This is a genomic window from Burkholderia sp. Bp9142 (assembly GCF_003853415.1).
Lineage (GTDB): Bacteria > Pseudomonadota > Gammaproteobacteria > Burkholderiales > Burkholderiaceae > Burkholderia.
Genome location: NZ_QTPP01000001.1, coordinates 1 through 57,095, shown reverse-complemented (window position 1 = coordinate 57,095; position 57,095 = coordinate 1). Strand labels below are relative to the sequence as shown.

The 57,095-nt window shown below is 67.1% G+C and carries 50 protein-coding genes and 2 tRNA genes (1 of these 52 running past the window's edge); 41 read left to right on the top strand and 11 right to left on the bottom strand.

Features of this window, described 5'->3' with window-relative positions; translation table 11 throughout:
• Positions 1-509: the 3' portion of a citrate synthase gene (gene gltA / locus DIE22_RS00280; RefSeq protein WP_006754978.1), read on the top strand. It extends 793 nt beyond the left edge of the window; only the last 509 of its 1,302 coding nucleotides appear in the window; its start codon lies beyond the left edge, outside the window; it ends in the stop codon at positions 507-509.
• A gap of 90 nt (positions 510-599) precedes the next feature.
• On the opposite strand, the gene DIE22_RS00275 is transcribed toward gltA, so the two are convergent.
• Positions 600-1,577 carry a helix-turn-helix domain-containing protein gene (locus DIE22_RS00275; RefSeq protein WP_124604057.1) on the bottom strand — a complete coding sequence of 326 codons (978 nt, stop codon included), beginning with the start codon at positions 1,575-1,577 and terminating at the stop codon, positions 600-602.
• A gap of 73 nt (positions 1,578-1,650) precedes the next feature.
• Here DIE22_RS00275 and DIE22_RS00270 point away from each other — a divergent pair, with 73 nt between their 5' ends.
• From DIE22_RS00270 to DIE22_RS00250, 5 genes are all read left to right on the top strand, one after another.
• Positions 1,651-2,040 (top strand): VOC family protein, encoded by a 390-nt coding sequence (locus DIE22_RS00270; protein WP_124604055.1) that lies wholly within the window; start codon positions 1,651-1,653, stop codon positions 2,038-2,040.
• A gap of 110 nt (positions 2,041-2,150) precedes the next feature.
• On the top strand, positions 2,151-3,404 hold the full coding sequence (locus DIE22_RS00265; protein WP_124604053.1) for a DUF1479 domain-containing protein: 1,254 nt from the start codon (positions 2,151-2,153) through the stop codon (positions 3,402-3,404).
• Positions 3,405-3,622: 218 nt separating this feature from the next.
• Positions 3,623-4,381 (top strand): dimethylarginine dimethylaminohydrolase family protein, encoded by a 759-nt coding sequence (locus tag DIE22_RS00260; RefSeq protein ID WP_124604051.1) that lies wholly within the window; start codon positions 3,623-3,625, stop codon positions 4,379-4,381.
• A 100-nt stretch (positions 4,382-4,481) separates the two neighbouring features.
• Positions 4,482-4,946, top strand: coding sequence for an Lrp/AsnC family transcriptional regulator (locus DIE22_RS00255; protein ID WP_124495466.1), 465 nt, complete (start codon positions 4,482-4,484; stop codon positions 4,944-4,946).
• Positions 4,947-5,083: 137 nt separating this feature from the next.
• A complete protein-coding gene (locus DIE22_RS00250) occupies positions 5,084-6,616 on the top strand; it encodes an amino acid permease (protein ID WP_124604049.1) in 1,533 nt (510 codons plus the stop codon).
• A gap of 252 nt (positions 6,617-6,868) precedes the next feature.
• Here the strand turns inward: DIE22_RS00250 and DIE22_RS00240 are convergent, their stop codons facing one another.
• Positions 6,869-7,594: a glutathione S-transferase gene (locus DIE22_RS00240; RefSeq protein ID WP_124495460.1), complete on the bottom strand. Its 726-nt coding sequence runs from the start codon at positions 7,592-7,594 to the stop codon at positions 6,869-6,871.
• A gap of 125 nt (positions 7,595-7,719) precedes the next feature.
• Positions 7,720-8,052, bottom strand: coding sequence for a cupin domain-containing protein (locus DIE22_RS00235; protein WP_124604046.1), 333 nt, complete (start codon positions 8,050-8,052; stop codon positions 7,720-7,722).
• Between the two features lie 276 nt (positions 8,053-8,328).
• Here DIE22_RS00235 and leuC point away from each other — a divergent pair, with 276 nt between their 5' ends.
• The 18 genes from leuC (at position 8,329) to DIE22_RS00140 (ending at position 27,090) form a co-directional block, all read left to right on the top strand.
• The gene (gene leuC / locus DIE22_RS00230; RefSeq protein ID WP_124604044.1) at positions 8,329-9,738 is read left to right on the top strand and encodes a 3-isopropylmalate dehydratase large subunit; all 1,410 of its coding nucleotides are present in this window, start codon (positions 8,329-8,331) and stop codon (positions 9,736-9,738) included.
• A 3-nt stretch (positions 9,739-9,741) separates the two neighbouring features.
• Positions 9,742-9,888 (top strand): entericidin A/B family lipoprotein, encoded by a 147-nt coding sequence (locus tag DIE22_RS00225; protein ID WP_124498473.1) that lies wholly within the window; start codon positions 9,742-9,744, stop codon positions 9,886-9,888.
• 65 nt (positions 9,889-9,953) lie between these two features.
• Positions 9,954-10,604 (top strand): 3-isopropylmalate dehydratase small subunit, encoded by a 651-nt coding sequence (gene leuD / locus DIE22_RS00220; RefSeq protein ID WP_124604042.1) that lies wholly within the window; start codon positions 9,954-9,956, stop codon positions 10,602-10,604.
• Positions 10,605-10,679: 75 nt separating this feature from the next.
• On the top strand, positions 10,680-11,747 hold the full coding sequence (gene leuB, locus DIE22_RS00215) for a 3-isopropylmalate dehydrogenase (protein ID WP_124498471.1): 1,068 nt from the start codon (positions 10,680-10,682) through the stop codon (positions 11,745-11,747).
• 120 nt (positions 11,748-11,867) lie between these two features.
• Complete coding sequence (locus tag DIE22_RS38580) at positions 11,868-11,987, top strand: hypothetical protein (RefSeq protein ID WP_039319027.1); 120 nt, start codon at positions 11,868-11,870, stop codon at positions 11,985-11,987.
• Positions 11,988-12,069: 82 nt separating this feature from the next.
• A complete protein-coding gene (gene asd / locus DIE22_RS00205) occupies positions 12,070-13,191 on the top strand; it encodes an aspartate-semialdehyde dehydrogenase (protein ID WP_124498470.1) in 1,122 nt (373 codons plus the stop codon).
• A gap of 547 nt (positions 13,192-13,738) precedes the next feature.
• On the top strand, positions 13,739-15,802 hold the full coding sequence (locus DIE22_RS00200; protein ID WP_124604040.1) for a FimV/HubP family polar landmark protein: 2,064 nt from the start codon (positions 13,739-13,741) through the stop codon (positions 15,800-15,802).
• Positions 15,802-16,614 carry a tRNA pseudouridine(38-40) synthase TruA gene (truA, locus tag DIE22_RS00195; RefSeq protein WP_185640517.1) on the top strand — a complete coding sequence of 271 codons (813 nt, stop codon included), beginning with the start codon at positions 15,802-15,804 and terminating at the stop codon, positions 16,612-16,614. The genes DIE22_RS00200 and truA overlap by 1 nt, the downstream gene beginning before the upstream one ends.
• A complete protein-coding gene (locus DIE22_RS00190; protein WP_124604434.1) occupies positions 16,611-17,312 on the top strand; it encodes a phosphoribosylanthranilate isomerase in 702 nt (233 codons plus the stop codon). Before truA ends, DIE22_RS00190 begins: the two co-directional genes overlap by 4 nt.
• Before the next feature lie 56 nt (positions 17,313-17,368).
• A complete protein-coding gene (gene trpB, locus DIE22_RS00185; RefSeq protein WP_124604037.1) occupies positions 17,369-18,562 on the top strand; it encodes a tryptophan synthase subunit beta in 1,194 nt (397 codons plus the stop codon).
• Between the two features lie 9 nt (positions 18,563-18,571).
• Positions 18,572-19,423, top strand: coding sequence for a DNA-methyltransferase (locus DIE22_RS00180; protein WP_124604035.1), 852 nt, complete (start codon positions 18,572-18,574; stop codon positions 19,421-19,423).
• A gap of 88 nt (positions 19,424-19,511) precedes the next feature.
• Positions 19,512-20,327, top strand: coding sequence for a tryptophan synthase subunit alpha (gene trpA / locus DIE22_RS00175; protein WP_124604033.1), 816 nt, complete (start codon positions 19,512-19,514; stop codon positions 20,325-20,327).
• 64 nt (positions 20,328-20,391) lie between these two features.
• Positions 20,392-21,264 (top strand): acetyl-CoA carboxylase, carboxyltransferase subunit beta, encoded by an 873-nt coding sequence (gene accD / locus DIE22_RS00170; RefSeq protein ID WP_044843820.1) that lies wholly within the window; start codon positions 20,392-20,394, stop codon positions 21,262-21,264.
• A gap of 100 nt (positions 21,265-21,364) precedes the next feature.
• Positions 21,365-22,675: a bifunctional tetrahydrofolate synthase/dihydrofolate synthase gene (gene folC / locus DIE22_RS00165; protein WP_124498464.1), complete on the top strand. Its 1,311-nt coding sequence runs from the start codon at positions 21,365-21,367 to the stop codon at positions 22,673-22,675.
• 29 nt (positions 22,676-22,704) lie between these two features.
• Positions 22,705-23,553, top strand: a complete 849-nt coding sequence (locus tag DIE22_RS00160; RefSeq protein WP_124498463.1) for an SPOR domain-containing protein — start codon at positions 22,705-22,707, stop codon at positions 23,551-23,553.
• 6 nt (positions 23,554-23,559) lie between these two features.
• Entirely contained in the window at positions 23,560-24,054 is a 495-nt protein-coding gene (locus DIE22_RS00155) for a CvpA family protein (RefSeq protein WP_124604031.1), read from the top strand.
• Positions 24,055-24,105: 51 nt separating this feature from the next.
• A complete protein-coding gene (purF, locus tag DIE22_RS00150) occupies positions 24,106-25,638 on the top strand; it encodes an amidophosphoribosyltransferase (protein WP_124604029.1) in 1,533 nt (510 codons plus the stop codon).
• A 258-nt stretch (positions 25,639-25,896) separates the two neighbouring features.
• Positions 25,897-27,090 (top strand): O-succinylhomoserine sulfhydrylase, encoded by a 1,194-nt coding sequence (locus DIE22_RS00140; protein ID WP_124498459.1) that lies wholly within the window; start codon positions 25,897-25,899, stop codon positions 27,088-27,090.
• A gap of 101 nt (positions 27,091-27,191) precedes the next feature.
• On the opposite strand, the gene DIE22_RS00135 is transcribed toward DIE22_RS00140, so the two are convergent.
• From DIE22_RS00135 to DIE22_RS00125, 3 genes are read right to left on the bottom strand one after another with little or no spacing between them, the layout of a single operon-like run.
• The gene (locus DIE22_RS00135) at positions 27,192-28,166 is read right to left on the bottom strand and encodes an NAD-dependent epimerase/dehydratase family protein (protein WP_124604027.1); all 975 of its coding nucleotides are present in this window, start codon (positions 28,164-28,166) and stop codon (positions 27,192-27,194) included.
• Positions 28,153-29,199, bottom strand: coding sequence for a GDP-mannose 4,6-dehydratase (gmd, locus tag DIE22_RS00130; RefSeq protein ID WP_124604025.1), 1,047 nt, complete (start codon positions 29,197-29,199; stop codon positions 28,153-28,155). The genes DIE22_RS00135 and gmd overlap by 14 nt, the downstream gene beginning before the upstream one ends.
• Positions 29,200-29,234: 35 nt before the next feature.
• Positions 29,235-30,299, bottom strand: a complete 1,065-nt coding sequence (locus tag DIE22_RS00125) for an acyltransferase (RefSeq protein WP_124498456.1) — start codon at positions 30,297-30,299, stop codon at positions 29,235-29,237.
• A gap of 185 nt (positions 30,300-30,484) precedes the next feature.
• On the opposite strand from DIE22_RS00125, the gene DIE22_RS00120 reads away from it, so the two are divergent.
• From DIE22_RS00120 to DIE22_RS00105, 4 genes are all read left to right on the top strand, one after another.
• Complete coding sequence (locus DIE22_RS00120) at positions 30,485-30,688, top strand: hypothetical protein (protein ID WP_124604023.1); 204 nt, start codon at positions 30,485-30,487, stop codon at positions 30,686-30,688.
• A gap of 104 nt (positions 30,689-30,792) precedes the next feature.
• The gene (locus tag DIE22_RS00115; RefSeq protein WP_185640526.1) at positions 30,793-32,985 is read left to right on the top strand and encodes a hypothetical protein; all 2,193 of its coding nucleotides are present in this window, start codon (positions 30,793-30,795) and stop codon (positions 32,983-32,985) included.
• Positions 32,986-33,004: 19 nt separating this feature from the next.
• Positions 33,005-34,471, top strand: a complete 1,467-nt coding sequence (locus tag DIE22_RS00110) for a flippase (protein WP_124498453.1) — start codon at positions 33,005-33,007, stop codon at positions 34,469-34,471.
• The gene (locus DIE22_RS00105; RefSeq protein ID WP_185640516.1) at positions 34,468-36,933 is read left to right on the top strand and encodes a glycosyltransferase family 4 protein; all 2,466 of its coding nucleotides are present in this window, start codon (positions 34,468-34,470) and stop codon (positions 36,931-36,933) included. The genes DIE22_RS00110 and DIE22_RS00105 overlap by 4 nt, the downstream gene beginning before the upstream one ends.
• Positions 36,934-37,169: 236 nt before the next feature.
• Here the strand turns inward: DIE22_RS00105 and DIE22_RS00100 are convergent, their stop codons facing one another.
• Positions 37,170-38,345: an acyltransferase gene (locus DIE22_RS00100; protein ID WP_124604020.1), complete on the bottom strand. Its 1,176-nt coding sequence runs from the start codon at positions 38,343-38,345 to the stop codon at positions 37,170-37,172.
• 214 nt (positions 38,346-38,559) lie between these two features.
• Between DIE22_RS00100 and DIE22_RS38000 the strand changes: the two genes are divergently transcribed.
• Positions 38,560-38,703: a hypothetical protein gene (locus tag DIE22_RS38000; RefSeq protein WP_006479318.1), complete on the top strand. Its 144-nt coding sequence runs from the start codon at positions 38,560-38,562 to the stop codon at positions 38,701-38,703.
• Between the two features lie 229 nt (positions 38,704-38,932).
• Entirely contained in the window at positions 38,933-39,820 is an 888-nt protein-coding gene (gene galU / locus DIE22_RS00090) for a UTP--glucose-1-phosphate uridylyltransferase GalU (RefSeq protein ID WP_027782643.1), read from the top strand.
• Positions 39,821-40,312: 492 nt separating this feature from the next.
• Here galU and DIE22_RS00085 read toward each other — a convergent pair whose 3' ends face one another.
• Complete coding sequence (locus tag DIE22_RS00085; RefSeq protein WP_124604018.1) at positions 40,313-41,431, bottom strand: acyltransferase family protein; 1,119 nt, start codon at positions 41,429-41,431, stop codon at positions 40,313-40,315.
• Between the two features lie 301 nt (positions 41,432-41,732).
• Between DIE22_RS00085 and DIE22_RS00075 the strand changes: the two genes are divergently transcribed.
• Together DIE22_RS00075 and DIE22_RS00070 are read left to right on the top strand one after the other, a co-directional pair.
• Positions 41,733-42,182, top strand: a complete 450-nt coding sequence (locus DIE22_RS00075) for an HU family DNA-binding protein (RefSeq protein ID WP_124498448.1) — start codon at positions 41,733-41,735, stop codon at positions 42,180-42,182.
• Between the two features lie 234 nt (positions 42,183-42,416).
• Positions 42,417-43,211, top strand: coding sequence for an aminoglycoside adenylyltransferase family protein (locus DIE22_RS00070; protein WP_124604016.1), 795 nt, complete (start codon positions 42,417-42,419; stop codon positions 43,209-43,211).
• 139 nt (positions 43,212-43,350) lie between these two features.
• On the opposite strand, the gene DIE22_RS00065 is transcribed toward DIE22_RS00070, so the two are convergent.
• From DIE22_RS00065 to DIE22_RS00055, 3 genes are all read right to left on the bottom strand, one after another.
• Entirely contained in the window at positions 43,351-43,824 is a 474-nt protein-coding gene (locus DIE22_RS00065) for a VOC family protein (protein ID WP_124604014.1), read from the bottom strand.
• Between the two features lie 364 nt (positions 43,825-44,188).
• Positions 44,189-45,346, bottom strand: coding sequence for a porin (locus DIE22_RS00060; RefSeq protein ID WP_124604012.1), 1,158 nt, complete (start codon positions 45,344-45,346; stop codon positions 44,189-44,191).
• Positions 45,347-45,779: 433 nt separating this feature from the next.
• Positions 45,780-46,700, bottom strand: coding sequence for a YihY/virulence factor BrkB family protein (locus DIE22_RS00055; RefSeq protein WP_124604010.1), 921 nt, complete (start codon positions 46,698-46,700; stop codon positions 45,780-45,782).
• A gap of 140 nt (positions 46,701-46,840) precedes the next feature.
• Between DIE22_RS00055 and fdnG the strand changes: the two genes are divergently transcribed.
• From fdnG to DIE22_RS00005, 9 genes are all read left to right on the top strand, one after another.
• Positions 46,841-49,912: a formate dehydrogenase-N subunit alpha gene (gene fdnG / locus DIE22_RS00045; RefSeq protein ID WP_148092755.1), complete on the top strand. Its 3,072-nt coding sequence runs from the start codon at positions 46,841-46,843 to the stop codon at positions 49,910-49,912.
• Positions 49,913-49,922: 10 nt separating this feature from the next.
• The gene (fdxH, locus tag DIE22_RS00040; protein WP_124604008.1) at positions 49,923-50,837 is read left to right on the top strand and encodes a formate dehydrogenase subunit beta; all 915 of its coding nucleotides are present in this window, start codon (positions 49,923-49,925) and stop codon (positions 50,835-50,837) included.
• Positions 50,834-51,460: a formate dehydrogenase subunit gamma gene (locus DIE22_RS00035; protein ID WP_124498441.1), complete on the top strand. Its 627-nt coding sequence runs from the start codon at positions 50,834-50,836 to the stop codon at positions 51,458-51,460. Before fdxH ends, DIE22_RS00035 begins: the two co-directional genes overlap by 4 nt.
• A 108-nt stretch (positions 51,461-51,568) precedes the next feature.
• Positions 51,569-52,510 carry a formate dehydrogenase accessory protein FdhE gene (fdhE, locus tag DIE22_RS00030; protein WP_185640515.1) on the top strand — a complete coding sequence of 314 codons (942 nt, stop codon included), beginning with the start codon at positions 51,569-51,571 and terminating at the stop codon, positions 52,508-52,510.
• Between the two features lie 70 nt (positions 52,511-52,580).
• Complete coding sequence (gene selA / locus DIE22_RS00025) at positions 52,581-54,020, top strand: L-seryl-tRNA(Sec) selenium transferase (protein WP_124604003.1); 1,440 nt, start codon at positions 52,581-52,583, stop codon at positions 54,018-54,020.
• A complete protein-coding gene (gene selB, locus DIE22_RS00020) occupies positions 54,017-55,942 on the top strand; it encodes a selenocysteine-specific translation elongation factor (protein WP_124604001.1) in 1,926 nt (641 codons plus the stop codon). Before selA ends, selB begins: the two co-directional genes overlap by 4 nt.
• Positions 55,943-55,983: 41 nt before the next feature.
• Positions 55,984-56,079: transfer RNA gene (locus DIE22_RS00015), tRNA-Sec, on the top strand.
• Positions 56,080-56,135: 56 nt separating this feature from the next.
• On the top strand, positions 56,136-56,891 hold the full coding sequence (locus DIE22_RS00010) for a Fic family protein (protein WP_124604433.1): 756 nt from the start codon (positions 56,136-56,138) through the stop codon (positions 56,889-56,891).
• A 108-nt stretch (positions 56,892-56,999) separates the two neighbouring features.
• Positions 57,000-57,095, top strand: a tRNA-Sec gene (locus DIE22_RS00005).

Genomic DNA, 57,095 nt, shown 5'->3' with positions numbered 1-57,095 from the left:
GGGGCCCGGCGCACGGTGGTGCGAACGAAGCCGCGCTGAACATGCTCGAGCAGATCGGTTCGCCGGACAACATCCCCGAATTCATCAAGCAGGTGAAGGACAAGAATTCGGGCGTGAAGCTGATGGGCTTCGGTCACCGCGTGTACAAGAACTACGACCCGCGTGCGAAGCTGATGCGCGAAACCTGCTACGAAGTGCTGAACGAGCTGGGCCTGCACGACGATCCGCTGTTCAAGCTCGCGATGCAGCTCGAGAAGATCGCGCTGGAAGACGAATACTTCGTGTCGCGCAAGCTGTACCCGAACGTCGACTTCTACTCGGGTATCGTTCAGCGCGCGCTGGGCATCCCGACGTCGATGTTCACGTGTATCTTCGCGATGGCACGTACGGTCGGCTGGATCGCACAGTGGAACGAAATGATTGCGGATCCGGAGCAGAAGATCGGCCGTCCGCGTCAGCTGTTCATCGGCGACACGCCGCGCGAAGCGAAGCCGATCAACGCACGTTAAGCCGTGCGCGGCGCGAACGGCCGTCAGGCCGCTCGCGTCCGGCAATCGCAACGCCCCGACACCCCGGTGGGTCATCCCGCCGGGGTGTTTTCATTTGCGCGGCCGGGGTTGGCCCGATCCGGCGCGGCGTTCGAGCGACGGCGGCCGCGTATCGAGCGGCGGCGCGTCGGCATCGGGCGCGTGGCCGTGCCGTGCGAAGAACTGCCGGTATGCGCCGGGCGTCATCCCGCGCGCGGCGAGGAACTGACGGTTGAAGTTCGCCGCATTCGGGATGCCGCAGCGCGCGGCGACCGTTGCGATCGGCCAGTCGGTGCCGACCAGGTGGCGGCACGCCTGCGCGAGACGCAGCCGCTGCACGTAGCGGCCGACGCTTTCGCCGAGGTGCCGCACGAACAGCCGCTGCAGTGTCCGTTCGGACATGTGCGCGACGGCAGCGAGCGCGTCGATGCGCAGCGGTTCATGGAAGTGCCGGTCGATCGCGTCGAGCACGCGATCGAGGCGCTCGGCTTCGGGCGCGGCCGTGTCGGCCGATGGCGTCGCTGCGTCGGGCCGATCGTAGGCCTGCGCGGTGGCGAGCGGCTCGCCGCCGGCTTCGGCAAGATCGGCGAGTGTGTCGAGTGCGGCCGCGAGGCGTACGCGCGGCGACGAGTCGAGCAACTGCGGCAACCGCGCACGCATCGCGCGGGCTGTGTCCGCATCGAAGTGCAGGCCCGGTGCCGCGCGCCTCAGCAGCGAGCGCAGCGGTGCGTACTCGGGGCAGCAGTCGGCCACGCGTCGCGCCCAGTCGCCGTCGAACCAGACGACGAGCGCGACCTCCGGCGCCTCGCGATCGATGCGCGCGTTCGACGACCACGTATGCGGCAGGTTGGGCGGCACGAGCACCAGATCGTCGTCCGCGTAGCGGGCGACATGATCGCCGATGAAGCGCTGGCCACGGCTGTTCAGCGTCAGCGTCAGTTCGTACTCGGGATGGCGATGCCATTCGAACGGGATGCGCGCAAGCCGGCGGTGGTACACGCGGATCGAACAACCGGGGGCGAACGACACGTGCTCGTATTGCGGTTTCATCGCTTTCCTCCCGGTCGAGCGCGGCACCGCGCCGTGGCATGATCGTGATTAATCGTCACGACGGAGCGATGCCATGTTTTCACATGTTTGCGTGGGCGTCAGCGATACCGCACGCGCGTATGACTTCTACGCGCCGCTGTTCGCGGAACTCGGACTGCGTCTGAAGTTCAGCGAACCGGACGGCTGGTCGGGCTGGATGCCGGCCGATACCGACCGGCCGCTGTTCTTCTTCGGCCGGCCGCTCGACGGGCGCGCGCCCGACCCCGGCAATGGCCACACGATCGCATTCGACGCGCGCACGCGCGCGCAGGTCGATCGCTGCCACGCACTCGCACTGCAGCACGGCGGCACCTGCGAAGGGCCGCCGGGCCTCCGGCCGCACTATCACCCCGACTACTACGGCGCATATTTCCGCGACCCGGACGGCAACAAGCTGTGCGTCGTCTGCCATCGTCCCGAGTAGCGCACTGTTGTCAGGATTGTATCGATTGTTGACCGGATAGTGTCGATGGTGACGATGCGTCGGCCGTACGCTGAGTGCTCGTCACGACACGATTCGATGAGGAGACAGCGATGCACCTGACGATTGACGATCTGCCGGCCGCGATCCGCACGGCGAAAAGGGCGCTGCGCGCCGACCTGCCCGGTTACGCGGCCACGTTCCGCGAGCTGGAGGGCGATATCGCGCGGCAGGTCGACGCGATCCGCCGCGCCCATGCGCACGGCCATGACGTGATTCCGGTGCTGCGGTTCGCGGATATTGCCAATGGCACCGTCGATCCGCAGGCGATTGCCGCGATCCGTACGCGCGGCGCGGCGGTGATCCGCGGCGTGTTCGACGCGCGACAGGCGCGCGACTGGAACGACGAGATCGGCGCCTACCTCGATGCGAACCGCTTCGCCGAGCGGCTGCATGCGCGCGCCGAGGACCGCTACTTCGGCAACCTCGCGTCGGGCAAGCCGCAGATCTACGGCGTCTACTGGTCGAAGCCGCAGGTGGCCGCGCGCCAGTCGCCGGCACTCACGCACGCACGCGTGTTCCTGAACCGCCTGTGGCGCCATGCGGACGGCGCGCGCAGGCATTTCGATCCTGACCAGGTGCCGGCCTACGCGGACCGGATCCGCCGCCGGCCGCCGGGCTCGGCGTCGCTCGGGCTGTCGCCGCACGTCGACGGCGGCTCGGTCGAACGCTGGCTCGGCGCGAATTTCCGGCAGGTCTATCGTCACGTGCTGGCCGGTCGCTGGCGCGATTACGACCCGTTCGACGCCGCGTTTCGCCCCGACGTCGAGGAGATCCCGTCGCCGGCCGTGTGCTCGATGTTCCGCACGTTCCAGGGCTGGACGGCGCTGACGCCACAAGGCCCCGGCGACGGCACGCTGCAACTGATTCCGGTCGCGAACGCGATGGCGTACGTCGTGCTGCGCGCGCTGCAGGACGACGTGGCCGACGACGACTTGTGCGGCGCGCGTCCGGGCCGCGCGCTGTCGATCCTGCCCGAATGGCATGCGCTGCTGCTCGACGCGTTGGTGCCGATCCCGCACATGGAGCCGGGCGACGCGGTGTTCTGGCACGGCGACGTCGTGCACGCGGTCGAGGATGCGCATCGCGGCAGCGGCGACAGCAACGTGATGTACATCGCGGCCGCGCCCGGTTGCGCGAAGAACGACGCCTACCTTGAGCGCCAGCGGCCAGCGTTCCTGCGCGGTGACAGCCCGCCCGATTTCCCGGCCGATCATTTCGAGGTCGAATTCGACGGACGGGGAGGCGAGGGCGACCTCAAGGCGCTTGGCCGTGCGCAAATGGGGTTCGAGCCTGTCGATGCATGACGGCCGCATCGGCCGTTCCGGCACCCGGGGACGGCCGGTTGCGCCGTTCCCGCCGGCCGTCTGCCGATTCCGCTGCGTGCCGCCTTCAATTCGACGCGATCGGCTGCGGGCGTGCCTGAAATCGACGCGAATTGCGCAAATTGGCTTCCGATAATGGTCCGGACACAACGCAGCTGCCCGGTGCGCCGCACGGGGGCAGCGTGACCATGGAGGAGTCGATGCAATTCACGCAAGCGATCGTTCGCCGTCCCGCGCCGTCCTGTGGCGCGGGGCTCACCACCGCCGCGCTCGGCGCGCCCGACTACGACAAGACGCTCACGCAGTTCCATGCATACTGCGACGCGTTGCGCGGGCTCGGCGTCGCGCTGACCGAGCTGCCGCCGCTGGACGCGTTCCCCGACTCGCATTTCGTCGAGGACGTCGCCGTCGTCACGCCCGAATTCGCGCTGATCACGCGCCCGGGTGCGCCCGCGCGGCGCGGCGAGACGGTGCATATCGAAGCGGCACTCGGCGCGCATCGCGACCTGCTGCCGATGCAGGAAGGCCGTCTCGACGGCGGCGACGTGATGCTGGTCGGCAAGCGTTTCACCATCGGCCTGACGGGCCGCACCGACGCCGAAGGCATCGCCGCGTTCGAGTCGCTGGTATCGCGCTACGGCTATTCGGTCGTTGCCGTGCCGGTCGCCGCGGGCCTGCACCTGAAGTCGGTCGTCAATGCGCTCGGCGACGACACGCTGCTCGTGACCGAGGCGCTGGCCGCGCATCCGGCGTTCGCCGACTATCGCCGGATCGCGATCTCGGCCGCCGACGAATACGCGGGCAACACGCTGCGCGTGAACGGTACGCTGATCACGCCGGCCGGCTATCCGCGCGTGCACGACGCGATCGGCTCGCTCGGGCTGCCGCTGCACGTGATCGACACGAGCGAGTTCCGCAAGATGGACGGCGGCCTGACCTGCCTGTCGCTGCGGTTCTAGACGATTGGCGCGCGGCCGCTTCGGCCGGATAATGTGGCCCCCGCGCGGAGGGGAGCAGACGCTCCGCGCACCAGCCACGACCCGACCGGAGCGAACGCGGATGACCGACAAGAAGATGCAGCTCGACAAGATCGATCTCCGGATCCTGGACATCCTGCGTACCGACGGACGGATTTCGTACCGGAAGCTGTCGGAACGCGTGAACCTCACGCCGCGCCCGTGCCAGGCGCGCGTGGAGCGGCTCGAGGCGCTTGGCGTGATCGAAGGCTACCGCGCGGTGATCAAGGCGCCGCGCGCGACCAAGCCGATCGTCGTGATCGCGCAGATCGTGCTGGCCGATCACGGGCGTTCGCAGGCACCGTTCGAGGACGAGATGCGGACCCATCCTGCCGTGCTCGACTGCTGGCTCGTCAGCGGCACGTTCGATTTTCTCGTGCGGCTCGCGTGCGAGGACCTCGACGAGTACCGGCGGATCGCGAACGTGTGGCTGGAAAGCCCGCGGTTCCGGATCGAGAAGATCGTGACGACGGCCGAGCTGCAGGCGATCAAGCGCAGCGTCGTCTGACGCGGCATTGCGTCCGGGCCGCCGGCACAGGATGCGCGGCCCGGCAGGCAGGGCCGGTTTTCGACGTGAATAACCGGGCCGATCGATTGGTATTCCGAATCAATTCGAGCGGCCCGAATCCAGTCAGGGTGAACACCATGGATGCTTTGCAAGCGGCAGCGGAGACGGCCGCGCCGTCCGGGACGGCGCTCAAGCGCCGGCTGCAGGGCCGTCACATCGCGATGATCGCGATCGGCGGCTCGATCGGCACGGGATTGTTCGTCGCGTCGGGCGCATCGGTCGCGCAGGCGGGGCCGGGCGGCGCGATCGCCGCGTATATCGCGATCGGGCTGATGGTCTACTTCGTCGTCACCGGGCTCGGCGAGATGGCCGCGCTGATGCCCGTATCGGGCTCGTTCGCGGTCTACGGCGAGAAGTATGTCGACGAGGGCTTCGGCGTCGCGCTTGGATGGACCTACTGGTACAGCTGGGCCGTGACGATCGCGATCGAGCTGGTCGCCGGGCAGATCGTGATGCGCTACTGGTTTCCAGCGGTGCCGGGCGTGTGGTGGGGCGCGGGGTTCCTGGTGCTGATCTTCCTGCTGAACACGCTGTCCGTGCGCGGCTTCGGCGAATCCGAATACTGGTTCTCGCTGATCAAGGTCGTCACCGTGATCGCGTTCATCGCCGCCGGGCTGCTGATCGCGGCCGGCCTGCTCGGCAACGGGCAGCCGGTCGGCTGGCACAACTTCAGGACCGGCGACGCGCCGTTCGTCGGTGGCGTGCACGCGATGATGAGCGTCGCGTTGATCGCGGGCTTCTCGTTTCTCGGCACCGAGCTGGTCGGGATCACGGCCGGCGAATCGGAAAACCCGCGCAAGACGATCCCGCGCGCGGTGAAGCAGATCTTCTGGCGGATCATGCTGTTCTACGTGCTCGCGATCTTCGTGATCGGCCTGCTGGTGCCGTACACCGATCCGAACCTGCTGAAGAGCGACGTGACGGATATCGGCGTGAGTCCGTTCACGCTCGTGTTCAGCCATGCGGGCTTTCCGCTCGCGGCCGATGCGATGAACCTGGTGATCCTGACGGCCGTGCTGTCGGCCGGCAACTCCGGCACGTATGCGGCCGCGCGTATGCTGCACAACCTCGCGGCGGAAGGCCGTGCGCCCGTGATGTTCGCGACGTTGTCGCCGGGCGGCGTGCCGCGTAATGCGCTGTACGCGACGATGGCGGTGGGCGGGCTGTGCTTTCTCACGTCGCTGACCAACAACCAGCGCATCTATCTGTGGCTGCTCAATACGGTCGGCATCACGGGCTTCATCGCGTGGCTCGGCATTGCGGTCTGCCATTACCGGTTCCGCAAGGGCTTTCTGAAGCAGGGCTATCGGCTCGATCAACTGCCGTACCGCGCGAAATGGTTCCCGTTCGGGCCGCTGTTCGCGATCGCGATCTGCATCGTGATCTCGCTCGGGCAGGATTACCAGGCATTCTTCGCGGCCCGCATCGACTGGATGGAAGTGCTGTCGATCTATGTGTGGATCCCGCTGTTCGTCGCGATCTGGTGGGCGTATCGCCGCGTGCGCAAGAGCCGGCTCGTGCGCTACGACGAGATGGATATCGGGCCGTGGCTCACGCGCTCGGTCGAGGCCGTCGACGCGGCGGTCACGCAGCACGGGCGGCCGCGCTGAGCGTCGGATGGCAAGCGGGAAGGGTGCGGCGACGGGGCGGCCCGCTTCAGCGCAGCCGGCCGCGCTGAAGCGGGCGCGAGCCGCGCGAGGCCACGCGGCCCGACGGCGTGGCGGTCACCTGTCGCGAGACCCGGACCAACGACGCAGGGCGGCGCACGGTGCGGCGCTCGACGGCCGTGTTCCGGCGCGAGGCGGATGGCCTGGTCGTATGGCGTTACCTGGGCGAGACGCCGGTCGGCGCCCGAGCCGACACTACTTGTCCAGCTCCGGATAGTGCCGGAAGATGCCCATGTCGTTGAACGGGATGCGGCGCGCCGACTCGAGATAGCGCGCGACGGGCGGATGCTGCGCGACGCGGTCGTGCAGGCCGACGAGCGCGTCGACCTTGCGTTCCGCGCGCTTCATCGCCTTCGGGAATGCGTAGCGCAGGCCTTCGATCAACTGGAACATCGACAGGTCCGCGCAGCTGAGCGCACTGCCGGCGATATAGCCGCTCTTGTGCGGATTCTGCGCGAGCACGCGATCGAAATAGCCGAGGAATTTCGGCAGCCGGTGCGCGAGGAAATCGGCCGCGCGCTCGGCGGCCTCGGCCTTCTGGTCCTCGTAGTACAGCCCGCTGCCGATCGGATGGTGCGTGTCGTGGATCTCGGTGACGAAATCGGCGACGGTCAGCTGGAGCTGATGCACCCATAGCCGCCCGGCTTCGTCGTCGGGCGCGAGCCCGAGCCGCGCGCCGAGAAACAGCAGGATGTTCGCGGTCTGCCCGACGACCACGTCGCCGGCCTTCAGGAACGGCGGCGCGAACGGCACGCACTCGGCCTGCGTGCTGTCCATCAATCGCATCATCGCCGGCACGCCCATGCCGCGCCCCGATTCGCGCGCGACGTCGACATAGTCGGCCTCGGCCGCCTCGAGCGCGAGCCGCACGTATTCGCCGCGGCCCTGGATCTCGGGCCAGTAATAGAGTTCATATCGCATGCATTTCTCCTGTCCGGCGATGCGTCGGCGTTGCCCGCACCGCGATGGCGGGAGGCGGCCGTGCGCCGCCCGTTGCGAATAGACAGTCTAGGAGATCGGGCGGGAAGTGCCGCGCGCGTCGCGCGTCATCCGCCGCGCTCGTCGCGCTCGCCGCCTTCGGGACCGTAGAAGAACACCCAGGTCGAGAAGTCGTCGGAAAAGCCGGCGAAGCGGTGCGCCGCGAACGCGGGCACGAACAGCACGTCGCCGGCCGCGACGCCGCATTCGCGCCCGTCGAGGACGAACCGCGACGTGCCCGCGGCGATCACGTAGACCTCGTCGCGCGTATGCGGCGTCTGCAGATCCTCGGCACGCGGCCGGTACAGCTCGATGTCGAGCGTGCCGTGGCGAAACAGCGTCGTGAACAGCGTGCCTTCATCGTCGAGGCGGGCGAGCGATTCGTTGATGCCGAGCTTCATCGTCGTAGGCTCCGGGTCCGGATCGTGGGGACGTTCAGACGTGCGTGGTCCCATCGTATGCCGGAATCCGGCCCGGCGTGAACCTCGCGATCGCGGGGCGTCGGCGTGTCCGGTGCGCTCCCGTTTGCCGGGTAATGCCGATACAGGTATTGGCACTACCAGCCAAACCACTGTTTTTAATGGGTTTTTTCGCGCCGGGCCTGCGCCGTGGCGCATTCTGCGTGGCATAATCGATCGCATTCGCAAGGCTTGTAGTCACAACGACCCCGCATACCCATGGCACAGACTCTCTACGACAAACTGTGGAATACCCACGTCGTCCACACCGAGGACGACGGCACGGCATTGCTCTATATCGACCGTCAGCTGCTGCACGAAGTCACGAGCCCGCAGGCATTCGAAGGGCTGAACGTCGCGCACCGCCCGGTGTGGCGCATCAGTGCGAACCTGGCCGTGTCGGACCACAACGTCCCGACCACGGATCGCAGCCACGGCATCGCCGATCCGGTCTCGAAGCTGCAGGTCGACACGCTCGACGCGAACTGCGACGCGTTCGGCATCACGCAGTTCAAGATGAACGACCTGCGCCAGGGCATCGTGCACATCATCGGGCCGGAGCAGGGCGCGACGCTGCCGGGCATGACGATCGTCTGCGGCGATTCGCACACGTCGACGCACGGCGCGTTCGGCGCGCTCGCGCACGGCATCGGCACGTCGGAAGTCGAGCACGTGCTCGCGACGCAAACGCTGCTGCAGAAAAAGAGCAAGAACATGCTCGTGAAGGTCGAGGGCGCACTGCCGCGCGGCTGTACCGCGAAGGACATCGTGCTCGCGATCATCGGCAAGATCGGCACGGCCGGCGGCACGGGCTACGCGATCGAATTCGGCGGCTCGACGATCCGCGCGCTGACGATGGAAGGCCGGATGACCGTCTGCAACATGGCGATCGAAGCCGGCGCGCGCGCGGGCATGGTCGCCGTCGACGACACGACGATCGACTACCTGAAGGGCCGTCCGTTCGTGCCGACCGGCGCGGAATGGAACCAGGCCGTCGAGTACTGGCGCGAATTCAGGTCCGACGAAGGCGCGCAGTTCGACCGCGTCGTCGAGCTGAACGCGGCCGAGATCGTCCCGCAGGTCACGTGGGGCACGTCGCCGGAAATGGTCACGTCGATCGACGGTCGCGTGCCCGATCCCGAGCGCGAGAAGGATCCGGTCAAGCGCGACGCGATGGAACGCGCGCTGGCCTACATGGCGCTCGAGCCGAACACGCCGATGGAGTCGATCAAGGTCGACAAGATCTTCATCGGTTCGTGCACGAACGCGCGCATCGAGGATATCCGCGCGGCCGCGTATGTCGTGAAGAAGCTGAACCGTCGCATCGCCTCGAACGTGCGTCTCGCGATGGTCGTGCCGGGCTCGGGCCTCGTGAAGGCGCAGGCCGAGCGCGAAGGGCTCGACAAGGTGTTCACCGATGCCGGTTTCGAATGGCGCGAGCCGGGCTGCTCGATGTGCCTCGCGATGAACGCCGACCGGCTCGATCCGGGCGAGCGCTGCGCATCGACGTCGAACCGCAACTTCGAGGGCCGGCAGGGCGCGGGCGGTCGCACGCACCTCGTGAGCCCCGCGATGGCGGCGGCCGCGGCGATCGAAGGCCATTTCGTCGACATTCGCAAGCTGGGGTAACGCGTGACGGCATCGAAGCTCATCGCGCGGCTGGTTGCCGTGCTGGCGCTCGCGGGGCTGGGCTTCGGCCTGGCGGGCTGCAATACCGTCCGAGGCTTCGGCGAGGACGTCAATGCCGCCGGCAACGCGCTGCAGCGCGCCGCGGACTGACGCCCGCCGAGAATTTGTCGATGTGCGCCGGCTGAATGCCGGCCCTTCAACCGGATAGACGGATCATGGAAAAATTCAATGTGCATACCGGCGTCGTGGCGCCGCTCGATCGCGAGAACGTCGACACCGACGCGATCATCCCGAAGCAGTTCCTGAAGTCGATCAAGCGCACGGGCTTCGGTCCGAACGCGTTCGACGAATGGCGCTACCTCGACCACGGCGAGCCGGGCCAGGACAACTCGACGCGCCCGCTGAACCCGGACTTCGTGCTGAACCAGCCGCGCTACCAGGGCGCATCGGTGCTGCTTGCCCGCAAGAACTTCGGCTGCGGCAGCTCGCGCGAGCACGCGCCGTGGGCGCTGCAGCAGTACGGTTTCCGCGCGATCATCGCGCCGAGCTTCGCCGACATCTTCTTCAACAACTGCTACAAGAACGGGCTGCTGCCGATCGTGCTGACCGAGCAGCAGGTCGATCACCTGTTCAACGACACGTATGCGTTCAACGGCTATCAGCTGACGATCGACCTCGACGCGCAGGTCGTGCGCACGGGCGACGGCCGCGAGTATCCGTTCGACATCGCCGCGTTCCGCAAGTACTGCCTGCTGAACGGCTTCGACGACATCGGCCTGACGCTGCGTCACGCGGACAAGATCCGCCAGTTCGAAGCCGAGCGGCTCGCGAAGCAGCCGTGGCTCAACAACAAGCTGGTCGGCTGAGATTGCCTCCGGGCGGGCGCGCATGACGCGCGCTCGCCGACTTGCCACCACCCCTTACCCAGTCAGGAATAACGCATGAAGATTGCAGTGCTGCCCGGCGACGGCATCGGTCCGGAAATCGTCAACGAAGCGGTCAAGGTGCTGAACGCCCTCGACGAGAAGTTCGAACTCGAGCAGGCGCCGGTCGGCGGCGCGGGTTACGAGGCGAGCGGTCATCCGCTGCCGGACGCGACGCTGAAACTCGCGAAGGAAGCGGACGCGATCCTGTTCGGCGCGGTCGGCGACTGGAAGTACGACTCGCTCGAGCGCGCGCTGCGCCCCGAGCAGGCGATCCTCGGGCTGCGCAAGCACCTCGAGCTGTTCGCGAACTTCCGCCCGGCGATCTGCTATCCGCAACTCGTCGATGCGTCGCCGCTGAAACCGGAGCTCGTCGCGGGCCTCGACATCCTGATCGTGCGCGAACTGAACGGCGACATCTACTTCGGCCAGCCGCGCGGCGTGCGCGCAGCGCCGGACGGCCCGTTCGCCGGCGCGCGCGAAGGCTTCGACACGATGCGTTACTCGGAACCGGAAGTGCGCCGCATCGCGCACGTCGCGTTCCAGGCCGCGCAAAAGCGCGCGAAGAAGCTGTTGTCGGTCGACAAGTCGAACGTGCTCGAGACGTCGCAGTTCTGGCGCGACATCATGATCGACGTGTCGAAGGAATACGCGGACGTCGAGCTGTCGCACATGTACGTCGACAACGCGGCGATGCAGCTCGCGAAGGCGCCGAAGCAGTTCGACGTGATCGTGACCGGCAACATGTTCGGCGACATCCTGTCGGATGAGGCATCGATGCTGACGGGCTCGATCGGCATGCTGCCGTCGGCGTCGCTCGACAAGAACAACAAGGGCCTGTACGAGCCGTCGCACGGTTCGGCGCCGGACATCGCGGGCAAGGGCATCGCGAACCCGCTGGCGACGATCCTGTCGGCCGCGATGCTGCTGCGCTACTCGCTGAATCGCGCGGAGCAGGCCGATCGCATCGAGCGCGCGGTGAAAACGGTGCTCGAACAAGGCTACCGCACCGGCGACATCGTGACGCCGGGCTGCAAGCAGGTCGGCACGGCGGCGATGGGCGACGCGGTGATCGCCGCGCTGTAACGCGCACGGCAATGCAGCACGGCAGTTGATTGTAGAAAGGGCGCGAACGGGCCGCGAAATCGGCCGGTTCGCGCACGGTTGGCCGTTGTGCGGGCAACCGGCTTTGTGTAGACTCGAACGATGGCGCTGATTTCCCTGATCTCCCCGGTCCTGAAACTCCACGGCAACACTGCCCGTGCGGGTACGCGCGCCATCGTCATCACGAAAACCATTACCACGAAAACGATCATTAAACGCTGATCGTCCGTCGTGCCCGCCTGTTTCCCCGCGCGGTCACGCCGGGGGCGGAAATGGCGGGGAAGCTCCATTCAAAGGGTTAGTCATGAACGTAGGTCTCGTAGGTTGGCGCGGCATGGTCGGCAGCGTGCTGATGCAGCGCATGCAGGAAGAAGGTGATTTCGACCTGATCGAACCGGTGTTTTTCAGCACCAGCAACACGGGCGGCAAGGCGCCGTCGTTCGCGAAAAACGAGACTACGCTCAAGGACGCGACCAACGTCGACGAGCTGAAGAAGTGCGACGTGATCATCACGTGCCAGGGCGGCGACTACACGAACGACGTGTTCCCGAAGCTGCGCGCGGCCGGCTGGAACGGCTACTGGATCGACGCGGCGTCGTCGCTGCGGATGCAGGACGACGCGGTCATCATCCTCGATCCGGTCAACCTCGACGTGATCAAGGACGCGCTCGTCAAGGGCACGAAGAACTTCGTCGGCGGCAACTGCACGGTCAGCCTGATGCTGATGGCGCTCGGCGGCCTGTTCCGCGAGAACCTCGTCGACTGGATGACGGCGATGACCTACCAGGCCGCATCGGGCGCGGGCGCGCAGAACATGCGCGAACTGCTGTCGCAGATGGGCGCGCTGCACGGCGCGGTGCAGGAACAGCTCGCCGATCCGGCTTCCGCGATTCTCGACATCGACCGCCGCGTGCTCGCGACGATGAACAGCGATGCGATGCCGACGAGCCAGTTCGGCGTGCCGCTCGCCGGTTCGCTGATTCCGTGGATTGACAAGGATCTCGGCAACGGGATGTCGAAGGAAGAGTGGAAGGGCGGCGCGGAAACCAACAAGATCCTCGGCAAGCCGGCGATGGGCGAGCCGGGCTCGATCCCGGTCGACGGCCTGTGCGTGCGGATCGGCGCGATGCGCTGCCACTCGCAGGCGCTGACGATCAAGCTGAAGAAGGACGTCCCGCTCGACGAAATCAACGGCATCCTCGCGTCGGCGAACGACTGGGTGAAGGTCGTACCGAACGAGCGTGAAGCGTCGATGCGCGACCTGTCGCCGGCGAAGATCACCGGCACGCTGACGGTGCCGGTCGGCCGCCTGCGCAAGCTCGCGATGGGCGGCGAATACCTGTCCGCGTTCACGGTCGGCGACCAGCTGCTGTGGGGCGCGGCCGAGCCGCTGCGCCGCATGCTGCGCATCCTGCTCGACAAGTAAGGATCGGGCCGTGCCGCGCGCCGTTGGCGCGCGACGCGAGACGCCTGCCGGCCCTTTGCGGGGCGGCAGGCGTTTTTTATTGGCCGGCGCCGGCCCATGCGCGAGCGCCCGAACCGCTTGCGCGGCCGGGCGCTTTCCTGGATCGAATCCTTGGGTACGAGGCCCGGCGGCGATGCGAAATATAGGGGGCCGAATTCGTTTCGGGCTCGATGCAGTGGCCGGGATTTTCATCGATTGATGATCGTTTTTTTGATAAAGCGCGTCGCGCGCGATTCGTTGTGGGGATCGGCACGGCAGTCGCGCCGATCCGCGCGCCGGCAGCCCGGCGCGGGCAGCGGTCGCGCCGACGCACGAGCGTGGACGGCCGCATCCGCCGGCGACGAATTCGGCCGGAATCCGATCGTGTGAAGTAAACTATGCGGTTACGACGCGCAGAGCCGCCGAAAGCGTCGCGTTCCGCGCGACGCTTTTGCATTTCTGCGGCGACTTTATTGACGCTTCCCTACGCGAATCCGAGCCGCGCCCGCGCGCGGCGATAGAGCCTACGATGTCCCGAATTTCCTTGTTTCCGCGTCAGTCCCGTCTGTCGCGTGCCGTGCGTGGCGCGCTGGCGATCCTCGCGCTCGGCGCGGCCGCGTCGGCCTGGGCGGCCGGCACCGGTGAACTGCCGGCGTCCGCCGCCGGCGGCGCCGTGCCGCTCAACGTGACGGTTCAGCCGGGCCAGTCGTTGAACGACCTCGCGAAAGCGGCCACGCAGTCGCACGACCCGGGCGTGCTCGCGCGCGCCGGCCGTGCGCTGTTCGACGCCAATCCGCAGGCGTTCATGAAGCACGACCCGAGCCGCCTGAAAGTCGGCGCGACGCTGACGGTGCCGGCGCTCGACGCGACGGGCGCGGCGCTCGTGCCGGCCAGTGCGTCCGCTGCATCGGCTGCATCGGCAGCGGTCGTGCCGGCCGCCGCGTCGGGCACGGCCGCAGTCGCAGTCGCGCAGCGTGGTGCGTCCGCGCCGCACCCGGGGTCGGCCGTGCAAACCGCGCCGGCCGCATCGGCTGCGCATGCGGCGCCGGTCAGCGGCGCGAGCGTCGCGGCGGCGGGGGCGGCGGGGGCATCGGCTTCGATCGGCGCGTCTGCCGCACATGGCGCGTCGACGGTCGAACCCGTTCAGCCGGCAGCGCCTGCGGCCGGTGCGAGCGGGCCGCACGTGTGGAGCGGCGCGATCCAGTCCGCCCCGTCGTCCGCGAGCGAAGCTGCTGCGCAGCCCGCACCGGGCGGCTCGGCTCAAGGCATGCACGAACCGTCCGCGGCGGCACCCGTCGCGGGCGCGTCGCAAACGCGGCCGTCGAGCCTGCAGCAACTGCTCGCGCTGAAGAACCGCGTGCTGATGGAGCTGCAGAAGCACGGAATCGGCAAGCCGGCCGCGACGAACAACCTTGCGCCGGCACCGGCACCCGCTGCTCCGCGCCCCGCCGCGAATGACGCAGGTGCCTCCGTTGCCGCGTCGTCGCCGGTCGCGAGCGAAGCGGCGTCCGGCGCGGCCGCCAGCGCGGTGCAGCCGGCATCGGCGCCGGTACGGCCGGCGGCGCCCGTGACGACAGCCGCGCCCGTGCGCGGTTCGGAACAGATCGACTGGCGTCCGGCTGCAGTGGCCGGCGCGGCCGTGGTCGTTCTCGCGGCCGGGTTCGCGTGGCGCAAGCGCCGCAAAGCGCGGCCTGCCGATACGGTAGCCGCGGAGTCCGGCGGGACGGCTGCTGCCGATGCCGGCGCATCGTCGTCGTCCGTCGAACCGTTGCCGCCGATCCTTCCCGAGACGCCGGTTGCCCGCGACGCGGCCGCCGATGCGAATCTGATCGCGGCTACCGCGGCAGCGGCGCAGGCGAGCGATACGCGCGAAGCCGATCTCTCGCCGCCGCCGGAAGGGGGGAAGGCGCATGCCGATCAAGTGGAGGCGCCGTCCGCGCACGCCGCGCCGGAGCGCGACGCAGCACCGGCCACGCACGACGAGCAGCCTGTCGCGGAAGCGGCCGCGGACAAGTCGCTTCAAATGCCTGCGGGGCCTTCGACGAACGACGCCCAGCACGCGGCACTGATGCAGAACGCGATCACCGCGCTCAACAGCCTCGACATGCCGTTGCCGCCGCGTACGGCGGACGAACCGGCCGCGCGGGAAGGGCAAGCCGAAAGCGAGCAAGTCGCAACTAACGGTCAGTCCGCGTCGCATCCGCCCATTGGCGCGGGCGATCTGTCCCCGGAACACCCGGCCGACCAGGACGACGCGTTCGACTGGGATCCGGAAGCGGCAACGCCCGCGCCGCATGCGGGTGGTCCGTCCGCGCCGTCGTCGCTGCCGCCGCTCGGCGGCGCGCAGTTCGGCGCGTTGAAGCTGGATTTCGATCTCGACCTGCCGTCCGCGCCGGGTGCCGCGTTGCCGGCGCTGACGCCGGAAGAGCTGGCGCGCATCGCGCGCAACAAGCTGGATCTCGCGTCCGAGTACGTCGAGCTGGGCGACCTGTCCGGCGCGCGCACGCTGCTGCAGGAAGTGGTCGACGCGAACGACGCCGCGACGCGCGACGATGCGCGCGCGCTGCTCGCGAAACTGGCGGAAGAGGCGTGATGCGGATCGCGCTGGGGATTCAGTACGACGGCGCGGCGTTCTGCGGCTGGCAGTCGCAGCCGCACGGCAAGACCGTGCAGGATGCGCTCGAGCGCGCGCTCGGCGAATTCGCGTGCGGGCCGCTGCACACGACGGTCGCGGGACGGACCGACACGGGCGTGCACGGGCTCGGACAGGTCGTGCACTTCGACACGGAGCTCGACCGCGCGGATTTCTCGTGGGTGCGCGGCACCAACGCGTTCCTGCCGCCGACCGTCTCCGTGCAGTGGGCGAAGCCGATGCCGGACACGTTTCACGCGCGTTTCTCGGCGTTCGAACGCACCTACTACTACGCGCTGTACGTGCATCCCGTGCGCTCGCCGATGCTGGCCGGCCGTGCCGGCTGGATCCACACGCCGCTCGACGACGACGCGATGCGCACCGCCGCCGCGCACCTGATCGGCGAGCACGACTTCTCGTCGTTCCGGTCGTCGGAATGCCAGTCGAAGACGCCGGTCAAACACCTGTACCAGATCGACGTGCGGCGCGCGGGCCACTTCATTCATTTTCGTTTCCGCGCGAACGCGTTCCTGCACCACATGGTGCGCAACCTGATGGGCTGCCTCGTCGCGGTCGGGCGCGGCCGCTATCCGGCGGACTGGCTCGCCGACGTGCTGGCCGGGCGTGACCGCAATCTCGCCGCGCCCACGTTCATGGCCGACGGGCTGTATCTCGCCCATGTCGGCTACCCGGCGGAATTCGCCGTCCCGCCCGCGCAGCTCGGCAGCGTGCCGTGGAGCGGCGTCTGGGCAGATCTGGACCCACAACCATGACGGATCACGCCGTGTCTCCCTCGACTCCCGCCGCGGCTGGTCTCGCGCCGCGCACGCGCATCAAGCTGTGCGGCCTGTCGCGCCCCGAGGACGTGCTGCATGCCGCCGCGCTCGGCGCCGACGCGATCGGCCTCGTGTTCTATCCGAAGAGCCCGCGCGCGGTGTCGATCGCTCAGGCGGCCGAGCTTGCGCGCCTCGCGCCGCCGTTCGTGTCGGTGGTCGGGCTGTTCGTGAACGCGACGGCAGCCGACATCGAGGCGGTCGTGCGCGACGTGCCGCTCACGGTGCTGCAGTTCCACGGCGACGAGACGCCCGAGCAGTGCGACACGCTCGGCCGTGCGGCGCGCCTGCCGTGGTTGCGCGCGGTGCGCGTCGGCCCCTCGACGCAGCCGTCCGATTTGGTAGAATCGGCTCTTCATTATTCGAAAGCGCGCGGCCTCCTGTTCGACACCCTGGTGCCGGACTACGGCGGTAGCGGCAAGGTCTTCGATTGGTCACTTATTCCCGCAGAGCTCGCGCATCGGGCCGTTTTGAGTGGTGGCTTGAACGCGCAAAACGTCGGTGATGCGATCCGCCAGTTGCGCCCGTTTGCTGTCGATGTCTCGAGCGGCATCGAAGTGGAGGGCGCGAAGGGCGTGAAGGATCACGCCCGGATGGCGGCGTTCGTACGCGCGGTGCGCGAAGCGGACGCCGGGTGATGCAAGTCGGTGCGGCCCCGAAAAGCGGCGCGCATCGACCAATCGAGAGTGACACCATGTACAACCTTCCTGATGATCGCGGCCACTTCGGCCCGTATGGCGGCGTGTTCGTCGCCGAAACGCTGATTCATGCGCTGGACGAACTGCGCACGGCGTATGAAAAATTCCGGAACGACCCCGATTTCGTCGCCGAATACGAGCGCGAGCTGAAATATTTCGTCGGCCGTCCGTCGCCGATCTATCACGCGCAACGCTGGAGCGAGACGCTCGGCGGCGCGCAGATCTACCTGAAGCGCGAGGACCTGAACCACACCGGCGCGCACAAGATCAACAACGTGATCGGCCAGGCGCTGCTCGCGAAGCGCATGGGCAAGAAGCGCGTGATCGCCGAGACGGGCGCCGGCCAGCACGGCGTCGCGACGGCGACGATCTGCGCGCGCTTCGGGATGGAGTGCATCGTCTACATGGGCGCCGAGGACGTGCGCCGCCAGGCCGCGAACGTCTACCGGATGAAGCTGCTTGGAGCTACGGTCGTGCCGGTCGAATCGGGTTCGCGCACGCTGAAGGACGCGCTGAACGAAGCGATGCGCGACTGGGTCACGAACATCGAAAGCACCTTCTACATCATCGGCACGGTCGCGGGCCCGCACCCGTATCCGGCGATGGTGCGCGACTTCCAGCGCGTGATCGGCGACGAGTGCAAGGTGCAGATGCCGGAACTCGCCGGCCGGCAGCCGGACGCGGTGATTGCGTGCGTCGGCGGCGGCTCGAACGCGATGGGCATCTTCTATCCGTACATCGACGACACGTCGGTGCAGCTGATCGGCGTCGAAGCGGCCGGCGACGGCCTCGACACCGGCCGTCACGCGGCATCGCTGATCGCCGGCAGCCCCGGCGTGCTGCACGGCAACCGCACGTACCTGCTGCAGGACGACAACGGCCAGATCATCGAGACGCATTCGGTGTCGGCCGGTCTCGACTATCCGGGCGTCGGCCCCGAGCACGCATGGCTGAAGGACAGCGGCCGCGCGCAGTACGTGGCGATCACCGACGACGAGGCGCTGAAGGCGTTCCACGACTGCTGCCGGATCGAGGGGATCATCCCCGCGCTCGAGTCGAGCCACGCGATCGCGTATGGCGTGAAGCTCGCGCCGACGTTGCCGAAGGACAAGATCCTGCTCGTCAACCTGTCGGGCCGCGGCGACAAGGACATGCACACGGTCGCCGAGCGATCGGGCATCGCGCTCTGACCCCGACCGATGCGTGATCTGATCGAACAGCCGGGCGGCGGGGCCGCGAGCGAAGCGGAGGCGGGGCAGCCTGCCGTCGCCATGCCGCGCGCACTGCCGTCCGGGATCGAACTGCACAACCGCGATTTCACGACCGAAGCCGCGCGCCTGCCGGATGCGTCGATCGACCTGATCGTCGCCGATCCGCCGTACGGGCTCGGCAAGGACTACGGCAACGACTCGGACAAGCGTTCGGGCGACGATTTCCTCGCGTGGACGCGCGAGTGGCTCGAGCTCGCGATTCCGAAGCTCAAGCCGAGCGGGTCGATGTACATCTTCTGCACGTGGCAGTACGCGCCGGAAATCTTCAGCTTCCTGAAGACGAAGCTCACGATGGTCAACGAGATCATCTGGGACCGGCGCGTGCCGAGCATGGGCGGCACGACGCGCCGTTTCACGTCGGTGCACGACAACATCGGCTTTTTCGCGGTTTCCAAGGCGTATTACTTCGATCTCGATCCGGTCCGCATCCCGTACGACGCCGACACGAAGAAGGCCCGCTCGCGCAAGCTGTTCGAAGGCAGCAAGTGGCTCGAGATGGGCTACAACCCGAAGGACGTCTGGTCGGTCTCGCGCCTGCATCGGCAGCACGCGGAGCGCGTCGATCATCCGACCCAGAAGCCGCTGGAAATCATCGAGCGGATGGTGCTCGCGAGCTGCCCGCCGGGCGGCCGTGTGCTCGATCCGTTCATGGGCAGCGGCACGACCGCGGTGGCCTGCGCACGGCAGGGGCGCGACTTCGTCGGCTACGAGATCAACGAAAGTTATTGCGCGATCGCGCATGAGCGCGTGAACGCGCTCGCCGCGCAGGCGTGCGCGTGAGTCGCGCCGCCGCAGTGCCGATCGCTGCTTTGCATGGGACCGGAGTAAGCGCTAAAGCGCTAACTCCGGTCGACAAAGGAAAATTGCCATGAATCGTATTCAGCAAACCTTCGCCGCACTCGCCGAACAAGGCCGCAAGGGCCTGATCCCGTTCATCACGGCCGGCGACCCCGATCCCGCGAAGACCGTCGAGTTCATGCACGCGCTCGCCGAAGGCGGCGCCGACGTGATCGAGCTCGGCGTGCCGTTCTCGGACCCGATGGCCGACGGCCCGGTGATCCAGCGCTCGTCGGAACGTGCGCTCGCGCGCGGCGTCACGCTGAGGAGCGTGCTCGCCGACGTGAAGCGCTTCCGCGAGACCGACCAGAAAACCCCCGTCGTGCTGATGGGCTATGCGAACCCGATCGAGCGGATGGGCGTCGACGCGTTCGCGACCGAAGCGCAGGCGGCCGGTGTCGACGGCGTGCTCGTCGTCGACTATCCGCCCGAGGAAGCGGGCGTGTTCGCCGAGAAAATGCGTGCCGCGCAGATCGATCCGATCTTCCTGCTCGCGCCGACGTCGACCGACGAACGCATCGCCGACGTGGGCAAGATCGCGAGCGGCTACGTGTACTACGTGTCGCTCAAGGGCGTGACCGGCGCCGGAAATCTGGATGTTTCGAGCATTGCGGGTAAAATCCCGGCCATCAAGTCGCGCGTGCCGGTTCCGGTGGGCGTCGGCTTCGGCATCCGCGACGCCGAAACGGCGCGTGCGGTGGCCGAAGTGTCGGACGCCGTCGTGATCGGCAGCCGCCTGGTGCAACTGCTCGAGAGCGCCGCGCCGGAGGGTGCCGCCGTCGCGCTGAAGACATTCATCGCCGAACTGCGCGCCGCCCTGGACGGCACCGGCGACACGGCGCGATAAACACAACACAGGAAGCGGGAACGGGCCGATTGGCCCGCCCCGCCACGGAACAGGAAACCATACGATGAGCTGGCTCGACAAACTGTTGCCGCCGAAGATCAAGCAGACCGACCCGAAAAGCCGCAAGGGCATTCCGGAAGGCCTGTGGGTCAAGTGCCCGTCCTGCGAGGCCGTGCTGTACCGCAACGACGTGGACGCGAACCTGCACGTGTGCCCGAAGTGCGATCACCACATGCGCATCGGCGCGCGCGAGCGCCTCGACGGGCTGCTCGATCCGGAAGGCCGCTATGAAATCGGCCAGGAAATCGTGCCGGTCGACTCGCTGAAGTTCAAGGACAGCCGCAAGTACCCCGATCGTCTGAAGGAAGCGATGGACGAGACGGGCGAGACCGACGCGATGGTCGTGATGGGTGGGGCGATCCACACGCTGCCCGTCGTCGCGGCCTGCTTCGAGTTCTCGTTCATGGGCGGCTCGATGGGTTCGGTCGTCGGCGAGCGCTTCGCGCGCGGCGCGCAGAATGCGCTGGAACAGCAAGTGCCGTTCATCTGCTTCACGGCGTCGGGCGGCGCACGGATGCAGGAAAGCCTGCTGTCGCTGATGCAGATGGCCAAGACCACCGCGATGCTGACCAAGCTGGCCGAAGCCAAGCTGCCGTTCATCTCGGTGCTGACCGACCCGACGATGGGCGGCGTGTCGGCGAGCTTCGCGTTCCTCGGCGACGTCGTGATCGCCGAGCCGAAGGCGCTGATCGGCTTCGCCGGCCCGCGCGTGATCGAGCAGACGGTTCGCGAGAAGCTGCCGGAAGGCTTCCAGCGCGCGGAATTCCTGCTGAAGACGGGCGCGATCGACATGATCGTCGACCGCCGCAAGATGCGCGACGAGATCGCGCAGCTGCTCGCGCTGCTGCAGCGACAGCCGGCCGACGCGCTGGCCTGACAGGCGGGCGTTGTGAACCGCGCGCGTCGCCCGGCTGAACCGCCGGGCGGCGCGTTTCGTTTTTTTGGCGTAGTGGCGGTACCGATTCAGATTTGATCCGATGAGCACTTTTCCCACTCTCGACGCGTGGCTTTCGCATCTCGAACGCGCGCACCCGGTCGGCATCGACATGGGCCTCACCCGCATCGGGCAGGTCAAGGCGGCGCTGCAGCTCGAATTCGCGTGTCCCGTGATCACGGTCGGCGGCACGAACGGCAAGGGCTCGACCTGCGCGTTCCTCGAGGCGATCCTCGTTCATGCGGGCTACAAGGTCGGTTGCCACACGTCACCGCACCTGCTCGAATTCGGCGAGCGCGCGCGCGTGAACGGGCAGCAGGTCAGCGACGTCGAATTGCTGCCGCACTTCGAAGCCGTCGAAGCCGCGCGCACGTCGCTGCCCGAGCCGGTGTCGCTCACGTACTTCGAATTCACGACGCTCGCGATCCTGCACCTGTTCGCGTCGCGCGGGCTCGATGCAGTGATCCTCGAAGTCGGCCTCGGCGGCCGGCTCGATGCGGTCAACATCATCGATACCGATTGCGCGATCGTCACGAGCATCGACATCGATCACACCGAATACCTCGGCGACACGCGCGAGAAGATTGCGTTCGAGAAGGCGGGGATCTTCCGCGCGGGCAAGCCGGCGATCTGCGGCGATCCCGCGGTGCCGAACACGCTGGTCGACCATGCCCGGGCGATCGGCGCGGACCTGTGGCTGGTCGGCCGCGATTTCCGCTATGAAGCGCAGCCGGGCGCGGAGCGCCAGCAATGGAGCTACCTCGGCCGCGAAAAGCGCTATCCGGCGCTCGCGTATCCGGCGCTGCGCGGCGCGAACCAGCTGATCAATGCATCGGCCGCGCTGGCCGCGCTCGAGGCGCTGCGCCCGGTGCTGCCGGTGTCCGCGCAGGACATCCGGCTCGGGCTCGCGAACGTGGAGCTGCCGGGGCGCTTCCAGGTGCTGCCCGGCAAGCCGGCGATCGTGCTGGACGTCGCGCACAACCCGCACGCGGCGGCCGTGTTGGAGCAGAACCTCGGCAACATGGGCTTCTTCCCGTACACGTACGCGGTGTTCGGCGCGATGCACGACAAGGACATCGACGGCGTGTTGCGGCACCTCAAGGGCGAGATCGACCACTGGTGCGTGACCGACCTGCCGCTGCCGCGCGCGGCGAGCGCGGAGCAACTCGAAGCCGCGCTGCGCAAGGCCGGCGTGGAGGAGGGGGCCGATTCGAGCGTGACGCGGTTCGCGTCGCCGGCCGAAGCGTTTCGCGATGCACTAAAAAGAGCATCCGAGAATGATAGAATCGTGGTTTTCGGCAGTTTCCATACGGTGGCAGGTGTGATGGCCTACCGGAAATCGCAGCAACACTGACTGACGGGCAGTTTCGGACTCAGCCATTCATGGGAATTTTCTCGTTCGGCAAGAAAGACGACGACGCGCCCACCCGGCGCGGCGGTCGTACCGGGGCCTCCCGGAACGTGCGCACGGAGCGCACTGAACGCGTCGAGCGACGCACGCGCCGTACCGAGCGTCCGGAATCGGACGCACTGCTCCTCGATCCGACCCTTCCTGAAAAGCAACGCGCCCGCCGGCGTCTCGTCGGCGCGATCGCGCTCGTCGTCGCCGCGGTGATCGTCTTGCCGATGGTGCTCGATTCGCACCCGAAGCCGGTGACGGACGATATCGCGATCGATATTCCGAACCGGCCTGCGCACCAGGCGGTCGCGTCGCGTGACGACGACGCGTCCGACGTGCAGGCGGGCGTCGCGCACGACGAACTGCCGGCCTCCGATGTCGCGGTGGCGGCCGCTCCAGCGCCCGCGGCGAAGGATGCGGCCAAGCCGGCCGCGAAACCCGATACCACGACCTCGACGACCACGGCGAGCGTGACGCCGCCGAAGCCCGCTGCCAAGCCGGCCGCGGCCGCCCCCGCGGCGAAGCCGGTCGCGCCGAAGCCGGCGCCCGCGGCGGTCGCGAACGCCGACGCCGCGGCCGACAGCGGCGACGCGTCGTCGCCGGCATCGCCGGCCGGTGCGCGCTTCGCGGTGCAGCTCGGTTCGTTCAAGGACGCCGCGACGGCCCGTTCGTGGGCCACCAAGTTGAAATCGGCGGGCGTGCCCGCATATGTCGAGCACAGCAAGCAGGCGGACGGCAGCGCGGCTACACTGCTGCGTGCCGGCCCGTTCGCGGATCGTGCGGCGGCATCCGCCGCGATCGCGAAGGTGCGCGAAGCCGGACTCACGCAGTAACGTGCGATGCTGACGGCTTTCGACTACGCTGTATTGGCGGTGATCGCGTTGTCTGCGCTGCGTGGCGCATGGCGCGGTTTCGTCTCGGAGATTTTCGGGCTGATCGGCTGGATCGCGGCGGTCATGATCGCGGCTCGCTATGTCGGACTGGTGGTGCCGTATATTCCGGCGAACTGGCCGGGCGGCGCGCTGACACAGTGGGTGCTCGCGTTCGCGCTGATCGTGATCGGCGTCGTGTTCGTCGCGGGCGTTGCGAACGCGCTGTTGTCGCGGATCGCGCAGGCGACGGGCCTCGGCGGGGTCGATCGTTCGCTGGGCATGATGTTCGGGCTCGTCCGCGGCTGCGTGCTGGTGGTGCTGCTGGTCGCGGCGGCCGGGCTGACCGAATTGCCCAAACAGGATTTCTGGCGCAATGCGCTATTGCGTCCTTTCGCCGAACAGGGCGTGCACGAGCTGAAGCAGTTCCTGCCCGACGGCATGGCCCAGTATGTGCGCGTGTGACGACGCGGCCGGGCAGGACGGAACCGATTTTGTCATCTTGAAGGACATGCCATGTGCGGCATCGTAGGTGTTATCTCCCAATCCCCGGTCAATCAGCTGATCTATGACAGCCTGCTGCTGCTGCAGCATCGCGGTCAGGACGCAGCGGGCATCGCGACGGCGGACGGCAGCAATTTCCACATGTACAAGGCGAACGGCATGGTGCGCGACGTGTTCCGCACGCGCAACATGCGCAGCCTGCCCGGCACCTTCGGCATTGGCCAGGTCCGCTATCCGACGGCCGGCTCGGCGTCGAGCGAAGCCGAGGCGCAGCCGTTCTACGTGAACGCGCCGTTCGGGATCATCCTCGCGCACAACGGCAACCTGACGAACTGGGAACAGCTGAAGGACGAGATGTTCCGGATCGACCGCCGGCACATCAACACCAATTCCGACAGCGAAGTGCTGCTCAACGTGTTCGCGCACGAGCTGCAGCTGGCGACGACGGGCCTCGAGCTCGATCCGGCCGCCGTGTTCAAGGCCGTCGCGGGCGTGCATCGCCGCCTGCAGGGCTCGTACGCGATCGTGTCGCTGATCGCCGGCTACGGCCTGCTCGCGTTCCGCGATCCGTTCGGCATCCGCCCGCTGTGCATCGGCAAGCTCGAGACCGAACACGGCACCGAGTGGATGGTCGCGTCGGAGTCGGTGGCGGTCGAAGGCATCGGTTTCGAATTCGTGCGCGACGTGCGGCCGGGCGAAGCGATCTTCATCGACAAGGCCGGCAATTTCCACAGCCAGCAGTGCGCGGAGCACCCGACGCTGAATCCGTGCATGTTCGAATACGTGTATCTCGCGCGTCCGGACTCGTGCCTCGACGGCGTGCCCGTCTACAACGTGCGCCTGCGCATGGGCGACTACCTCGCCGAGAAGATCAAGCGCGAGCTGCCGAACGTGCCGATCGACGTCGTGATGCCGATTCCCGATTCGTCGCGTCCGGCCGCGATGCAGGTCGCCGCGAAGCTCGGCGTCGAGTATCGCGAAGGCTTCTTCAAGAACCGCTACGTCGGCCGCACCTTCATCATGCCGGGCCAGGCCGTGCGCAAGAAGTCGGTGCGCCAGAAGCTCAATGCGATGAGCATCGAGTTCAAGGACAAGAACGTGCTGATCGTCGACGACTCGATCGTGCGCGGCACGACCTCGCACGAGATCGTGCAGATGGCGCGCGATGCGGGCGCGAAGTCGGTGATCTTCGCGTCGGCGGCACCGCCCGTGAAGTTCCCGAACGTGTACGGCATCGACATGCCGACGCGCGGCGAGCTGGTCGCACACGGCCGCACCGACGACGAAGTCGCGAAGATCATCGGTGCCGACTACCTGATCTATCAGGACGTCGACGACCTGCGCCGCGCGGTACGCGACATCAACCCGAAGCTCGAGCGCTTCGAGGCGTCGTGCTTCGACGGCAACTACATCACCGGCGCCGTGACGCCCGAGTATCTCGATGCGATCGAGCGCGCCCGTCTCGCGCCGGCGTCGCAGGCCGATCGCGACACGGCGGGCGACACCGCGCGTTCGCAGATGAACCTGCAGCTGTCGGTCGAGTGATGCCGGCGCACGCTTCCGACGAAGCGTGATAGGATGTGGCCTTGCGTCGATTTGATTCAGCTTGCGGACGCGGGGCGATTTCCCAAAACAGCTAAAGCGAAGGCCGGCGCCAGCCGGCCCGAGTCGATCGCTGTCGTACCGCACCGAAGCCCGCTGATGCCGACGCATAGCGGGCTTTTTGTTTTGGCCTGATTTTGTGGCTGGGTTCGCGCCTGATGCATGACCCTCGGCGCGACCCTCGAATACGGAAAACGGAACATGGACGACTCCCTCAACTTCGACACGCTCGCCGTGCGTGCGGGCACGCTGCGCAGCAGTGACTTCAACGAGCATTCGGAAGCACTGTTCCTGACGTCGAGCTTCTGCTTCACGAGCGCGGCCGAGGCGGCCGAGCGCTTCGCGAATTCGGAAGACTATTTCACCTATTCGCGCTTCACGAACCCGACCGTCACCATGTTCCAGGACCGTCTCGCCGCGCTCGAAGGCGGCGAGGCCTGCATCGCGACGGCGTCGGGCATGGCCGCGATCATGTCGGTCGTGATGTCCGCGCTGCAGGCGGGCGATCACCTCGTCAGTTCGCGCAGCCTGTTCGGCTCGACGCTCGGGATGTTCTCGCAGATTTTCAGCAAGTTCGGCATCACGACGACCTTCGTCGATCCGACCGACCTGAACGCGTGGCAGGAAGCCGTGCGGCCCGAGACGAAGATGTTCTTCCTCGAGACGCCGTCGAACCCGCTGACCGAACTCGCCGACATCGAGGCGATCGGCAAGATCGCGAAGGCTGCGAACGCGCTGTTCGTCGTCGACAACTGTTTCTGCAGCCCGGTGCTGCAGCAGCCGCTGAAGCTCGGCGCGGACGTCGTGATGCACTCGGCGACGAAGTTCCTCGACGGCCAGGGGCGCGTGCTCGGCGGCGCGCTGGTCGGCTCGAAGGCGTTCATCATGGGCAAGGTGTTCCCGTTCGTGCGCAGCGCGGGGCCGACGCTGTCGGCGTTCAACGCGTGGGTGCTGCTGAAGGGGATGGAGACGCTGTCGCTGCGCGTCGAGAAGCAGTCGGCGAACGCGCTGGAAATCGCGCGCTGGCTCGATTCGCATCCGGCCGTCGCACGCGTGTTCTATCCGGGGCTCGAATCGCATCCGCAGCACGAACTCGCGAAGCGCCAGCAGAAGGCGGGCGGCGCGATCGTGTCGTTCGAGCTGAAGGGCGATACGCCCGAGCAGCAGCGCGCGAACGCGTGGCGCGTGATCGACAGCACGAAGCTGATCTCGATCACCGGCAACCTCGGCGATACGCGCACGACGATCACGCATCCGGCGACGACGACGCACGCGCGCATCACGCCGGAAGCGCGTGCGGCCGCGGGGATCACGGAAGGGCTGATCCGTCTCGCGGTCGGCCTGGAGCATGCGGGCGACGTGCGCAACGATCTCGCGCGCGGCCTCGAGGGCTGAGCGCGGCGGCTCCGATTTCAGGGCCGACATGACGACGGGCCGCTCGACAGAGCGGCCCGTTTTCTTTTGACTGGCGACGAACGCGCGTTGTGTTGCCGGAATCAGCCGGTCTGCTCAACCTGCCCGGGCCGCGGCACGTCGCGCATCGCTTCCATCATCCAGCGCAGCGTGTCGTCGAGCGGCGTCGCGGGCAGCTCGCCCACCGCGCGCCGCAGCTTGTCGCGCGACCCGCTCAGGCGCTTTACTTCGTTGTGCCGCACGAAACGCGGATCGATCGTCACGTCGATCACGTAGCCGGCAATCCTCGACAGCATTGCCAGCACTTCCTTCAGCGAATACGCGCGCTCCGAGCAGACGTTGAACGTCTCGCCGGCCGGCGCGGCTTCGAGCAGCTTCAGATAGGCGGCCGTCACGTCGCGCACGTCGGAGAAATCGCGGCTCACGTCGAGATTGCCGAGCGAGATGCGCGGCGCGTTGCGCGCATAGTGCGACACGAGCTTCGGCAGCAGATACGCGTCGTCCTGGCCGACGCCCGTGTAGTTGAACGGCCGCGCGATCACGATCGGCAGCCGGTCGGCCCACAGCTTCGCCGCGTATTCCATCGCGAGCTTGCTGACCGCGTAGTCGTTCGCGGGCGCGGGCGCGACGGTCTCGTCGAGCACGCCGGCCGTCGAATTGCCGTAGACGTTCGCGCTGCTGGCGAGCAGCACCGCCGACGGACGGCGGTCGAGGCCGGCGAGCGCGGCCAGCAGGTTGCGCGTGCCGGCGATGTTGACCGCGTAGGTTTGCGACGGCTCGTCCTGCGCGACATGCGCCCGCGCGGCGAGATGCACGACCGCATCGGGCCGCGCATCGGCCGCCGCTGCCCGCATCGCGTTCGCATCGAGCAGGTCGACCGGCAGCAGCGTGCAGTTCGCGAACGCCGGATCGTCCTGCCGCGCCGCGCCGGGCGCCACGGTACCCCACACGTCGTAGCCGGCCGCTTCGAGGCGTTGCGCCATGTAGCGGCCGGTGAAGCCCGTCAGGCCCGTGACGAACGCACGCCGCGACGGGCGTGCGGCTTCAGTACGTGTCATGGTGACGATTCCGCGTCAGGTCCGCTTCGACCATCATCTGGCAGAGCTGTTCGAGCGTCGTCTCCGGCGCCCAGCCCAGCTTGGATTTGGCCTTGTCCGCGCAGCCGATCAGCAGGTCGACTTCGGCAGGGCGGTAGAACTTCGGATTCACTTCGACGAGCACGTTGCCGTTCGACGCGTCGAGGCCGCGCTCCTGCTCGCCCTTGCCGGTCCATTCGAGCTGGTAGCCGGCGGCCGCGAACGCCATCCGCACGAAGTCGCGCACGGTCTCGGTGCGGTTGGTCGCGAGCACGTAGGTATCGGGCTCGTCGACCTGCAGCATCCGCCACATCCCTTCGACGTATTCGAGCGCGAAGCCCCAGTCGCGCTTCGCGTCGAGGTTGCCGAGCTCGAGCCGGGTCGCCTTGCCGAGCTTGATCTTCGCGACGGTGTCGGTGATCTTGCGCGTGACGAACTCGCGGCCGCGCAGCGGCGATTCGTGGTTGAACAGGATGCCGCTGCAGCCGAACAGGTCGTAGGATTCGCGGTAGTTCACGGTCATCCAGTGCGCGTACAGCTTCGCGACGCCATACGGGCTGCGCGGATAGAACGCGGTCGTTTCCGTCTGCGGGATCGCCTGCACCTTGCCGAACATCTCGGACGTCGACGCCTGGTAGAAGCGCGTCTTCGGGCTCACCACGCGGATCGCCTCGAGCAGGTTCAGCGGGCCAAGGCCCGTGACTTCGGCGGTCGTCGCCGGCTGGTCGAACGACACGCCGACGAAGCTCTGCGCGGCCAGGTTGTACAGCTCGTCGGGCTGCGTGCGTTCGAGCAGCCGCAGGCTGGAGCCGGCGTCCGTCAGGTCGTGCTCGACGAGCGACAGGTTCGGGTGCGTGTCGACGCCGAGCTCGGCGATGCGCCAGAAGTTCACCGAGCTGGTGCGGCGGTAGGTGCCCGTGACCTCATAGCCCTTGTCGAGCAGCAGCTTGGTCAGGTAGGCGCCGTCCTGCCCCGTGATCCCCGTGATGATGGCCTTCTTGCGGTTTTGGCTCATGGCAATGTCCTGGTCGAAACGATGGATTGAGAAAGTCAGGCGGTCGTGCGCGCGGCGGCGGGCACCGTGGGGCGCGCCGGGCCGCGTGTCAGGCGCCGCTCGAAGCCGTACCAGCTCAGGGTGGCGTACGCGAGCGTGATGGCGAGTGCGAGCGCGGCCGTGACGAAGCGGTTCAGGTGCAGCGGCCACAGCGCGTACAGCACGCTCAGGTGAATCAGGTAGACGGTGTAGCTGACGGTGCCGACGTACACGAGCAGCGGGTTCGTCAGCACGCGCTGTACGAAGCCGCGTCCGCGCAGCGCGATCACGACGATCGACGTGCACAGCAGCAGCGAGATGCTGTAGAGCGCGGCATTCGACATCGGCGTGTTCGCCGCGCGGAAGCGCGGGAACGACAGGTGCAGCCAGCCGAGGATCGCGAGCGACACGAGTGCGCCGACGATCGCGAGCGGGTAGAACGGCTCGAGCGCGCGCCGGTCGCGGCGCAGCACGATCGCGAGCAGCGCGCCGGCGGCGAGCAGGTCCATCCGGAACGGCGTCAGGTAGTAGATCGGCCAGAACGAATCGAACCACGGCGTCGCGATCGCGCGCAGCACGGGCGCCGCGACGATCAGCGCGGCGGCGATCCACAGCAGCGCGCGTTCCGAGCACCACAGCACGACGAACGGCCAGAAGATGTAGAACTGCTCCTCGACGGCGAGCGACCACAGCACGTTCAGGCTGTCGTGGCCGATGCTGCCGAGCGACAGGCCGATGTTGGTCGAGAAGAACGCGAACCACGGCCAGTGCGGCAGCCAGCTCGCGCCGAACAGCAGCGTCGACACGACGAGCAGCAGCACGTACGGCGGCAGGATCCGGCGCACGCGGCGCGCGTAGAAGTGGCTGAAGTACGACTGCCCGCGTGCCTTGCGGTCGAGCAGGATGCCGGTGATCAGCAGGCCGCTCAGCACGAAGAACAGGTCGACGCCCATCCACAGCGGCGCCTTCAGCGCGTGTTGCAGGAACACGGCGCCGACGGCGATCGCGCGCAGCCCGTCGAGTTGCACGATGCGGCCGTGTTGCGGCGGGGCGAGGTCGGCGGTGCGCGAGATGCCCGTCATCGCGCCGCTCCTTCGCGACGCGCGGCCGATGCCGTGGCGCGCCGCGCATCCGATGCGTGAACGTAATGCATGCGTTTAAATGAAATATTGAGTCGAAATCGATTCTAGGGAAAAGAAATCGGCAAAAAAACGCATGGCATTTATCCGATTGAAAACATTCAAATGCCGGTCATTTCAATCGCGACATGAAAGGTTTGCAGGCTGTGCGCCCCGTCGGACGGGCTGGAACGGCATTTTCTACGGATCGTCGCGTGAAGGGCGGTCGATATTTCCGCTTCGCCGGGCCGATTCAAGTCTGTTCCGGCTCGATATTTCAGGCGGAAACATCCCCAAATATTTCCAAATTTCTTGTGATTATTTTTGCTTGTAACCTGCATCGCGACGTTTGAAACCTATTTAGCGACAGGGCATCCGGGCAGGCAGTTTCGCCGCGGCGCCGGTCGCTTCCGCATCGAGTCTGGAGAGCGCATTGCGACGTCTGATTCTGGTTGGCATGACGGTATGCGCGGCGCTGTCCGCGAGCGCCGCTCCGGCTGAAACCGTGTTGCCCGCGACCACGTCGTGGATCGGCAACACGTTCGGCTATGGCGACGGCAGCTGGACGCAGATCGACATTCGCGCGATCGCGGTGACGCCCGACGGCAAGGTGTATACGAACGCGCCATGGGACGAGAGCGGTGCCGAGGCGAGCGTCTACCAGGACGGGAAGATGCTCGGCTTCGCCGGCGGCACGCACGGCTGGGGCAACCTCGGCGGCAACGCGGTCGCGGTGAACGGCAAGTATGCGTACGTCGCGATCGGCGTCGGCAACGAGCGCGGCCACCTGCAGTCGCCCGGCATCTGGCCGGACAAGGGCAAGCAGTGGTTCGGCATCTCGCGGCGCACGATCGGCGACATGAAGCAGCCGGCGCCGTTCCGCGCGGCGCCGCAGGTCGCGCCCGGCGGGCGCGCCGATGCCGGCCGCGCGCGGATGGCCGCCAGCTTCATGGTGATGAACGAGGTGGCGGCCCCCGCGCGCTCGGAGGTGGGCGAGGCGAAGGCTGAAGTGGGCGGCCTCGCGGCGGACGACAGGACGCTGTTCGCGACGAACCCGGCGCATGACGAAGTCGACGTGTACGACGCCGAGACGATGCAGAAGAAGGGCACCTGGAGTGCGCACGAGCCGGGCCGCATCGCGCTTGCCGGCGACGGCACGCTGTGGCTGCTCACCGATACGATCAACGGGCCCGCGCATCTCGTGCACGTGCGCGCGGACGGCCGCAAGCTCGACGACGCGCCCGCGCTGCCCGAAGGCACCGAAGCGGTGGACGTGGCGGTCGATGCGAAAGGGCGCGTGCTGGTGGCGGACAACGGTCCGCGCCAGCAGGTGCTGATCTTCTCGAAAGGCGGCAAGGGCTATGCGCCGTCCGGCACGCTCGGCGAGCGCGGCGGGATCTTCACGGGCCCGGTGCCGGGCCGCCCGGGGCCGCAGCGCTTCAACGGGCTGACGGGCGTGGGCGTCGATCGCGCGGGCAACGTGTACGTGTCCATGAACGGCATCGGGCCGCGTCACGACACGATCGGCGCGGGGCTCGGCGCCGTGCTCGAGAGCTACACGCCGGACGGCAAGCTGCGCTGGCAGGTACAGGGGCTGCTGTTCGTCGACGGCGCGTGGCTCGATCCCGCGCGGCCGAACAGCGTGTATACGGGCAACAAGCGCTTCGAGCTCGACCTGTCGAAGCCGCCCGGCCAGGACTGGAAATACGCCGGCTTCCTGTCGAACCGCTTCAAGTATCCGGACGATCCGGTGTTCCACACGGACCAGTATCCCGGTATGCCGTTCGCACGGCGCGTCGACGGCCGCACGTTCCTGTACCTGACCGACATGTACGCCGATCACCTGAAGATCTACCGCTTCGACGCGAAGCGCGACGGCGAGGTCGCGATTCCGTCGGGCCTGATCGCGGGCCGCGCGCGGCCGGTCGACAAGGTGCCGAACAAGCCGCCGGGCGGCGACTGGATCTGGCGCGATGCGAACGGCAACGGCCGGCTGGACGAGGACGAGTTCACGACCAACACGACGGGCAAGGCGAAGGCGGGCGGCTGGGGCTGGTGGGTCGACACGAAGGGCGACATCTGGCGCACGAGCGACGTGCGCGGGATCCATCGCTTCGGCTACGGCGGCGTCGACAAGGCCGGCAACCCGGTCTACGCGTACGACAAGGTCACGACCTATCCGATGCCGCAGCCGTTCACGCAGCTGCGCCGCGCGATCTACGAACCGCAGACGGACACGCTGTACGTGACCGGCTACACGGCCGACGCGCCGCCGCAGCCGGGCATCAACAAGGAAGTCGGCCGCGTGCTGGTGCGCTTCGACAAGTGGTCGACCGGCTCGCCGGTGGTGCGCTACACGGTCGCGCTGCCGTGGCAGCTCGACGCGAAGCCGATCCTCGACCTGATCGGGATCACGGTCGAGGGCCGCTACCTCTTCACGGTGGAGCCGGTCGGCAAGATCCACGTGTACGACAAGGAATCCGGCAAGGAAGTCGGCGTGATGAGCCCGGGCGCGGAGGTCGGCAAGGCGTCGGGCTGGGTCGACGTGCCGTTCGGCATCAGCGCGTTCCGGCGCGAGAACGGCGAATACCTGGTGTTCGTCGAGGAAGACGCACGCGGCAAGGTGCTCATGTACCGCTGGAAACCGTAACAGGCCCATGGGCAAAAGCATGGACAAAGGCATACTCAAGAACGTTTCGATCAACTTCATCGGGCTGATCCTGCCGACCTTCGTGTCGCTGGTCACGGTGCCCGCGTATATCCACGCGCTGGGCGTCGAGCGCTACGGCGTCGTCAGCCTCGTGTGGACCCTGATCGGCTATTTCGGGATCCTCGATCTCGGGATGAGCATGGCCGCGCAGAACCACATCTCGAAGGCGCTCGCGAGCGGCAACGCGGACGAAAGTGCGCGTGTCTTCTGGAGCGCGTTCTGGCTGAACCTCGGCACCGGCATCGTCGGCGGCCTGCTGATCTATTTCGGCGCGTTCGTCTACACCGCGTATTTCACGAAGGCGTCGGCGGCCATGCAGCACGAGGTGTATCTCGCGCTGCCGTGGCTCGCGCTCGCGATTCCGCTCGCGAACGTATCGTGGGTGTTCGCCGGCGCGATCAACGGCGCCGAACGGTTCGGCGTGTTCAACACGAACCAGACGATCGGCACGTTCCTGTTCCAGCTGCTGCCGCTCGGCGCCGCGTGGTGGATCGCGCCGAACCTGCAGACGGTGCTGGCGGCCGCGGTCGTCGCGCGGCTGATCGCGGCGGTGATGCTCGGTCACGCGAGCATCAAGGTGCTCGGGATCCGGCGCATCGACCCGCCGCAGTGGGGCACCGCGAAGGGGCTGTTCAACTTCGGCGGCTGGATGCTGATCGCGAGCACGACGAGCATGATCGCCGACACGCTCGATCGCGTGATGCTCGGCGCCGGCATGGGCGCGAAGTTCGTCACCTACTACACGGTGCCGCAGAACCTCGTCACGCGTCTGAACATGCTGCCGAACGCGCTGGTGCGCACGCTGTTCCCGCGCCTGTCGGCGGTCGGCCGCGATCACGCCGACACGCTCGCGCGCCAGTCGCTCGAATTCCTGAATGGCGTGTTCACGCCGGTCGGCATCGTCGCGATCTTCGCGCTCGCGCCGTTCCTCACGCTGTGGGTCGGCGCCGATCTCGCCGCGCATTCGGCGCCGGTCGGCCGCGTGCTGGTGGTCAGCGTGTGGCTCGTCGGCCAGGCGAGCGTCACGCGGATCCTGATCCAGTCGCAGGTCAACCCGGCGCGCGCCGCATTCGCCGGCCTCATCGAAATGCCGTTCTTCGTCGGCGGCCTGTGGTTCGGCATTCATCACTTCGGGCTGATCGGCGCGGCGGTGGTCGTCGCGACGCGGGCGCTGGTCGACTACGGCGTGCTGCTTTACCTGTCGGCGATCCGGATGCGCGCCATCGTGCTCGACATGCTCGCGCATCTCGCCTTCCTGCTCGCGAGCCTGTTGCTCGCGCAAGCGTGGTCGGGGCTCGGCGAGTCGATCGGCCTGTGCGCGGTCGTGCTGGTGCTGAACCTGGCGTGGTCGTTCACGATGACGCCGGGGCTGCGCGCGCTCGTGCGCGACCTGTTCGTCCGTCTCAATGCGAGGAAAACCATATGAATCGCGATCTGGCGGAACACGCCATCCTGAACGTGGCCACGGCCGATGCCGCCGTGGCCGAAGCCGGCGACGCCGCCGCGCTGCGCCGGTCCGGGCCCGCCGGGCGGGCAGGCGCACGCGATGCGTCGCGCCCGCTGCGCGTGGCGATCGTCCACGACTGGCTCGTCACGTACGCCGGCGCCGAGCGCGTGCTCGAACAGATCGTCGCGTGCTTTCCCGACGCGGACCTGTTCAGCCTCGTCGACTTTCTCGACGATCGTGCGTTCGTGCGCGGCAAACCGGTGACGACCTCGTTCATCCAGAAACTGCCGTTCGCGCGCACCAAGTACCGCAGCTACCTGCCGCTGATGCCGCTCGCGATCGAGCAGCTCGACGTGTCGGACTACGACCTCGTGATCTCCAGCAGCCATGCGGTCGCGAAGGGCGTGCTGACGGGGCCGGACCAGATGCACATCAGCTACGTGCATTCGCCGATCCGCTATGCGTGGGACCTGCAGCACCAGTATCTGGAACAGTCGAACCTCACGCACGGGCCGAAGTCGCTGCTCGCGCGGATGATCCTGCACTACATCCGCAACTGGGACACGCGCACTGCGAACGCGGTGGACGGCTTCGTCGCGAACTCCGCGTTCATCGCGCGACGCATCCGCAAGGTGTATCACCGCGATGCGGCGGTGATCTTCCCGCCGGTCGACGTCGACGGCTTCTCGCTGAACGAGGTGAAGGACGATTTCTACCTGACCGCGTCGCGCATGGTGCCGTACAAGAAGATCGACCTGATCGTCGAGGCATTCTCGCGCACGCCGGAGCGCAAGCTCGTCGTGATCGGCGACGGCCCGGAGATGCAGAAGATCCGCGCGAAGGCCGGCCCGAACGTCGAGATCATGGGCTACCAGCCTTTCGCGGTGCTGCATGACCGGATGCGCCGCGCGAAGGCGTTCGTGTTCGCGGCCGAAGAGGATTTCGGAATTTCGGTGGTCGAGGCACAGGCGTGTGGCACGCCCGTGATCGCGTACGGCAAGGGCGGTGCGCTCGAAACCGTGCTCGAACCGCGCTCGCACGCGAACCCGACCGGGCTGTTCTTCGACGAGCAGACGCCGCACGCGATCGTCGCGGCGGTCGACGATTTCGAGCGGGCGCCGCAGCGCTTCACGCCGCACGCGTGCCGCGCGAATGCGGAGCGCTTCTCCGCCGACACGTTCCGCCGGCGTTTTCTCGATTATGTGGAGGCCGCGCTGCCCGGCTCGACCGCGCAGCGCGGCACGGCCGTCGCGCCGATGCCGGCCGCGCGCGGCCCGGCGACGCTCGTGCTGGACCAGAGCGGCGTGCTCGGCGGCGCGGAGCTGTCGCTGCTGGAGATCATGAAGCACATGCGCGCGAACGCCGACGTGCTGCTGTTCGACGACGGCCCGTTCCGCGCGGCGCTCGACGAGATCGGCGCGCGCGTCGACGTGCTCGACCAGGGCGCGCTCGCCGGCGTGCGCAAGCAGGGCGGCGTGTCGGCCGGTGCGTTGAAGCGGCTCGTCGGCATGGTGCGCGACGTCGCGCGGCGCGCGCGGCGCGCCGAGGTGATCTACGCGAACACGCAGCGCGCGATGGTGGTCGCGGCGTTGGCCGGGCGGCTCGCGCGCAAGCCGGTGGTCTGGCACCTGCGCGACATCGTCAGCGGCGACCACTTCGGCAGCAAGCAGCTGATGGCGATCAAGTACGGCGCGCGGTTCGGTGTCACGCGCGTGATCGCGAACTCGGACGCATCCGCGCAGGCGTTCCGCGCGCTGACGGGCTTCACGCCGCAGCACGTCGACGTCGTGTTCAACGGCATTTCGGCCGAACCGTTCGACGCGCTGGACACTGTCAGCCAGGCCGCGCTGCGTGCGCGCTTCGGGCTGCCCGAGCACGCATGGCTGGTCGGGTCGTTCAGCCGCCTCGCGCACTGGAAGGGGCAGCACCTGCTGCTGGAGGCCGCGGCCCGCCATCCCGACATGCACGTGGTGCTGGTCGGCGCGCCGCTGTTCGGCGAGGATGAATACGCGGCGCAGCTGCACGAGATCGTCGCGCGCCACGGGATGGACGACCGCGTCCACTTCCTCGGATTCCAGCGCGACGTGGCCGCGTGCATGAAGGCGGTCGACGTGGTCGCGCATACGTCGATCACGCCCGAGCCGTTCGGGCGGGTGATCGTCGAGGGGATGCTCGCGCGGCGGCCGGTGGTCGCGGCCCGCGCGGGCGGGGTCGTCGAGATCATCGAGGACGATGACAACGGGCTGCTCTGCGAGCCGGGCGACGCGGCCGCGCTGGCCGCTGCGCTGGGCAGGCTGAAGCACGACGCCGCGTTGCGCGAGCGGCTCGTCGCGAGCGGGCGGGCGACCGCGGTGCGCCGGTTCGGCACCGACACCTATGTGGAGCGGGTCGAGAAGATTCTCTCGGATACGGCGAAGGCCGCGAAGGCGAAGAAGCGGTAGGCGCGCCGCGAACCGACGCGCCATGCGTCGGGAAACGAGCCCTCATGCGGTGTCGCGCTGCATGAGGGCTTTGCTTTGGGGTGGACGGGCGCCTGTCGCGCGGTCAGGCGGAGGTTTGTCGGATGGGCCGGCGATGCGCTGGCGCATGCGTCACCGGGCTCGCTCGTCCCACCCAGGAAAATGCCCCCGCGCAGCCTGACGCCGGGCGGGGGCAGTGAGCGCGGGAACGATGCCGCTCAGACAGCCCGTTCGGGCGCCGGTGAGACGACGCGAGCGGTGCGCGTCGGTTTCAGGCTGGCCGACCACATCATCGCGGGGCGTTCGAACAGCCGGTAGAACACGTAGGCGACCGGAATCGCGGCGGCCATGAACGCGAACGACGGCCAGATCGACAGTTGCAGCTCGGAATGGAACAGCACCGAGCCGAGGCAGACGAACAGCGGCAGGTGAACGAGGTACAGCGAGTAGCTGAAGTCGCCGAACCAGCCGAGCACGCGCAAGAGCAGCGTCGGGCGCGGCGGGCAGGCGAGCGCGCGGTACAGGAAGCACGCGAAGCCGGCCGCCCACAGCTGGAACGCACCGTACTGGCCGACATGGAAGGCGCCGCAGCCCGCGGCCAGCAGCACGCCGGCCGCGAGGTACCACGCGCGCGACGGCACGGTGGCCTTGCCGCGCGCCGGCTGCGCGCGCACGTCGGCGATCCACGCGCCGACCGTCCAGGACAGCCAGTACGACGTGAAGAACTGCAGGTCGTGCCGTTCGAGCAGCCAGGCCGACGCGACGTTGACGAGCGCGACGGCCGCGACGATCGCCGGCATCCCGATGCGCCGGCGCAGCGCGAACAGCAGCGGGTAGATCGCATAGAACTGCACTTCGAGCGACAGCGTCCACAGCGCGCCGTTCGACCCGTACGTATAGCCGGCGACGCCCTGCAGCGAGAACAGGTTCACGAGGAACGCGGTGAGGCCGACGTCGCGGATCTTGTGGCTGACGGGCGCGATCTGCAGGCTGACCGCGTCCATCGCGAGCGTGAACAGCAGCGCCGCGAGCAGCACCGGGTAGATGCGGGCGAAGCGGCGCGCCCAGAAGTTCGGCGCGTCGAGCCGGTACGCGGGGTTGGCCGCAAGCTTGAGCGCCGCGTTGCGGTGGATGCAGTAGCCGCTGATCACGAAGAAGATCGGCACGCCCGCGGATCCCCACCCGAACGGAAAGGTCAGGTAGCCGACGATCACGCTCGGGTCGAGCGCATGACCGTAAGCGCGATGGAAGCTCTGCATGCCGACCCAGACGACCTGGCGGCAATGGAAATAGGCGACGAGCAGCGCCGCGAACCCGCGCATCGCGTCGATCACGTGTTCCTTGTGGTCGGCGACGGGCGGCGCAGTCAAAGACGGTCCGCTGAAAGCTTGCATGCGATTCGATTCCTTGCGACGGATGAAGGGGATGGTCCAATCGTAATGCGCAAGAATTCGATCGAATGAATAAAAAAATCCCGCCGCGAAATAACGGCATTTCAGATGGTGGTTTTATTCAGGTCTGAAAGCGGTTCCGCTGGCGTCACAATTATTTGCCGATTTTTTTCTGATAGCTTGAAGCTTCCAGTTGATTGATGCAAGGAGCGGCAAGATGGACATGCATTGGATCGCGAGCGCGGCAGTACTGCTGGTCATGGCCGTGCTGTCGGCGTACCGCGAGGCGCTGAAGAACGAGCCGATTCGCCCCGGTCTCGAGCGGGGCGGCGTCCCGTATATCGAGGAATTCGAATCGTAAGAATTTGTATCCGGAAAATCGGTAATTTGTTTCTGTTTCGGCAATCGGTTCGGCAATATCGACCGGGTTCGCGGATTATCTCTTTTTACGGAAACATGGGCAATCAGTCCATATCGAAAATGAGCGGAGTGGAATTGGCCGTGCCGTCGGTTCTCGATATGCCGTTCGGAAAACAATCGCGCCGGGTCGCAGGGCGACGCGGCGCAGTCAACGCAATCAGGATGCGAACATGTTGAAAGTCACCAGGGCCGTGTTCCCCGTTGCCGGTCTCGGCACGCGGTTCCTCCCGGCAACGAAGGCGAGCCCGAAGGAAATGCTGCCCGTCGTCGACAAGCCACTGATCCAGTACGCGGTCGAGGAAGCGATCAACGCCGGTATCACCGAGATGATCTTCGTGACCGGGCGCAGCAAGCGCGCGATCGAGGATCACTTCGACAAGTCGTACGAGATCGAGGCCGAGCTCGAGGCGCGTGGCAAGGAAAAGCTGCTCGAGCTCGTGCGCGGCATCAAGCCGAGCCACGTGAACTGCTTCTACGTGCGCCAGCCGGAAGCGCTGGGTCTCGGCCATGCGGTGCTGTGTGCGGAAAAGCTGGTGCACGGCGAGCCGTTCGCGGTGATCCTCGCCGACGACCTGCTGCACGGCGAACAGCCGGTGCTCAAGCAGCTCGTCGACGTGTTCGACCACTATCACAGCTCGGTGATCGGGGTCGAGACGATTCCGCGCGAGGACAGCCGCTCGTACGGCGTCGTCGAAGGCCGCGAGTGGGAAGAGGACATCATCAAGCTGTCGGGCATCATCGAGAAGCCGGCGCCGGAAGACGCGCCGTCGAACCTCGGCGTGGTCGGCCGCTACGTGTTCATGCCGACGATCTTCGATCATCTGCGCAAGCTCAAGCCGGGCGCTGGCGGCGAACTGCAGCTCACCGACGCGGTCCAGTCGCTGCTCGCGAACGAACAGGTGCTCGCCTATCGCTACTACGGCACGCGTTTCGATTGCGGCAGCAAGATCGGCTATCTCAAGGCAACCGTCGAGCTCGCGCTCCAGCATCCGGAAGTGAGCCGCGAATTCGAGGCGTACCTGCGTACCTGCCTGCCCGCGCTGGCTGCTGTCGCATAAGCAGCCGCGCTGCTCCGCTGTTTCAGGTGGTGGTTGTTCCGTTGGCCCCGGCTGCCTTGTGCGTCGGGGCTTTTTTGCGTGCGGGCGGGCGAGGCGGAGGCGCGGGGTGGCGGCGGCGGGCGATCGACGGTGTTGAATCCGACGTGAACAAACAAGGAGGGGTGTGGCGATTCTGGTGTGCCGCCAGGCGGTGATGCTGTTTCCTGGTGCGCGCGATGCCGGGCGCCATGGCGATGAAGCCGGTGCCGACGTGCCGGTTGCATGCGGCCCGATGGGCGAGGGCTGTGCTTCGCAATAGCCGCCGTTGATACCTGGTCCAGAGTGTCGAATCGCCGCGGACGTCAACGCGGCGCTGCGGTGCCGTGCGGCACGTTCATCTTCCGGCGCAACGCGTGTCCCGGCGGGGCGAACCGGCCGGCGGCCGCACCGCTTCGGCGCCCGGCGTCGCCGGCCCCGGCGCACGTTTTCCGGTTGCGTCGCGCCGTGCCCCGCTCACCGCGGCGACGTGCTCGGCCGTGCGACGAAGTGCCGGGCCAGCATCGCGGTGATCGGCTTCTTGAAGTCGAGCAGGCGCCTTTCCAGATAGCGCCACGACAGATGGGCAAGCAGCACGGCGAGCGCGAACTGCAGCAGTTCGGGCAGCGCTTCCCGGACGCTTGCGGGCATCGGCACGCGTGCGAACAGCGCGGGCATCTCGCCGAAACGTGCCGGAATCAGGTTGTGGAACAGGTAGAAGCCGTAGCTGATCGTGCCGAGATAGACGAGCGGCGCCCGGTCGAGCAGCGCCACGGCCGGATGGTCGGGCTCGGTGACGATCCACAGCATCAGCGTGCCGAGCGACACGGACAGTCCGAGATCCGCGAGTCCCGTGACGACATCCGGCAGCGTCGCAAACGCGGGCAGCGTGAGGAAGAACACCACGCCGGCGGCGCCGAGCCAGCCGGGCGGAATGCGACGGACGACGGCCGGGCCGCGATCGGCAAGCGCGATCGCGCCGACGCCGCCCAGCGCGATCAGTGCGAAATTCCACGGGGAAAACGCGTAGATCAGCACCGGCGATGCGTCGAGCGCGTAGAGCACGAGATGCGCGAGCGCGCCCAGCGCGACGGCCGCGACGCCGAGCGCGACGTGGCGCGCGGCCGGCACCGCGAGCAGCGCGAGCGGCGCAATCAGATAGAACTGCTGCTCAACCGCGAGGCTCCAGAAGTGCGACGTGGAGCCCGGCCAGCCGTCCTTGACGACGCCGATCCAGTAATTCGACAGGAACGCGGCGTGCCACGCGAGCCCGAGATTGACGCCGCGCTGGTAGAACAGCGCGTGCGCGATCGCGAGCGCGGCGAGCAGCAGGTAGTAGACGGGAAAGATCCGCAGCGCGCGCTTCGCGAGGAACAGCGCCAGCGCGTGGCGGCGCGTCATCGTGCCGCGCTCGATCGCCTGGCGGTTGCGATGCAACTCGCCGACGATCAGGAATCCGCTGATGAGGAAAAACGTCCACACACCGAGCTTGCCCACGTCGACAGCGAGGACGTGGCCCTTGTGGGACAGGAAAACGAGGATGACGGCGATGGCTCGCAGGCCGTCGAGTCCTTTGACGTATCTGACTTCGCGCATGAAGGCATCCGGGGCACTGAGCGAGGTCAGTATAGGTGCGCAAATATCGAACGTAATTCGCGTTCGGACGTATACGTGAAGGCGTTTTTCGATGCGGGGGACTGTTTGCGCATCTGCGTTACAGGCGTAAACAGACCCTGGAGCGTCGATGAAGTCGGTCTCGCGCAACAAAACCTGCGGGAAACCCCGCGAAAACGCATAAAAGTACTGCACGAAGTGTCAAGGCGCTTGTAGAATCCGGCGTTGAAGCGCGCGCGTTGCACGCTTCGTGTATCCAACGACCACACCTGGTAGGAGAAACATGGCGACTTCCGCAAAAAAGGTGGCCAAGAAGGCTGCCGCACCGGCCACCAAGAAAGTGGCTGCCAAAAAGGCTGCGCCCGCGAAGAAAGTAGTGGCCAAGAAGGCTGTCGCGAAGGCAGCACCGGCCGCTCCGACGCCGCTGAAGGACAAGTTCACGAAGGCATCGCTCGCAACGCACATCGCTGAGCGTGCCGCTGTCGAACTGAAGGCGGTCAAGGCAGTGCTCGTCGCACTCGAGAACGTCGTGCTGGGCTCGGTTCACAAGAAGGGCGCAGGCGAGTTCACGCTGCCGGGTCTGCTGAAGATCACGGCGCAAGTCGTGCCGGCGAAGAAGAAGCGCTTCGGCAAGGATCCGTTCACGGGCGAAGAGCGCTGGTTCCCGGCAAAGCCGGCCAGCGTGCGCGTGAAGGCACGTGCGCTGAAGAAGCTGAAGGACGCGGCTGCGTAATGCCGCGTAACGGTTGCCGAATGCATGTCGGCGACCGTTGCGATGTCCGACGGTCCCCGTACGCGAAAGCGTGCGGGGATTTTTTATTGCGCTGCGCAAATCGCGCGGCGACGACGTGGTGCAGCGCGGATGCGGCAGACGTGATGCGCATCCGGTGCTGCGGGCCGCTCGTGTGGATGGCCGGATCGTCATCGTGCCGGCCACGGCCTTGCATCGCCGCGCGTCGCGCACGTCATGAGCGCAGCGATCGTTCCTGTCGAGATCACCGGCCCGGTGACTGCCGCATGCGCCGTGATCGAACGGCATCTCGGCGCAACGCTGCAGGCGCTGCATCTGTTCGGCTCGGCGCTCGACGGCGGGCTGAAACCGCGCAGCGACATCGACCTGCTGGTGACGGTCGCCGCATCGCCGGACGAAGCGGTGCGGCGTGCGCTGATGCTCGACTTGCTCGATGTGTCGGCGCCGCCGGGGCGCACGGCGCGCATGCGCGCGCTGGAAGAGACGGTCGTCGTGCGCGGCGACGTGGTTCCGTGGCGTCATCCGGCCCGGCGCGCGCCGCAGTTCGGCGAGTGGCTGCGCCGCGATCTGCGCGCGGGTATCGTCGAGCCGCCATGCGTCGATCACGATCTGGCGATTCTGTTGACGACGGTGCGGCAGCATGACGTTGCGCTGCTCGGGCCGCGCGCGGCGGCGTGGTTCGAGCCGGTGCCCGCGCGCGACTTCGCCGCCGCGCTATTGGCCACCGTTGCGCAGTGGCATGCCGAGCCGGACTGGCGCGGCGACGCATGCAACGTCGTGCTCGCGCTCGCACGCATCTGGTACAGCGCCGCGACCGGCAGGATCGCGCCGAAGGATGTCGCCGCGGCGTGGGTGCTGGCGCGCCTGCCCGACGCGTACCGCCCCGTCCTGTCGGCCGCGCGTACCGTCTATCTGCGCGGTGAGGGCGACGATGCGCTGCTGTCCGGCGAACCGGTCGCTGCGTTCGTGCGCGACGCGCGACGGATCGTCGAAGCAATGCTGCCGGTGTAGCGGCGCAAGAATGACCGCTGTCCGCGATTGCGTCGCCGCGCGATGCAATCGCGTCGACGGATGCGGTCAGGCGCGGGCCGCACGTGCGCCACGAACGTGCCAGTACCCCGCGAAGGACGTGCAGCGCCCCGTTGCTTCGTCAGCCCGCCGTGCCGGCATGCGCGGCCTTCAGCGCGGCGACGTCGAACTTCGTCATCTGCATCATCGCCGCGGCCACACGCGCCGCCTTGACCTCGTCGCGGTCGGCCATCATCGGGATCAGTGCGTCCGGAACGATCTGCCACGAGACGCCGTAGCGGTCCCGCAGCCAGCCGCAGCCGTCGGCCGTGCCGCCGTTGTCGAGCAGCGCGCTCCAGTAACGGTCGAGTTCGGCCTGGTCGGCGCAACTGATCATCAGCGAGATCGCGTGGTTGAACGTCTCGGTGCGCGGGTGGCTCATCGCGATGAACGGCTGCCCGAACAGTTCGAACTCGACCATCCGGGTGCCGCTGGTGCCGGACACCGCCGTGACCCGCACGACCCGCGAGTTCGGGAAAATGCCCGCATAGAAGGCCGCGGCTTCTTCGGCTTCCGTCGAGTACCAGAGGAACGGCGTGATCTTCTGAATCGTCATGGAGCGTCTCCTGTCAGCTGTTGGTGAGGGACGGGCAATCTGCATGCCGCCATCGATACGACGGATGCAGGTCGCCGAAATCGACATGTCGAAGCATACGTGCTTCGTATCGGGGATATCGGTGTATCGGAGTCGGCAGGGCGAGGTGTCCGGCATGCCTGCAAATGGGCTTCCCGCGCGTGACAGGCGGCCCAGGCGCCGCTCCCGGCCGGTTGCCGTACCCGAGGCCCCGGCCGCGGTCGTCGCCCGCCATGGCGCCGCCGGCAACGGACAAAAAAAAACCAGCCATGGCCGAAGCCGATGACTGGTTTTGCAGTTCGGCGACATGGCGTCGGAGACGCCATGCACACCGGAAACGTACTTCTTAGAACTTGTGGCGAATGCCGAGCGCGACCAGTTCGGCCGAGCTCTTGCCGGCGAAGCCGTACGAAGCGATCGACGCTTGCGCGCTTTGCTGCACGCCGTCGACGAGCTGCGTGCCGCTCGCGTGCTGGTATGCGCCAACCAGGTAGATGTCCGTGCGCTTCGACAGCGAGTAGTCCGCGCCGATGCCGACCTGGTGGTACTTCGCGGTCGTGTCGCCGCTTGCCTTCGTGTACGAGTAGCCGAGGCCCAGCAGCAGCGGCGGCGTGACCTGGTACGTCACGAACGCGCGGCCCGTGTTGTACTTTTCGGTCGAGCCGAAGCCCGAGAATGCGTCCGGCTTGTACTGTGCGTTGCTGTAGCCGAGACCGAACGTCACCGGGCCGATTGCATACTGGCCCGCGACTTGCGCGATGGCGATCGACTTCGCGGTTGCGTAACCCGAGTTGATCGGGCCGTCGAAGATCGCGTCGGACGTCGTCGAGCCCCAGCCTGCGCGGCCGACAGCCGTCGTCGGCGACGGGTTGGCTGCGTAGAAGTAGCCTGCAGCAACGCCGACCGGGCCGTTGTTGTATGCAGCCGCAACCGCCCACGTCTGGCCCGAACCCGTCTTGCCTGCGACGCCGCCGAGGGCGTACATGCCTTCGACCTGGAAGCCGCCCCAGACCGGCGACGTGTACTTGATCGCGTTGCTGACGCGCAGCGAGTTGTCGTTGTTGTCGACGTCGCCCGGCGTTGCCATCACGCTGCCGAAGTAGTTGTCAGCCGTCACTGCCTGGACCAGATCGACCAGCGGGTCGTACTGGCGGCCGAGCGTCAGCGTACCGTACTGGTTGCTTTCGAGGCCGACGTATGCCTGACGACCGAACATGCGACCGCCCTGGTTCAGGTGGCCGGTGCCCGGATCAAAACCGTTTTCCAACTGGAAGATCGCCTTCAGGCCGCCGCCGAGGTCTTCAGCGCCTTTCAGGCCCCAACGGCTGCCTTGCAGGTTGCCCGACAGCATTTGCCACGAGTTGTTGGCCTGGCCGTCGTTACCGTGAACCCATGCGATCGACGTGTCGATCACGCCGTACAGCGTCACGCTCGACTGAGCGTGAGCAGCGCCGGCGGCGCCCAGCAGGGCGAGCGAGAGGGTCGAGAGAGCGAGTTTCTTCATCGTTGAGTATCTCCACGCAAGTGATTCGTGATTCGTTATTTGTTGCGGATTGGAGAATAGCGCAGTGCAAGACAGGCAAGAAAGCTTAAAAAATAAAGTGTCTCGAAAAGGTAACAGCGAGAAAAAGTTCATATATATCAAGCACATCAAGAACTGTTCCTCTTTTTGAAATAGTTGACAGTTGCTGCGTTGCGATTGTTGCAATGGTTGGTGCGTCCGGCAGCGGAAGGGCGAGTTTCGACGGTTGGTGCACGGAAATCGAGGCATGCAAACGTTTGCCGTTGCAGCCTGCATCGCGCGCCGATGCAAAGAACGCATCAGCGCGCGTCGGGCGGGGGTGGTTGCGGAAAGGAAGGCAGTCGCGTAGGGCGACGATGCGGCGCGTGCGATGCGCGGCCGCGCGGGAAGCAATACGTGGGGAATCCGTGGGGAATCAGTTGCCGCTTGCGCGATCCGTCGGCGCGGACACGGCCGCGACGTTGCCCGTGCGGCGATGCGCATCGCCGCGCGCGGCCGCGAATTCCGCGCCGAGCAGCAGCACGGCCGCCGAGAAGTACAGCCACATCAGCAGGACCGCGAACGATCCGGCCGCGCCGAATGCACTTGCCGTGCCCGCGCGCGCGAGATACAGCGCGAACAGCTTCTTGCCGCCGGAGAACAGGATCGCGGACACGATCCCGCCGACCATCGCGTCGTGCCATGCGACGCGCGCGTCGGGCAGGAACTTCATCAGCGCGGCGAACGCGCCCGCGAGCACCGCGATGCCGACGAAGAACTGCAACAGGTTGGTGATCGCGACGTATGGTGAATTCCCTAGCAGCCAGGTGCCGGCGAACGTGATCGCGGTATCGAGCACGAGCGACACGATCAGCAGGAACGCGACGCCGAGCACGAGCCCGAACGAAACCAGCCGCACGCGTACGAGCCCGAGCATGCTCGACCAGCGGTTTTCCGTACTCGGCCAGATCACGCTCAACGCCGTGTTCAGCGATGCGAACGTCGCCGATGCACCAAGCGCGAGCGCGGCGAACGAGATCAGCGTCGCGATGCCGCCGCGCTCGCCCGCGCGATGCGCGTTCTGCACGATCGTCTGGATGCTGGCCGCTGCATCGTCGCCGATCAACTGGTGTGCCTGCTCGAACACTTGGCCGCGCGCGGCGTCGTCGCCGTAGAACCATCCGGCCACGGCGATCACCATCACGAGCGTCGGCGCGAGCGAGAACGCCGAGAAGAACGCGATGCTCGCGGCCATTGCCGAGCAGCGGTCGGACGAGAAGCGCCTGAACGCGTTGAGTGCCCAGTTGGCCTGTTGTTGCGCGAGACGGGTGGCTTCGGACGTGATCTGTCGTTTCATGACGGTTGGGTTGTGCGTTGAACGCCGGGCATCGGTGGATCAGACAAATCGGTATTGATCCGAGGATTCAATCATAGTTGCCTGAACTGTCTATAATTCCTTTCAGTTTCACCCCACCCCACAAAAACGCCGAGACCATCATGCTACAAATGTCCCGGCGCCAGTTCCTGAAGGTGACGGCCACGTCGCTTGCCGGATCGAGTCTTGCCCTGATGGGCTTTTCTCCGACGGAAGCGCTTGCCGAAGTCCGACAGTACAAGCTGGCGCGCACCGTCGAAACGCGCAACACCTGTCCTTATTGTTCAGTGGGTTGCGGCATCCTCATGTACAGCCTCGGCGACGGCGCGAAGAACGCGCAGCCGAGCATCATCCACATCGAAGGCGATCCCGACCACCCCGTCAATCGCGGCACGCTGTGCCCGAAGGGCGCGAGCCTGATCGACTTCATCCACAGCCCGAGCCGCCTGACGCATCCCGAGTATCGTGCGCCCGGCTCGGACAAGTGGGAACCGATCTCGTGGAATGACGCGCTCGACCGGATCGCGAAGCTGATGAAGGCCGACCGCGACGCGAACTTCGTCGAGGCGGCGGAAGACGGCGCGAAGGTCAACCGCTGGCTGACCACCGGCATGCTGGCCGCGTCGGCGGGCAGCAACGAAGTCGGCTACCTCACGCACAAGGCTGTCCGCAGTCTGGGAATGCTCGTATTCGACAATCAGGCGCGTGTCTGACATGGCCCGACGGTGGCAGGTCTTGCCCCGACGTTTGGCCGTGGAGCGATGACGAACCATTGGGTCGACATCAAGAACGCGGACGTGATTCTCGTGATGGGCGGCAATGCAGCCGAGGCCCATCCGTGCGGTTTCAAGTGGGTAACGGAGGCGAAGGCGCACCGCAAGGCGCGGCTGATCGTCGTCGACCCGCGCTTTACGCGCACGGCCTCGGTGGCCGACTACTACGCGCCGATCCGCACCGGCACCGACATCGTCTTCCTGGGCGGCGTCATCAACTATCTGCTGACGAACGACAAGATCCAGCATGAGTACGTGAAGAACTACACGGACTTCTCGTTCATCGTGCGCGAGGATTTCGCGTTCAACGACGGCATCTATTCCGGCTACGACGCCGAGAAGCACGCGTATCCGGACAAATCGAGCTGGGATTACGAGCGCGGCGACGATGGCTTCGCGAAGGTCGATCCGACGCTGCAGCATCCTCGCTGCGTGGTCAACCTGCTGAAGCAGCACTACGCGCGCTATACGCCGGACATGGTCCAGCAGACGTGCGGCACGCCGAAGGAGAAATTCCTGAAGGTGTGCGAGATGCTCGCGACGACGGCCGTTCCCGGCCGCGCCGGCACGGTGCTGTACGCGCTCGGCTGGACCCACCATTCGATCGGCGCGCAGATGATCCGCACCGGCGCGATGGTGCAGCTGCTGCTCGGCAACATCGGCATCGCCGGCGGCGGGATGAACGCGCTGCGCGGCCACTCGAACATCCAGGGGTTGACCGACCTCGGGCTGATGTCGAACCTGCTGCCGGGCTACATGACGCTGCCGATGCAGGCCGAGCAGGATTTCGACGGCTACCTCAAGAAGCGCACGCAATTGCCGCTGCGGCCGAACCAGCTGAGCTACTGGAAGAACTACAAGGCCTTCCACGTCAGCTTCATGAAGTCCTGGTGGGGCGATGCGGCGACCGCCGAGAACAACTGGGCCTACGACTACCTGCCGAAGCTGGACAAGCAGTACGACCTGCTGCAGGCGATCGAGCTGATGAGTGCCGGCAAGATGAACGGCTACATCTGCCAGGGCTTCAACCCGCTCGCGGCGGCGCCGTCGAAGGTGAAGACGGCAGCAGGCCTCGCGAAGCTGAAGTGGCTCGTGATCATGGATCCGCTCGCGACCGAGACGTCCGAGTTCTGGAAGCATCACGGCGACTTCAACGACGTCGATTCGTCGAAGATCCAGACCGAGGTGTTCCGCCTGCCGACCACCTGCTTCGCGGAGGAAAACGGCTCGCTCGTCAGTTCGAGCCGTGTGCTGCAATGGCACTGGAAGGGCGCGGAGCCGCCGGGCGAGGCGCGGAGCGACCTCGAGATCATGTCGGGGCTGTTCCTGCGCATGCGCAAGATGTACCAGACGGACGGCGGCAAGTATCCGGATCCGATCGTGAACCTGACCTGGCCGTACGCGAACCCGGAAAGCCCGACGCCCGAAGAGCTCGCGATGGAGTTCAACGGCCGTGCGCTCGCGGACTTGCCCGATCCGAAGGACCCGACCAAGACGCTCGTGAAGAAGGGCGAGCAGCTCGCCGCGTTCGCGCAGCTGAAGGACGACGGCACGACCGCGAGCGGCTGCTGGATCTTCTGCGGCGCCTGGACGCAGGCCGGCAACCAGATGGGGCGGCGCGACAACTCGGACCCGACCGGCATCGGCCAGACGCTGAACTGGGCGTGGGCCTGGCCGGCGAACCGGCGGATCCTGTACAACCGCGCGTCGTGCGACGTGAGCGGCAAGCCGTTCGACCCGACCCGCAAGCTGATCGGCTGGAACGGCAGCGCGTGGAAGGGCGTCGACGTGCCCGACTTCAAGGCGGACGAGCCGCCTGAAAACGGGATGGGGCCGTTCATCATGAACCCGGAAGGCGTCGCGCGCTTCTTCGCCCGCGCGGGGATGAACGAAGGTCCGTTCCCCGAGCACTACGAGCCGTTCGAGACGCCGCTTGCGGCGAACCCGCTGCACCCTGACAACCCGCAGGCGCTGAACAACCCGGCCGCCCGCGTGTTCCCGGACGACCGCGCGTCGTTCGGCAAGGTGTCGGAGTTCCCGCACGTCGCGACGACGTATCGGCTGACCGAGCATTTCCATTACTGGACCAAGCATGCGCGGCTGAACGCGATCATCCAGCCCGAGCAATTCGTCGAGATCGGCGAAGACCTCGCGAAGGAAGTCGGCGTCGCGCACGGCGATCGCGTGAAGGTGTCGTCCAAGCGCGGCTACATCGTCGCGGTCGCGCTCGTCACGAAGCGGATCAAGCCGCTGACGATCGAAGGCAAGAAGGTCCAGACGGTCGGCATCCCGTTGCACTGGGGCTTCAAGGGTCTGACGAAGCCCGGCTATCTCGCCAATACCCTGACTCCGTCCGTGGGCGACGGCAACTCGTACACACCGGAATTCAAGTCGTTCCTGGTGAAGGTCGAAAAGGCGTAAGGGGGAAGAGATGGCATTGCAATCGCTGGATATCAAGCGCGTCTCGGCCACCACGACGCCGCCGCCCACGGTGCGCGAACCGGTGACCGGGAGCGTCGCGAAGCTGATCGACGTATCGAAGTGCATCGGCTGCAAGGCGTGCCAGACGGCATGCATGGAGTGGAACGACCTGCGCGACGAGGTCGGCACCAACGTCGGCGTGTACGACAACCCGGCCGACCTGTCGGAGCACTCGTGGACGGTGATGCGGTTCGCCGAATACGAGAACCCGGCAGGCGACCTCGAGTGGCTGATCCGCAAGGACGGCTGCATGCACTGCGAGGATCCGGGCTGCCTGAAGGCATGCCCGTCGCCGGGCGCGATCGTGCAGTACAACAACGGGATCGTCGATTTCCACGAGGAGAACTGCATCGGTTGCGGCTATTGCGTGACCGGCTGCCCGTTCAACGTGCCGCGGATCTCGAAGAAGGACCATCGCGCGTACAAGTGCACGCTCTGTTCCGACCGCGTCGCGGTCGGCCAGGAACCGGCCTGCGTGAAGACCTGCCCGACCGGCGCGATCGTGTTCGGCACCAAGGAGGACATGAAGCGGCACGCGGCCGAGCGGATCGAGGACCTGAAGGAGCGCGGCTTCGAGCATGCGGGGCTGTACGACCCGCAGGGCGTCGGCGGCACGCACGTGATGTACGTGCTGCACCACGCGGACAAGCCGTCGCTGTACCACGGGCTGCCCGACAATCCGTCGATCAGCCCGATGGTGAAGCTGTGGAAGGGCATCGCGAAGCCGCTCGCGGTCGCCGGCCTCGCGCTGACCGCGCTGGCCGGGTTCTTCCACTACACGCGGGTCGGTCCGAACGAGGTCAGCGACGAGGAAGAAGCCGCCGCCCGCGACGAGGCGCGACGCATCAAGGAGGACGCAAAATGAAGCACGACGACCCCAACCTGATCGTCCGCTACACGCCGAACGAGCGCACGAACCACTGGATCACCGCGATCACCTTCGTGCTGTTGGCGCTTTCCGGGCTCGCGCTGTTCCATCCGTCGATGTTCTGGCTCACCGCGCTGTTCGGCGGCGGCCAGTGGACGCGGATCCTGCATCCGTTCGTCGGCCTCGTGATGTTCGTGTCGTTCGCGATTCTCGTGGTGCGCTTCTGGCACCACAACGCGCTCGACGCGGACGATCGCCAGTGGCTGAAGCAGATCGGCGACGTGCTGACCAACCAGGAAGACAAGCTGCCGCCGGTCGGTCGCTATAACGCCGGACAGAAGCTGCTATTCTTCACGTTGGTGGCGTGCCTGCTGCTGCTCCTGCTGTCGGGGATCGTGATCTGGCGGCGCTACTTCTCGTTCTACTTCCCGATCGGGGTGATCCGCGCGGCGGCCGTCGTGCATGCCGTGGCGGCCTTCGTGCTGATCGCGAGCATCATCGTGCACATTTACGCGGCGTTGTGGGTGAAGGGCTCGATCGGGGCGATGGTGCGCGGCACCGTCACGCTGGGCTGGGCCCGCAAGCATCACCCGAAGTGGTTCCGTGAAAGCGTGAAATAACGCATCGGAGCGGGGCGGCTCGCCGATTGAGGCGGGCCGCCCCGTCGGCCGTCGGAACCGCCTGAAAGCGCCGACCTGTCGGCGCTTGTTTTTTTGGAAGACATTTTTGTGACACAACGCATTCTCGAACCGACCGAGATCTCGGCGCTCGATCATTCGGCCATTCCGCGCTTTCGCCTGCCGGAGCGCGCGACCGCGTTCGCGGCGCGCGCCGCGCGGCTGCGCAAGCTCGCCGACCTGAACCCGATCAGCGGCTACCTGCGGCTGATGGCGACCGTTGCCGACGCGCAGCACGCGACGCTGCAGGCGCTGAACCTGCCGATGCCGTCGCCCGAAGCGATCGCGCGTGCGCAGCAGCATTCGATGCCGCTCGTGCCGGCGCTCGACGGCGAGCGCAACCCGCAGTGGCGGGCCGTGCTGTACGAACTGCTCGACCGCGTCGAAAGCGCCGGGCTCGTCAATCCGTCGCTCGCGAAGCTGCTCGACCGGCTGCGCCTGTTGGCGCCCGCCGAACTCGACGCACAGGCCGACGCGATCCTCGCGCTGCGCTTCGCCGAGGTCGACCCGGCCACCGCGCCGTTCCTGATGGCCGCGCTGCAGGTCGTCTGGACCGATCTCGCGAGCCGCGTCGCGCCGGCCGACGTCCCGTATCTCGACCAGCCGGGGCTGTGCCCCGTGTGCGGCACACATCCGGTCGCGAGCGTCGTGCGTGTCGGCGGCCAGTTCCAGGGCTACCGTTTCCTGCAGTGCGGGCTGTGCACGACCGAGTGGCACATGGTGCGCACGAAATGTTCGCACTGCGACTCGACCAAGGGCATCGCTTACCACGGGATAGAGGGCGGCAGCGAAGCCGTCAAGGCCGAATCGTGCGACGAATGCAAGACCTATCGCAAGATCGGCTACCAGGAGAAGGACTACGAGTTCGAGCCGCTGGCCGACGATCTCGCGAGCCTCACGCTCGACCTGCTGATGAACGAAGCCGGCTACCAGCGCAGTTCGCCGAACCCGCTGCTGTGGCCGGACATGTCGCGCGAAGCCGACGTGGACTGACGGCAGGCAGCCGGGTGCGCGAGCGCCGGCGCCCGCTGCCTGCCGCGCTTGGAAATGGAGCCACCATTACGTGACCGAACCGGGTTTGAATGAACTGAATGCCGTCCTCGCGCGCGTGCCGTCGGTGGAGCGCGTGCTGTCGTCGGCGCCGCTGCAGCCGCTGCTCGCCGACTATGGCCGGACGCGCGTGCTGAACGCGGTGCGCGCCGAACTCGAACGCTGGCGCACTGCCGCGCAGCAGGATCCGTCGGCGGCCGAGCCGCTCGACGAGCCGCGCATCGCGGCCGCTGTCGCCCGCATGCTGGCCGCGCAGAGCGCGGGCGCCGTGCGCGCGGTGTTCAATCTGACTGGCACCGTGCTGCACACCAATCTCGGACGCGCGCTGTTGCCCGACGACGCGGTGCGCGCGGTGGTCGACGCGCTGACCCAACCCGTCAACCTCGAATTCGATCTCGCCACCGGCCGCCGCGGCGACCGCGACGACCTGATCGACGATCTGCTGTGCGAACTGACGGGCGCGGAAGCCGCGACCGTCGTCAACAACAATGCGGCGGCCGTGTTCCTGACGCTGTCGGCGCTGGCAGCGAAGAAGGAAGTCGTCGTGTCGCGCGGCGAGCTGGTCGAGATCGGCGGCGCGTTTCGCATTCCCGACATCATGAGCCGCGCGGGCGCGAAGCTGCGCGAGGTCGGGACGACCAACCGCACCCATTTGCGCGACTATGCGGACGCGATCGGCCCGCGTACCGCGCTGCTGATGAAGGTGCACTGCAGCAACTACGCGATCAGCGGCTTCACGAAGGAGGTGGCGCTTGCCGAACTCTCGCCGCTTGCCCGCGAGCACGGTCTGCCGGTGGCGGTCGATCTCGGCAGCGGCACGCTCGCCGATCTGTCGCAGTGGGGGCTGCCGCACGAGACGACCGTGCAGGAAACCGTCGCGGCCGGCGCGAACCTCGTCACGTTCAGCGGCGACAAGCTGCTCGGCGGGCCGCAGGCCGGCCTGATCGTCGGCGATCGCGCGCTCGTCGCGAGGATCAAGAAGCATCCGCTCAAGCGCGCGCTGCGCGTCGGCAAGCTGACGCTCGCCGCGCTCGAGCCCGTGCTGCGGCTCTACCAGGCGCCGGAATTCCTGTGCGAGCGGCTCACGACGCTGCGGCTGCTGACGCGGCCGCAACGCGACATCGCCGAGGCCGCCGAGCGCGTGCGTCCGGTGTTGCAGGCGGCGCTCGGCAGCGCCTTCGACGTGCATGTCGAGCCGATGTTCAGCCAGATCGGCAGCGGTGCGCTGCCGGTCGATCAGTTGCCGAGTGCCGGGCTCGTCGTGCGCACGCCGGACGGCAAGCGCGGCGGCCGTGCGCTCGCGCAGCTCGAGAAGCGGCTGCGCGAATGGCCGCGTCCGGTGATCGGCCGCGTGGCCGACAATGCGCTGCGGCTCGACCTGCGCTGCCTCGAGGCGGCCGACGAAGCGGCACTCGTCGCGCAATGCGTGCAGATCGCGGGGCCCGCTGCATGATCGTCGGTACCGCGGGACATATCGATCACGGCAAGACGACGCTCGTGCGGGCGCTGACGGGCGTCGACACCGACCGGTTGAAGGAAGAGAAGGCGCGCGGCATCTCGATCGAGCTCGGCTACGCGTATACGCCGCTCGAGAATGGCGACGTGCTCGGCCTGATCGACGTGCCGGGCCACGAGAAGCTGATTCATACGATGGCGGCCGGCGCGTGCGGGATCGACTTCGCGCTGCTCGTGATCGCCGCCGACGACGGTGTGATGCCGCAGACCCGCGAGCATCTCGCGATCCTGCAACTGCTCGGCGTCACGCATGGCGCGGTCGCACTGACGAAGTGCGATCGCGTCGACGCCGCACGCCTGTCGGCCGTGCGCGACGAGATCGTCGTATGGCTGCACGGTTCGACGCTGGATGGCGTACCGATCTTCGAAACCTGCGCGACGCGCGAGGACGATCCGGGCGTCGCCGCATTGAAGCGTCACCTCGCCGACGCGGCGCTCGCGTGGCGCGGGCGTCGCGACGACGGCCTGTTCCGGCTCGCGGTCGATCGCGTATTTACGCTCGCGGGGCAGGGCACCGTCGTGACCGGCACCGCGTTCGCGGGCCGCGTGGCGACCGGCGACACGCTCGCGGTCGTGCGCACCGGCGGCGCGGCGCGCGTGCGCAGCATCCATGCGCAGAATCGTCCGGTGGATACGGGCCGCGCGGGCGAGCGCTGCGCGCTGAACCTGGCCGGTGTCGACAAGGCGGCCGTCGAGCGCGGCGATACCGTCGCGGATGCGCGGCTCGTCGCGACGTCGCCGCGGCTTGACGTCGAACTGACGCTGCTGGCCGATGCGGGGCTCACGCTGACGCACTGGGCGCCGCTGCACGTGCATCTGGGCACGCTGCATCGCGTCGCGCACGTTGCGCTGCTCGACGGCGATACGCTCGCGGCCGGCCGGAAGATGCGCGTACAACTGGTGTTCGACGAACCCGTGTTCGCGCTGCCGGGCGATCGCTTCATCGTCCGCAATCCGCAAGCGACGCGCACCGTCGGCGGCGGCCGCGTGCTCGACCCGTTCGGTCCCGCGCGCAAGCGCCGCACGCCCGCGCGCCGCGCATGGCTCGACGCGCTGGCGGCGTGGCTCGATGAAGGGCGGCTCGATGCGCTGCTCGCGCAGGCGCCGCTCGGTATCGCACGCACGACGCTCACGCACCTGACGGGGTTCGCGCCGGATGCGCTCGCATTGCCGGACGACGCGCTGGCGATCGGCCAGCGCGACGCCGCATCGAACGACGGCACGGTGATCGCGCGGGCGCACTGGGATGCGCTGCGGGCGCGGGCGATCGACACGCTGCGCGCGTATCACGAGCGCGTGCCGGACGAGCAGGGGCTCGATGCGGCGCGCCTGCGGCGGATGGCGGCGCCGCTCGTCGGCGATGCGCCATGGCGCGCGCTGGTCGATGCGCTGGTGAACGGCGCGGAGGTTGCGCGAAGCGGGCCGTGGCTGCATCTGCCGTCGCATTCGGTGAGTTTCGATGCGCGCGAGGAAGCGCTGGCAAAGCAACTATTGCCGCTGATTCATGCCGGGCGCTTCGATCCGCCGTGGGTCCGCGATCTGGCGCGCGACACGGGCGCGGCCGAGGAAGCCGTGCGCACGCTGCTGCGCAAGCTCGCGCGGCGCGGTGACGTGCATCAGGTCGTGCGCGACCTGTTCTATCACGCGGATGTCGTGCGCGAACTGGCCGGGCTGGTGGCGCATCTCGCGCCGACGCGCGGCGGCGGGCTCGACGCGGCGACGTTTCGCGACGCGACCGGGCTCGGCCGCAAGCGCGCGATCCAGATTCTCGAGTTCTTCGATCGGGTTGGGTATACTCGCTTCCACCGCGATCTTCACTTCCTGCGGCCTGACAGCGGTTGGGTGGGTATTCAGGCGTAGGCGCTCGTCGTTCTTCTCGCTCTTTTGGTTCTTTTCCCCACGGAAGGCATTCGTATCCGGTGGTACGGCCGGGCTTCAAACCCGGTTGGGGGTGTCAGACACTCCCGGGTCGGTTCGACTCCGGCTGCCTTCCGCCACTAGCCCTCCCCGATGGGGACTAAAATGGCTCGAATTGGCCGAAATGGGTGATTTCATGGATTCGTCCGTACTGCTTCTGCTGGAAGCCGTCGATGCCGACAAGGCAAAGCTGGACGCAGCGCGTCCGCTTCCGCCGCATACGCTGGCGTCATTGCGCGAAAAGCTGATGCTGGAGTGGACCTATCATTCGAATGCGATCGAAGGCAACACGCTGACCCTGCGGGAAACGAAGGTCGTGCTCGAAGGCATTACGGTCGGCGGCAAGTCGCTGCGCGAGCATTTCGAAGCCACGAATCATCGCGACGCGATTCTCTATGTCGAAGAAATCGTCGGCAAGCAGGAGACGCTGTCCGAGTGGCAAATCCGGAATATTCATGGGCTGGTACTGAAGGGTATCGACGACGGCGAGGCCGGGCGGTATCGCCGGGAGAACGTCGTGATCGCAGGCGCCAGCACGACGCCGCCGGATTTCCTGCATTTGCCGGCCGAAATGGCCGCGCTCATCGATTGGGACACACAGGCGGGGGCGATGCATCCCGTGGCGCGTGCCGCCGAACTGCATACGCGGTTCGTGAAGATCCATCCGTTTGTCGACGGCAATGGAAGAACGGGGCGGTTGCTGCTGAATTTCGAACTGATGAAGTCCGGCTACCCGCCTGCCGTCATTCGCAAGGAAGATCGGCTGGCCTACTACGATACGCTGGACGAGGCGTGTGTGACCGGCGACTACAGCGGCATCACGTGCCTGGTGGCCGAGTCTGTCCAGCGCTCGCTCGATGCCTACCTCGGCGTACTTGGATTGCGCAAGTAGGGAAGGCATTCGGAACGCCAGTCAGGGCGGCCTGATTACTGGGCGTCCTATCTCGGCCGGTGGCCTGGACACCGGCAACAAACGGCCGCCTGCTGTTCTTTTCTCCGAGAAAGGTAGTCGTATCCGGTGGTACGGCCGGGCTTCAAACCCGGTTGGGGGTGTCAGACACTCCCGGGTCGGTTCGACTCCGGCTGCCTTCCGCCA

What these genes read in the sequence shown, in the direction of transcription:
- DIE22_RS00070 (WP_124604016.1), top strand. Translation starts at nt 42,417, where the DNA reads ATGAGCGCAGCGATCGTTCCTGTCGAGATCACCGGCCCGGTGACTGCC.
- fdxH (WP_124604008.1), top strand. Translation starts at nt 49,923, where the DNA reads ATGGCATTGCAATCGCTGGATATCAAGCGCGTCTCGGCCACCACGACG.
- DIE22_RS00265 (WP_124604053.1), top strand. Translation starts at nt 2,151, where the DNA reads ATGCACCTGACGATTGACGATCTGCCGGCCGCGATCCGCACGGCGAAA.
- DIE22_RS00270 (WP_124604055.1), top strand. Translation starts at nt 1,651, where the DNA reads ATGTTTTCACATGTTTGCGTGGGCGTCAGCGATACCGCACGCGCGTAT.
- galU (WP_027782643.1), top strand. Translation starts at nt 38,933, where the DNA reads ATGTTGAAAGTCACCAGGGCCGTGTTCCCCGTTGCCGGTCTCGGCACG.
- DIE22_RS00115 (WP_185640526.1), top strand. Translation starts at nt 30,793, where the DNA reads ATGACGGTATGCGCGGCGCTGTCCGCGAGCGCCGCTCCGGCTGAAACC.
- DIE22_RS00180 (WP_124604035.1), top strand. Translation starts at nt 18,572, where the DNA reads ATGCGTGATCTGATCGAACAGCCGGGCGGCGGGGCCGCGAGCGAAGCG.
- DIE22_RS00105 (WP_185640516.1), top strand. Translation starts at nt 34,468, where the DNA reads ATGAATCGCGATCTGGCGGAACACGCCATCCTGAACGTGGCCACGGCC.
- DIE22_RS00160 (WP_124498463.1), top strand. Translation starts at nt 22,705, where the DNA reads ATGGGAATTTTCTCGTTCGGCAAGAAAGACGACGACGCGCCCACCCGG.
- DIE22_RS00275 (WP_124604057.1), bottom strand. Translation starts at nt 1,577, where the DNA reads ATGAAACCGCAATACGAGCACGTGTCGTTCGCCCCCGGTTGTTCGATC.
- DIE22_RS00155 (WP_124604031.1), top strand. Translation starts at nt 23,560, where the DNA reads ATGCTGACGGCTTTCGACTACGCTGTATTGGCGGTGATCGCGTTGTCT.
- DIE22_RS00065 (WP_124604014.1), bottom strand. Translation starts at nt 43,824, where the DNA reads ATGACGATTCAGAAGATCACGCCGTTCCTCTGGTACTCGACGGAAGCC.
- DIE22_RS00260 (WP_124604051.1), top strand. Translation starts at nt 3,623, where the DNA reads ATGCAATTCACGCAAGCGATCGTTCGCCGTCCCGCGCCGTCCTGTGGC.
- asd (WP_124498470.1), top strand. Translation starts at nt 12,070, where the DNA reads ATGAACGTAGGTCTCGTAGGTTGGCGCGGCATGGTCGGCAGCGTGCTG.
- DIE22_RS00055 (WP_124604010.1), bottom strand. Translation starts at nt 46,700, where the DNA reads ATGAAACGACAGATCACGTCCGAAGCCACCCGTCTCGCGCAACAACAG.
- DIE22_RS00200 (WP_124604040.1), top strand. Translation starts at nt 13,739, where the DNA reads ATGTCCCGAATTTCCTTGTTTCCGCGTCAGTCCCGTCTGTCGCGTGCC.
- DIE22_RS00110 (WP_124498453.1), top strand. Translation starts at nt 33,005, where the DNA reads ATGGACAAAGGCATACTCAAGAACGTTTCGATCAACTTCATCGGGCTG.
- DIE22_RS00010 (WP_124604433.1), top strand. Translation starts at nt 56,136, where the DNA reads ATGGATTCGTCCGTACTGCTTCTGCTGGAAGCCGTCGATGCCGACAAG.
- leuD (WP_124604042.1), top strand. Translation starts at nt 9,954, where the DNA reads ATGGAAAAATTCAATGTGCATACCGGCGTCGTGGCGCCGCTCGATCGC.
- DIE22_RS00100 (WP_124604020.1), bottom strand. Translation starts at nt 38,345, where the DNA reads ATGCAAGCTTTCAGCGGACCGTCTTTGACTGCGCCGCCCGTCGCCGAC.
- purF (WP_124604029.1), top strand. Translation starts at nt 24,106, where the DNA reads ATGTGCGGCATCGTAGGTGTTATCTCCCAATCCCCGGTCAATCAGCTG.
- DIE22_RS00250 (WP_124604049.1), top strand. Translation starts at nt 5,084, where the DNA reads ATGGATGCTTTGCAAGCGGCAGCGGAGACGGCCGCGCCGTCCGGGACG.
- DIE22_RS00085 (WP_124604018.1), bottom strand. Translation starts at nt 41,431, where the DNA reads ATGCGCGAAGTCAGATACGTCAAAGGACTCGACGGCCTGCGAGCCATC.
- leuC (WP_124604044.1), top strand. Translation starts at nt 8,329, where the DNA reads ATGGCACAGACTCTCTACGACAAACTGTGGAATACCCACGTCGTCCAC.
- trpB (WP_124604037.1), top strand. Translation starts at nt 17,369, where the DNA reads ATGTACAACCTTCCTGATGATCGCGGCCACTTCGGCCCGTATGGCGGC.
- DIE22_RS38580 (WP_039319027.1), top strand. Translation starts at nt 11,868, where the DNA reads ATGGCGCTGATTTCCCTGATCTCCCCGGTCCTGAAACTCCACGGCAAC.
- trpA (WP_124604033.1), top strand. Translation starts at nt 19,512, where the DNA reads ATGAATCGTATTCAGCAAACCTTCGCCGCACTCGCCGAACAAGGCCGC.
- accD (WP_044843820.1), top strand. Translation starts at nt 20,392, where the DNA reads ATGAGCTGGCTCGACAAACTGTTGCCGCCGAAGATCAAGCAGACCGAC.
- DIE22_RS00190 (WP_124604434.1), top strand. Translation starts at nt 16,611, where the DNA reads ATGACGGATCACGCCGTGTCTCCCTCGACTCCCGCCGCGGCTGGTCTC.
- DIE22_RS00075 (WP_124498448.1), top strand. Translation starts at nt 41,733, where the DNA reads ATGGCGACTTCCGCAAAAAAGGTGGCCAAGAAGGCTGCCGCACCGGCC.
- DIE22_RS00135 (WP_124604027.1), bottom strand. Translation starts at nt 28,166, where the DNA reads ATGACACGTACTGAAGCCGCACGCCCGTCGCGGCGTGCGTTCGTCACG.
- DIE22_RS00140 (WP_124498459.1), top strand. Translation starts at nt 25,897, where the DNA reads ATGGACGACTCCCTCAACTTCGACACGCTCGCCGTGCGTGCGGGCACG.
- leuB (WP_124498471.1), top strand. Translation starts at nt 10,680, where the DNA reads ATGAAGATTGCAGTGCTGCCCGGCGACGGCATCGGTCCGGAAATCGTC.
- DIE22_RS00125 (WP_124498456.1), bottom strand. Translation starts at nt 30,299, where the DNA reads ATGACGGGCATCTCGCGCACCGCCGACCTCGCCCCGCCGCAACACGGC.
- DIE22_RS00120 (WP_124604023.1), top strand. Translation starts at nt 30,485, where the DNA reads ATGAAAGGTTTGCAGGCTGTGCGCCCCGTCGGACGGGCTGGAACGGCA.
- DIE22_RS00240 (WP_124495460.1), bottom strand. Translation starts at nt 7,594, where the DNA reads ATGCGATATGAACTCTATTACTGGCCCGAGATCCAGGGCCGCGGCGAA.
- truA (WP_185640517.1), top strand. Translation starts at nt 15,802, where the DNA reads ATGCGGATCGCGCTGGGGATTCAGTACGACGGCGCGGCGTTCTGCGGC.
- DIE22_RS00255 (WP_124495466.1), top strand. Translation starts at nt 4,482, where the DNA reads ATGACCGACAAGAAGATGCAGCTCGACAAGATCGATCTCCGGATCCTG.
- DIE22_RS38000 (WP_006479318.1), top strand. Translation starts at nt 38,560, where the DNA reads ATGGACATGCATTGGATCGCGAGCGCGGCAGTACTGCTGGTCATGGCC.
- folC (WP_124498464.1), top strand. Translation starts at nt 21,365, where the DNA reads ATGAGCACTTTTCCCACTCTCGACGCGTGGCTTTCGCATCTCGAACGC.
- DIE22_RS00035 (WP_124498441.1), top strand. Translation starts at nt 50,834, where the DNA reads ATGAAGCACGACGACCCCAACCTGATCGTCCGCTACACGCCGAACGAG.
- DIE22_RS00235 (WP_124604046.1), bottom strand. Translation starts at nt 8,052, where the DNA reads ATGAAGCTCGGCATCAACGAATCGCTCGCCCGCCTCGACGATGAAGGC.
- DIE22_RS00060 (WP_124604012.1), bottom strand. Translation starts at nt 45,346, where the DNA reads ATGAAGAAACTCGCTCTCTCGACCCTCTCGCTCGCCCTGCTGGGCGCC.
- gmd (WP_124604025.1), bottom strand. Translation starts at nt 29,199, where the DNA reads ATGAGCCAAAACCGCAAGAAGGCCATCATCACGGGGATCACGGGGCAG.
- selB (WP_124604001.1), top strand. Translation starts at nt 54,017, where the DNA reads ATGATCGTCGGTACCGCGGGACATATCGATCACGGCAAGACGACGCTC.